Raw genomic sequence first — 57,671 nt, 5'->3', positions numbered from 1 at the left:
TCAATCAGGTCGAAAAGAAGTTCGGTGGGCACGGTGACAAAGCCGTACACCGGGTCGTTAAAGATTTTCTTCTTATTCAAAATAGAGCGTACGCTTTGGTAGTTTGGTGCCGGGGCCGCCGTTTGGCAATCAATAGGTGGTCTATACGCAGATCGAACAAGTGCGGAAGCGAAAGCGTACGCGTCTTATGCCGAATACAGCTCGACGGCCAAAAATTGTAAAACTTAAATTCAGGGATTGGGGGTAAAGCTACTTACGAAACTTCATTTGCAACGGTGCTAAACCCACCCGGCTCTTTGGAGTCTATTGAGTAAGCTGCTGCGCCGACGCAGGGCCTCACCTGCTTGGCGCTGGCCGGGCTTTATCCTTGTAATTCCAACCCTATCCATACATGCAACGCTACAACATCCTCTGGGCCGACGACGAAATCGATCTGCTGAAGCCCCATATTCTCTTCCTAAAAGAAAAAGGCTACGACGTAACCGGCGTCAATTCGGGCGCCGATGCCATCGAGCAGGTACAGGAGCAGAACTACGACATCGTATTTCTGGACGAAAACATGCCCGGCCTTACCGGCCTCGAAACCCTGACCGAAATCAAAGCTTCTCGCCCTACAGTGCCGGTGATCATGATCACCAAGAGCGAGGAAGAACACATCATGGAAGACGCAATTGGCTCTAAAATAGCCGATTACCTCATCAAGCCCGTCAACCCGAATCAGATACTGCTGTCGGTGAAACGGGTGCTCGACAACAAGCGCCTGATTTCCGAAAAGACCAACAGCAGCTACCAGCGCGACTTCCGTCAGCTGGGCATGCAGCTCGGCGACCGCCTTTCGCCCTCGGAGTGGGCGGATGTGTATAAGAAGTTGGTATACTGGGAGTTAGAGATTGACGAGACGGAAGGCAAAAGCATGGCCGACGTCTTCAACATGCAGAAGGACGAGGCTAATACGTACTTCGGCCGCTTCATCACCGACAATTACGAAGACTGGGTAAACGGCGACGACAAAGACGCCCCGCTCATGTCGCATCAGTTGTTCAAGGAGCGCGTGTTTCCGCTGCTGAAAGACACCGGCGACACGCCCGTTTACTTTGTGCTGATCGACAACCTGCGCTACGACCAGTGGAAGATTCTGGAGCCCATCATTGCCGAGCTGTTCACCGTGGATTCGGAGGAAATGTATTACAGCATCCTGCCGACTACTACTGCTTATGCCCGCAACGCGATCTTCTCGGGCATGATGCCCGGCGAAATCCAGAAGAAGTACCCCAACCTGTGGGTCAACGACGACGACGACGAAGGCAAGAACCTGCACGAGCAGGAATTCATGGAAATCATGTTCCAGAAGGCCAGCCAGAAAGCCAAATACAGCTACAACAAGGTAACTAACCTCCAGGCTGGCAAAGACTTACTGGGTAAGATGTCGAACCTGCACAACAACTACAAGTGCAACGTCATCGTCTACAACTTCGTGGATATGCTCTCGCACGCCCGTACCGACATGGCCATGATTCGGGAGCTGGCCGGCGACGAATCGGCGTACCGCTCGCTGACGCGCTCGTGGTTTCTGCACTCGCCGCTGTATGAAATGCTCCAGCAGATTGCCGAGAAAAAAGGCAAGCTCATCATCACCACCGACCACGGCACGATTCGCGTAAAGCGCCCGTACAAAATCGTCGGCGACCGGAACACCAACACCAACCTGCGCTATAAGCACGGCAAAAACCTCGGCTTCGACGACTCCCGCGATGTGTACGTGGTGCGCAAGCCGGAGCGCATTTTCCTGCCCCGCGAAAATGTATCGACCGCGTACGTGTTTACGCTCGGTGACTACTTCTTCGCCTACCCAAACAACTACAACTACTACGTGAACTACTACAAGGACACGTTCCAGCACGGCGGCATTTCGCTGGAGGAAGTTATCATTCCCTACATCACGCTCACTCCGAAGGGGTAAGGTAAGTCTGTGTTCACAACGCAAAAGCGGCGGCCCCAGTTGGGACCGCCGCTTTTGCGTTATAATTTCCTACTTCAGTTCGAACAAGGTAGCGTTGAAGGTATTTAGTTGGTAATGAGTCTTTTGCTTGCCCATCTTGGAGAATTCCTGTTCAAGTGATTTGCCCGGTACAAACTTCTGATCGTGGTACCATGCGGGCTGATCGATGAAGTCGCCGATGGGATCGCGGTTGTTGGTGTCGTAAATAAACCAGAGCCGCTTTTTGCCTTTAAAGCCTTTGAAGTCGGGTTTTAAGTGGTTGATGTAATCGGTCGGATTGCGGGACTTGTTTTTTACGTAACTGGCCTCTATAGCATTGAATTTTAAATAGTTAGCCGCTTTGTAAAACTCGTACGCCTGGCGCATGTTCCAGTAAACATACACCGCGTCGCCGGGCTTGTAGTTCTGGTTGACAAACAGCACTACTTCCCGGTTGTAGTCCTTGATAACCTGATGAGGATCATTGACTTGCTCGGCTGAGTTTACGAGTGCAGGGGTCAATACCAACAACAGCCCCAGCGCCACAAGGGAGTAGCGCCGCGGAAACAGCGCGCAGAAGCGCTCAAAGCCATACGCCAGCATCAGCAGGAAAACAGGTCCCAGGAATAGCAGAAAGCGCTGATGGAACGGATAAACCTTCAGGCCGGACGCCGCCATCGTGAGTAGCACGGGAAGCAATAAAACGCTGAAATTCAGCCGGTTCTTTCGCAACATCAGTACTGCGCCGAGTACGATGGTGGGCGCATACAACCAGCCCATCCGCAGGAAGTAGTACAAAAAGGAATGGTCGGCGTTGGGCTCAAAATAGAGCATCAGCCCCAGCGGGCGGTCGAGGAGGGAGTAGGGTTTGCGGACAAGCCAGGTAAGGTCGGAAACCGAAGCCGGCGGCAAGGGCATGAAGGCATCGTCTACTCGCTTGAAAAAGTCAATCAGCCAAGCCGATTCGTGGAATTTCCGGACGAACAAAAAATACAACACGCCAAAGCTCAACAGCCACAACGTGAACGGGATCAGCAACATAAAGAACCTGCGCCACTCTTTCCGCAGCAACGTGTCGAGGCAAACGGCCCCGGCAATGCCCGCCGCAATGAATATCAGCGAGAAGGAAAACCACAGCAAAATTGCCCCGGCAACGCCCCAGATCAACAGCGATTTTAGGTCGGTACGGTCGTGGTATTTCGTGTAAAGAAACAGCGCAAGGATGGCGGCCGTCAGCTCGGTGCAGTATTGCTTGGCCTCCACCGAATGGTAGATGAACGTGTAGGAAATCGAGAGCACGCCGACCGCAATAACCACGCCCCAGGACCGGAGAAAATGCCGCGCCACGGGCACGAAGAGAAACAGGGAACTGATGCCGCAGAGCAGCGAAAACAGCCGCAGCACCTGTTCCGAATTGCCCAGCACTGTAGTCAGCAGCTTTACCGCCCACAGGTAGCCCAACGGGGCTTTTTGCTGGTATTCAAACGTGCGGGTGGCCAAGCCCCAGAAATCCAGCTTGACGATGTTGACGTTCAGGAAAAGCTCGTCAATAAAGAAGGAGCGATTGTAGAGGAACTGAAACAGCCGCAGTCCAATACCGATGAGGATCAGAATATAAAGCGTAATGTTCTGATAATCAGCTTCCACAAGCCCGCCGCCCGTAGCGGTACGTGTCCGCCTGGGTGGCGCTGGCAGGTTAATGGATTTGAAATTTAGGGGCATAGGTATTGTCCTTCATGCCGAAGTCACGGCCACTGTGCTACCCAACTATAATTTGTAAGTTACTCAGTAAGAATGCCTTAATAGCCAGTGCAAACCCGGTATATCCACGAACATCAGGGTGACGAGCAGCAGGCAGAACAACACGACGTAGAGCATAAACCACTTGCGCGTGTAGAGTTTTTCGGAACCCTGCACAGGCGAATTTTTGAGCAGCCCGATCCGCAGGTACCACGAAAACAGCAACGCGAAGAAGGGAAAGCTGATCAGCAGCTCAATGCGGTTTTTGACCAGGAAAATACCCAGGAAAAACGCCGACGTGAGCGCATAGAAAAACATGGAAATCAGGAGGCTATGCTCGGTGTAGTACTTAAACGAGCGACGGTACAGCCCAGCTAGCTCGGGGTTGTCGATGAGACGGTATTCGGCGAAGCGCTTGGTGGCCATCAGGTAGGCACCGCCCATCCAATAGGCCACAATGATGCTGGTGGGCGGCAGGCTGTTGAAGAGGCCGATGCCGTCGAGATTGGCCACCGACAGGGCCGGGGCGACCGTAAACCAGCCCAGCGCGAACCGGATGGGGTTATTCACCGACTCCGAAAGCACGTCGATGTACACGCGCTCCTTGGTCCGGAACGGGCGCACGTTGTACATCACGCCCATGAACAGCAGAAACGCCGACACGAGCAGAAACTGAATGCTGATCTGATAGGCCAGCAAAAACCCCACAGCGGCCAGCAGAAACCACTCCGTGTACACCAGCACCGGATTGACGACCCGCACCACCGACGTGCGCTTCTTCTTGAGCGGATGAAACTTATCGAACTCGGCGTCGAGGTATTCGTTGATCACGTAGTTGGCCGAGGCTACCAGGCAGGTGCTCACCACACCCATGATCATCTTCGACAGCAGCGCGGCGTCGAAGGAAGTGCGGTACACGATCAGGGCAAACAGCATGCCCGGCACCATAAATACGTTTTTGGCCCAGTTGTCGGGGCGGGCGATGGCGATATAGTCTTTCAGCCCCGCCGGAATCAAGGCAGCCTCCTGCTCGTTAGTTTCTGCATTAGGAAGCATAGATGTCTGATTCATAGGTAGTTGTAGTTGGTTTAAGATCGGTGGTAAGTAGCTTCGTCAGGTTATCGTAAAAGTTGAAGGAAGTGAAGGGCTGTTTCTCGACAATCAGGTAGGGCATGTTGGCGCGCTCGGCGCATGCGCCGTCAAGCTCGGGCCGGTCGCCGATAAACAGGCATTCTTCCGGCGCAACCCGCAGCAGGTCAGCCAGATACAGTAGCCCTTTCGGGTCGGGCTTGAGGCGGTCTATTTCCGGGTCGGTCGAGGCCACTACCGCATCGGCTTGCAGGCCCATGGCCCGCAGCTTGTCGTGGGCTTTGTAATCGGAATAGATACCGATTTTGATGTGGTTGACTCTGAGGGCGTTAAAGAACTCTTTGGTGCCGGGGTAGGTGCAGTCCGACAGATATTGATTTGGGTAATCGAAAATCCACTGCTGAACGACCCGCTTAATTTTGGCAACCGGGTAGCTAGTGCCCTCGGCGCACCAGGCGTATTGGGCATTTTCTAAATCAGGGCCTGCGTAGGCAGGGTGCTTTTCCCGCTCGCGTCGGAAGCGTTGCAACAGCCGCATCTCACCGAGCCGCCACGGCCGTAGCGCGTAGTAGCCCAGCAGCGCAAAGAGCATTTTTTTGCGCAGCTTCGACTGCTCGTACAGGGTACCGTCAACATCAAAAACGACCATCTTCACCTTGTTCCACACTATCTTCCCGCTGTAGCTCATCCTTGTTATATTACTAAAAAATATAATTTAAAGGCAAGGCAAGTTTTTCAAATGTACTCACGAATTACATTATTCCAACTATTTGTTGTGCATTAATGCTTTTTAAATTCCGTATTGTTTTACACCTTGCTTCAACTAAGCTAAGTTAGTTCGCTGTGATTCGGACGCAAACTCCAGAGGAAAGCAGCGCTGTGAGCTAAATTATCAAATACTGTCCCGCCACAGCATCGCATTCGATTGGTAGTATAAGTTCGGTAATCGGCAGCAGCACAAAAGCCCTTTTGTGTGGCTTGTCTACCCTGAGGATGGTCGGGGGTGAGTCACTCAACAGCCCCCGTGTTTTCGTTATTTCAACAGATAGAACGCATGTCGATTGAAGCAGTATTTGCGGAGCCGGATCAGGCCTCTGCTCCCGCGCGTGCGCACAAAGTGCGAGTTAGCTGGACCTACCTTACCTGGGCGTTTGTCGCGCTGGGCGTGGCCGTTCGGCTCTTTCATTACTTCGACAACCGATCGTTGTTTATGGATGAGGCTTACCAGGCCAACAGCCTGATTCGCATGGGGTTTGGGGAACTCGCAACCCAGCCCCTCGAATTTGATCAGAAAGCACCGCTGGGGTTTTTGTGGCTGCTCCGGTTGGCGGTACTAGTCATTGGGAAGGGCGAGATGGCGCTGCGGTTTTTTCCGCTGCTGGCCGGCATCGCCTCGCTGCTGCTGTTTGTGCCCGTGGCGCGGTATTTTTTGCGGCCCGTTGGCGCAGCCGTTGCCCTCGGGATGCTGGCCTTGGCACCGTACCTGATCTATCATGGCGTGGAAGCAAAGCCGTATGGCCTGGATCTGCTCGTAACCATTATTTACCTGTTCCTCTACACCCGCTACCACGACAAAAATGATACTAAGTCATTGATTCAATGGGGGTTGTGGGGGGCAGTGCTAGTGTGGTTTTCTTTTCCCGCCGTTTTTATTGTGGCAGGAATGGCCGCCGGGGTCTCCCTGTATTACCTCCTGACCAAGCAAGGAACGCGCTTCTGGCGGTCACTGATTCCGTTCGGAATGTGGCTGGTGAGCTTTGGCCTGAGCTACCTCCTGTTTACAGGCAAACGAACTGAGTCGGGGTGGCTAATCATCTGGTACCGCTACCGCGATGCCTTCATGCCGCTGCCGCCCACCTCACTGGCCGATTTCAAGTGGATTTTGATCCAGCTTTACCTGCTGCTCGACTATCCCTTGGGCCTACTAGTAACGCACAGTGTGCTGGGGAGCAACTTGCCTCGCCTGTTGCTGCGCGTCGTACCCATAGGAGCTGCCCTGCTGGGGCTGGTCTCGTTTTACCGCAAAGACAAGAAGTTTTTGCTGGTACTGGTGTTTCCGTTCTTGCTGGCGCTGGCAGCTTCCGGCCTCGAGCGCTACCCCTTTCACGAGCGGCTGCTGGTCTTTCTGGCGCCTTTCGTGCTGCTGCTGGTGGCGCGGGGAGCCGAAGAAGCCGCCTACTATTTTACGACGTTGCCCCGCGTTGTGCTGCCGGCTTTGCTGCTGGCGCCGCCCTTGGTTACGTCAGTGAGCCAAGTCGCTGATACAACGCAGTTTATCGGGCTTCGAAAAACTTATTTCCGGGAGGCGTTTCAGTACGTGGAGCAGCATTTTCAGCCTGGCGATGTCGTGTATTTGTATTGGAACCACGATGCGCCCTACCGATACTATAAGGAGGCTTACCTGCTGAATTCGCTGCGCTATCACGCCATCGTGGGCCATGACTTGCGCCCACAGTCGAAGAATATGGAGGAGTATGTCGGCAAAACGACCGACGAGGTGAAGGCCGTAGCAGGCAAGCACCGTGTGTGGCTTCTGTACAACGACATGGTAGGCGGGCAGGGCGATATCGAAGGCGATCCGGCCTGGTTCTATGAAGGGCACGTCCGCGTCGGAGATAAAATCCGGGATAAACTCGCGCTCACTACTCCTCAAAAGGATGAATTCGTGCGGGTAGGGGTCGCAGCCCGCCTCTTTGACTTGCGGGAATACGCGGACAATTCCACGAAATGAAATCTTATGATATAAATAATTGATTGTCAATATTTTGTGTTTCTTATTTAACTATTAGTCACCTCCTGAATCAGTGTCAAAAAGGCGCGCCACTTAGAAATGGCGCGCTTTTTTTATGTTTTATAAATACTTGATTAAGAAGTGTTTATGAACCACTGGCGCGACGCTTCTCATCTTCGGCGCCGCCAGTGCGCTTGCGGGTCGGGGCTACTTTGTCGTTGCCGAAGCGGTAGCTGAACGAAAGCGTGACCACCCGGAAATCGCCGCGCTGGTAGAAGTGCTCCACGTAATTGTCGTAGGCCGAGGTAGCGCGGACTTTGCCGGTGAAGAAAATATCGGTGGCGTTGAGCTTGAGCGTGCCTTTGCGTTCCAACACCGATTTCTGCAACCCAAGGCCTACCTGCCCGTTGGGCCGCACGTCGAGGAAGCCGTACTGCTCGCGCGACTGGTAGCGGCCGTTGAGTTCGGCCGACCAGCCCTGGCCGAAGGTCAAGGTGCTGGTGCTGCTCAGGTTGAAGGCCGGGCGGCCTTTGTCCAGGGCCGTGCCGGCCAGGTGGCCCACGAAGCGGCTGTAGTAGAACACACCGTTGTTGTAAACGCTCCACCACTTGGCAAGCTCGACGGGCGCCGTCAGCGTCAGGGCATAATAATACTGCTTGCCCAGGTTAACGCTGGTAGACACCACGTTACGCCCCGATTCGGGTTGAACTACCTGAATGATGGGGTTGCTGGTGATGCTGTAGCTCAGGCCGGTGCTGAATTTTTGCTTGTAAGTGTGGGTCAGCTCGAAGTTATAGCTCGTCTGCGGGCGTAGGTACGGGTTGCCGGCGCCGGAGGTAGTCGGGTCGATGATGATGCGGAAGGGGTTGAGCTGCCCATAAGAAGGCCGGTCGATGCGCCGGCTCAAGGACAGCGATACTTCGTGCTTATCGCTAAGGGTTTGCTTGAGAGCCGCACTTGGGAAAAGCTGAAAATAGTTACGATTAAAGCTTTGGTTGCCAACAACTTGCTGCCCAGTAGCTTTGGTTTGTTCGCCCCGCAGCCCAAGCTGTACGTTTAGTTTGGCAATGGTCTGGTTGAAGTTGACGTAAGCCGCCCGAATGTCCTCGTTGTATTTGAAGCGGTTGGTTCGGTTAGCATCCACGCTGCGCACGCCGTTTTCCGTTATTTCAAACAGCACGTCGTTGTCGGAGTGGACGCGGCTGGCCTTCAGGCCGGCCTCGAAGCGGGCGTCTTTGCTGAGGGGATGCACGTAGTCCGCCTTGGCCGATTGAATGGTCAGCTGGCCCGACTGATCGCCGTCGTTGCGGACCTGCGATCGGCCCGACAAGCCAAAGCTGGTCGTCAGATCTTGAAGGCGGTCGGTGTTGTAGTGGGCGTAGTCAGCGTCGGCGGTCAGCTCACGGGACCCGCTCGAATCGGCCGGGAAGGTGTGCTTGAAGTTGACATTGCCAGCCAGGCTGGGGGCGTGAAAGCTACGGTTGCCCAGCGCCACATACGTATCGAGTAGTTGGCCGTTTTGGTCAAAAAGGCTCGTGGCATTGGTCGTAGGCATGCGGGGCCCGCGGTTTTCGAGGCCATTGACTACCACGCCCAAGTCGGTGTTTTTGGAGAGCGAATAGTCTGCCCCAACTTTCCAGCTGTGCGATCGGTTGCCGCTGAGCATCTTGTTGGCTTGATCGCTGCTGCCAACCAAAGTGCGCCGGCTATCCGTGTTTTCGTAGAAGTCGCGGTGAATGTTCAGCTTGCCGTATCCATTGCGATTGGTGTAGTTATAAGACGCGAAGAGGTTGAGTTTTTGGTGGCGGTGGTTGAGCGCGAGGCCGCCGGTAAACTTGCCGTATTGGCCGCGGCCGTAGGCGGCGTTGGCGCTGCCGTTGGTGCCCTGGCGCTGGTCCTTCTTCAGGTTGATGGCAATGATGCCGGCCCCGCCCTGCGCGTCGTACTTGGCCGGCGGGTTGGTGATCAGCTCGATGCTTTGCAGCTGCTCGGCCGGCAAGGCCCGCAGGTACTCGGCCAGCTCGCTGCCGCTCATCGGCTGGCGCTTGCCGTCGATGAGCACGAGTAGGCCTTGTTTGCCGCGCAGGGCCAGGTTGTCGTTGCCGTCCACGGTCACGCCCGGGGCCCGGGCCAGCACGTCGAGCGTGGTGTTGCCGGCGGCCAGCGTGGAGCCGGCCACGTTGACGACGGTGCGGTCGGTCTGGTGCTCGAACAGGGGCTTTTGGCCCACCACCGTCACTTCCTTCAACTGCGTAGCCCCACTGGCGGACAGCGTGAGGGCTTCCAGCGTGACCCCGCCGGGGGCCAGCTCAAACGGCGCGCTCCAACGCCGCACAAAGCCCACCTGCGAAGCCGAGATTAAGTACCGCCCACCCGCGGGCTGATCCAGCCGAAAAGCGCCTTTATCGTCGCTAAACTCGGTTTTTACAACCGTCGAGTCGGCGGCCCGGTGCAAAGTGACGGTGGCATATTCAATGGGTGCGCCCGCCGCCGTCTGGACGGCGCCCGTCACGCTGGTTGGGGCTTGCGCCTGGGCCGAGCCCAAGCCCAAGCCTGCTGCACTTAGCAGAAGCAACAAGGAGAGTTGAGGAAGCCGGAACGAGTATACGTAAGTAGCAGATTTCATAGCCGTTGAGGAGGGGTGCGGGTTTCGGAAAGAGTCAGGAAGTAAGTCAGGAAGGAAAGGGCAAAGCGGTGCCAGCCCGGCCCAAAAGCAAGGGGCGGATCGAGTAGAAATGACCTGGTTTTGAGGGCCTGCGGGACTAAGACGACGCAGGCCTTCGGGGTAGCGGCTCGTTCCGGCTTCGGGCCCGGAAGCAGGCGCGGGCGGCTACACTAATGATCTACGAATGTATTCGTAGACAAACATACGAAAGATTTCGTATATACAAGAAAAGCTAGTTAGTTTTCGACAAAATTTCTGACTTCGGGGGCTGGCGAGCAGGGGAGCAGTTGGCGGCAATGCGTTCGAGCACTTGGCGAAGCAGCGTCAATTCATCTTCAGAAATGCCCTGAAGAGCCGTTTGGCGGTTGTCCAATACGATGGGCTGCACTGTGTCGAGCATTTGCTGGCCCGCGAGGGTCACCCGCAGCTGGGTCCGACGGCCGTCGTGGGGCAGGGCTTCCGTGACCAACAACCCGCGCTTGATGAGTAGCGCAATAATGCGGGCCACCGACGCCTGATCTTTGAAAACGCGGTCGGCGATTTCCGTCTGGGTGAGGGTATCGTCCTCCAGCAACACCCGCAGCACCAGCCATTGATCAATGGTGATGTTGAGGCCAGCCCGGTCGATGTTGGCCTGCGCAAACTTGCGGTAGCGCCGGATGGCTTTGTCGAGCGAATAGAAAAGGACGTTGTTGAGCATGGCAAGTAAAAAACGAACTATCTAATAGATGCATGATATATCATGCAAGTTGCCTAATAGCAGAGAAAATGATTCAGTAATTTTATAATATGCTGATTAATAATAAGTTGACGAACGATTTAATTCTTGTTTTTATTCCGCCCTTACGATGGAGCGTGCTACTCGATGCCCTTTGAAAAGGTGAGCAGCTGATGAGCTCATACACGATCTGTGAGTATATGTGGGCCGAACGTAATCTAAATGGTGCCGGGTGCGTATGGCTACAGGATTAACCCGGGCTCGGCTGAGCCCACAACTTCCTCCCTTTATGGACATGCATTTCATCCGGCGCGGCACCGGCAAACCCCTGTTGTTGGTACACGGCATTGGGGGCAGCTGGCGTTCTTGGAACACCCTTATGGATGCCTTAGCAGCTGAGCGAGAGGTAGTTGCTGTCGATTTGCCAGGTCATGGGGAAACCCCCAAACTAGTAGGTGAAAACTCTATTGGCACCTTCGCCGATGCCCTCACAGACTTTCTCGGTCAGCACAATCTGCTGGGCATCGATGCCGTGGGCAGCTCAATGGGCGCGCGGCTGGTGCTGGAACTGGCCCGGCGGGGCGGCGTGCTGGGCGCCGTCGTTTCGCTGGACCCCGGGGGCTTTTGGCAGGGTTGGGAAATCCCGTTCTTCTACCACTCGGTAGCGGTTTCGGTGAAATTGGTGCGGGCATTACAACCTGTTATGCCCGCGTTGGCAGGCTCGGCAGTGGGGCGGACGATATTATTGCCGCAATTTTCGGCGAAGCCCTGGGCTGTTGATTCGAAGCAAGCCATCGACGAGATGCATACCTTCGCCCATACACCTGTTTTCGACGAACTACTCGATCAGCTGGCGCACGGCGAAGTGCAAAAGCCGGCTCCCAAAGGCAGTATTTCCGAGCCGTTGGTGATCGGTTGGGGCCGTCAGGATCGGGTGTGCCTGCCCCGTCAAGCGGAGTTAGCGCTGGCGAAATTTCCCGATGCGCGCCTCTATTGGTTCGATAACTGCGGCCATTTCCCACAGTGGGATCAGCCCGCCGAAGCCGTCCGCCTGATTCTGGCCGTCACCGGAAGGCAAGAATTTAGCGATGCATCCATTGCCCAGAAAGCAGCAAGTACCGATACGGCGGCTTTCCCCAAAGCAGCGGTAATCGGTGCGGCTCTGGCTTTGCTGGCAGGCGGCTGCTGGCTGCTGGCATCCCGAAAAGATAAGTGATTCAGGGATAAGAGGTTATATAGGATGCAGTGCGTGATTGCTGTACTTATAGCTTTCTGTAACTGATAAGTGATGAGCAGGTTGTGAGATAGACTGTTATTCCGGTTTTACGGCTGCTAACACGCGCTTGATCAGCTCATTGGGGCTGCCGTTGTGCCAGCGCCACACAATGACGATGTCGTGCTCCGGATCGACCCAGATGGTGTTGGAACCAGCGCCTAACGCGGCAAAACTGGTGGCCGGAGCGTCGGGCCAAGCTTTTTTAGTGGTATTGAGCCACCACAAATAGCCATAGTCCGGGCCGACCGGGCCGGGCGTGGTGGCTTGCTTTACCCAATTGGCAGAAACGATTTGTTTGCCTTTCCACTGGCCCTGGCGCAGGAACAGGTAGCCAAAGCGGGCCTCGTCCTGGGCGCTGATCCAGAGTCCGCCGCCCCAGCGCGTGCCGCCGCTCACCGAAGGCATGGGCTCGCCGTCGATCATAACGGTAGAGTTGCGGTAGGGCAGATACTGCCACGTGTCGGATGCGCCAATCGGGTCCATGATTTCCTGCTTGAATACCTGCGGCAGCGGATTTTTCCAAAGCTCCAGGAGTGAAAGCGATAAGCGGTTGATACGCACGTCGTTGTACTCGAAATACGTGCCGGGCTCCTGAAGCTCGCGGGGCTTGCGTTCGCCCTTGCCAAAAGCTTCGTGCCCGATAAAATCAGACTTTTTGCCCCACATTTCGCCTTCCCACTCGCTGGTTTGGCGGGCGTGGTATTCCCACGTCACCTTGCGGTTGCGCTCCGAATCGTAGCCGCCGTCGTGGATGTACTGGGCCACGGGATCGTGAATGTCTTTGATTGTGCCGCGCTCAATGGTGATCCCCAAAATCGTTGAAAGCACGCTTTTGGCCACGCTATACGTGGGGTCGACGGCTTTCGTATCGCCCCATTCGGCCACGATGTAGCCGTGGCGCAGCACCAAGCCGTTGGTCGGGGCGTGGCTGGCGGGCATGGGCCCAATCAGCGTGCCGAAGATCTCTTCCTGGGTCGAGAAATTTGGAGTCATTTGGCTGGTTTCCTGCGTTTTAGCCCACTCCACGGCTTGTTGCAGCACGGCGGGGTCGAGGCCTGCTTGCTCGGGCTTTTTGTGTTGCCAGGAGTCGCCCTTCGGCGGGTAATAGACGGAGGCGGCCGCTTTCGTGCTGGCCTCGCGGCTGGCCGAAGGCAGTTTGGAGCACGCCAGAAAAGGAAAAAGCAGCAGAAAGCAGAGGTGCTTTGGGGTCATGGGGCGAGGCTATGAGGGAAAACAAGATGCGGCAACAAAACCAACCACCACCGAAAATGGCGCGGCTTGCGGCGCAGAATAGTAAACTTGCATCGGAGAAACGACATTCAAATGCCAGTTACCGAAATTAAGATTCCCGCGCTTGCCGACGTGCCCGCGGCAGCCGATCAACTCAAAACGGCCTTAGGCGGCCACACCGTGGTGCTGTTTGAAGGCGAAATGGGGGCCGGCAAAACCACCTTCATCAAGGCGTTGTGCCACAGTTTGGGTGTGAAGGACGACGTGAGCAGCCCCACTTTTTCGCTCGTCAACGAATACCGCGACGCCGGCAATCAGCCCGTTTATCACTTCGATTTCTACCGCATCGACCGTGTCGAAGAAGCCGTAGGAATAGGCGCACAAGAGTACTTCGATTCTGGCTATCTTTGCCTAATAGAATGGCCTAGTCGGGTTGAGGCACTCTTGCCACCTTCCCGACTGCTTGTCACGCTGACCGTTACTGGACCAGAGTCGCGGATACTTCAATTAAAAGTTATGGATTGAAAGCCCGAAATCAGCTTGGAAGTGCCTTCTTGTAAGAGATTGGTAATCAAACAGTTGGTGCATAGCTTGTTCATAGGTTTTAGTTCATAATTTCTACTCGCCGAAATGCCTGAAGCAGTACCCCCAGGATTTGAGTCGCTGGCCACGAGCCGCGCGTTTTACACGCAAGAGTCTATGTTGGCCGTGGAAACGCGACGGCGAAAGCTGTTTATCGGGCTGCCGCGCGAGACCTCGCTTCAGGAAAACCGCCTGTGCCTGACTCCCGAAGCCGTGAAGCACCTCGTGGAAGAAGGCCACGAAGTGGTAATGGAAAGCGGTGCCGGCGAGCCCAGCAAATATTCCGACCACGACTACTCCGAGGCCGGCGCCAACATCGCCTACTCGCAAAAGGAGGTGTACGAGGCCGACCTCATCCTGAAAGTAGCCCCGCCCACGCACGACGAAATTGAGCACCTGCGCGCCGGCCAAACCCTGATTTCGGCCCTGCAATTCGGCTCGCTCACGTCGGACTACATCACGGCCATTTTGCGCAAAAAGGTCAATGCCATCTCGTTTGAGCTGATCAAAGACCCATCCGGGGCGCGGCCGGTGGTGCGGGCCATGAGCGAAATCGCGGGCTCGACGGTGATGCTGATCGCGGCCGAATACCTGGCGCGCTCCAACGAAGGCAAAGGCGTCATTTTGGGCGGAATTACGGGCGTGCCGCCGTCGCAGGTGGTCATCTTGGGGGCGGGCACGGTGGCTGAGTATGCCGCACGCGCCGCTACGGGCCTCGGGGCCGAAGTGAAGGTCTTCGACAACCACTTGTATAAGCTGCGTCGTCTGAAGCAAAATCTTGGTACTCAATTGTATACGAGTACGCTGGATACTTATGCCCTCAACCAGCAGATTCGGCGGGCCGACGTAGTAATTGGGGCGCTCAATGCCGAAGAAGGCCGCATCCCGTTTATGGTGCCCGAAAACGTAGTGGCGCAGATGACGCCCGGTTCGGTCATTATCGACGTGAGCATCGACCAGGGTGGCTGCTTCGAAACCAGCGAAATGACCAGCCACAGCAAGCCCGTCTACCGCAAGTACGACGTGATTCATTATTGCGTGCCCAACATCGCCTCGCGCGTGCCCCGCACCGCGACCAATGCGCTGAGCAACATTTTTACGCCCATTCTGCAGGAAATCAGCCAGCACGGCGGCATCAACGAGGTGCTGTTTACCAACGAGCATTTCCGTTCGGGTGTGTACGTGTACAAAGGCTCGCTCACCAACTCTGTGATAGCCAAGAAGTTCAACATGCGCTACAAGGAGCTGGGCCTGATGATCGCTGTACGCAACTGATTGATTGTTAAGTAGTTAACGTTTAATATTTTACGTCTGTCATGCTTAGCATGACAGACGTTTCTCTTAGCGCCAAACCCGGTTAAGCCATTTCGTTTATGTCCGACCCCATTTTCAGTGCTGCTCAGCTTACTTCCAAAACGGTGCTGGAATGCACATCCGCCGAGCTGAGCGAGGCCATGAACCGTTCGTTTGAGAATTATTTTGTGCCGCTGCACTTCGATGCGGCTTCGTTCGAGCGGCGGTTTCGGGGCGAAAACCTCGACGCAAGCGCCAGCCGGTTGTGGTTTTGCGGCGAGGCGTTGGTCGGGGTGGTTTATATCGCGCGGCGGGGCTGGACGAGCCGGGTAGCGGCAATGGGCTTGGTCATGGAAGCCCGCGGCTTGGGGCTAGGCAAAGTGATGTTGCAAACGGCTATAGATGAAGCCATTGCGCGCAACGATCACAGCCTGATGCTGGAAGTATTCACGGTAAACGAGCCCGCCATCCGACTTTACGAACGCTTGGGCTTTCAAAAAGAGCGCATCCTTACCGGTTTTCAAAGAAAACAAACGACCCCAGCATCGGCTGATTCAGTTGATCAGCTCACCGAAATTGACCCGCTCGTTGTGGCACGCCTCGTCACGCAGGAGGGCGACTCCGACCTGCCCTGGATGATAACCGGCGAAACCCTGGCCGCTGCCACGGCTCCGGTTGCGGCTTGGCACTTGGCGCAAAATGCCTACGCCCTGGTGCGGCCCGAAGCATCACGTGTGCTGTTGCTGAGCCTAGTGGTACCTAAAGCGGTACGCCGGCAAGGCTGGGCTACGCGCTTACTCCGGGCCTTGGAAACTCACTACGCCGAGCAGCCCCTGGTAGTGCCGCCGTTGTTACCGCCGGGCACTGGGCAGGCATTTCTCCAGGGCTACGGTTGGGAAGCTACTTCCTTGCAGCTTTTCGAAATGGATCGCCTGCTGCCCTAACAAGTAGCTCTGAGTCAGACTGTGGGCGCCGCCAGCAGCAGCGTTTTCCAGGCGTCTTCCAGTCGTCCTTCTTCCAGAATCTGCTTGGCAAGCAGCACCAGCTGTTTTTGTTGCTCCGCGGCATCGTCCCGGTACTTATTTAAGGTGTATGCCACCAGTGGTTCCTGCCGGAACGCTTCTACCGCTTCCGCTGACGGAATGGCTTGCTGCTCAATGTTGCCTAGTCGGCCTAAGTTGTTGCCAGTCAATAGGTTGCTATGGCGGATGAATTCGGGCAGCTGATCGATACCGATCCCTTTGTTGCGGTTGGGCTTGGGCACGATGAACAGGCTTTCGGGCGTCACGCGCGAATACCAGTCGCCGGCGAGGCGCGCTACGGCATCCAGCTTGTGCGGATCGACGCTCAGGCCGTCGGGGGCGAGGATATCTTCGCGGTAATGGGCCTGCACCACGCGGCAGATCACAAGGTTGCCGCCGCCGTTGCTGTCGCCAATGGCGATGATCTGCTCCACCACGCACTCAAACGACACCGGGCACTCGGCTACGCGCGGCGGCCGGATCAGTTCGGACGCTAATTCCGTGAGGCCCGCTTTTCCAAATTCATTTACGCCGCGCTCATACTCCGTTGAGGCCAGCGACATCTGCTCCACCAAAGCGTAATCACAGATGTTGATGACGCATTCGGCCACCTCGCGCACGTTGTAGAGCGTGTGCTTTTGGGTGTTGTCGCGCACGCGGTTGGCGGGCGAGAAAATGAGGGTGGGCGGGTTGGAGCTGAACACGTTAAAAAAGCTGAACGGACTCAGGTTCACTTCGCCCTCGGCCGAAATGGTGCTGACAAACGCGATGGGCCGCGGCGCAACGGCACCCAGCAGCAGTTGGTGCCACTCGGCGCCTTTGAGCGTGCCGGGCGTAATGGTGCGGAAAGCAGGGTGGGGCATAAGGAAGTTTGGACGTGAATTAGTGACGACGAAGTTCTAAGATTATCCGCAATATGGTTTGCTGCTATGGCCGATCTCTGTGCATTGGCATTCCTTCTGTACTTCCTTACGGCTGATCTTCAGATTAATAGCAAAGCAGAGTACAGAAGTTGAAAAGGTTGATCTTAGCTAAATAGCTATATCTTTACTAAATACGTATAGCTTAGTGATTACTTTCCAATTGCTTCGAAATGTCTAAGCCTGCCTGCCCCAAGTGCGATTCGACGGAAGCCACCAAAAGCGGCGTGGTGGGCGGTAGGCAACGTTATAAGTGCAAAAACTGCGGCTATCATTTCTCGGTGGCGAAGGTCGGAAAGGAGATCAACTCCTATTACGTGATCAAAGCCCTGCAACTCTACGTGGAAGGCGTCAGCTACCGCGAAATCGAGCGGCTGCTAGGTGTGAGCCACGTGAGCGTGATGAACTGGGTGAAAAAATACGGTATGCATGCCCCGCGCCAAACCGAATATCATCCTACCTATAAGATAGTAAACCAGAAGGAGTTAGCTGATTTCTTTCAGCAACCTCAGAATTTAAAAGGCGCCGGGCTGATCGTAACAGAGCTGGGCGACAAGTACATGATGATCCGGTGGGAGCGCTTCAAGGGTAGCTGAAACTATAGCGTTTAGCGTAACTATAGCAAGGGCGTGATTTCGCCTTCAGGATTTCTCTACTTGGTTGGGCCGAGCCACAGCTGCTGCTGTGGCCTCGGGACTGTTCTCCTCCATCTCCTCACCCAACCGACCTACCTGTATGCTAACCCCCCGTTATGCATTGACGCTCAGTGCGCTGCTCGCCGCTGCCACCGCGTCGGCGCAAGTGGTGCCCCCGCCACCCGCCGGTCAGAATCCGCCGCCCGCCGAGCAGGCGCCTCCGCCACCGGCTCCCAAACCGGCCGCGCCAGTGCCCTACGGGGCCGGGATGAAGGTGAACCTATCACCCGATGGCTCGAAGTACCTGCGCTTCATGACTTGGCACCAAGTATACGTGCGGTATAATGAGAACAATACCAACACGTTACGGGCACCTAACAAGCCCCAACACAGCCAGATCGATTTCGGTCTGCGGCGCTCGCGCCTCGTGATTCTGGCCCAACTCAACCCGCGCTTCTTGATTTATACCCACTTTGGGATCAACAACCAAAACGCCGTGAGTGGCGGCGCACCGGGCGAAACAACTGGCCCCGGCAAAAAACCGCAATTCTTTATCCATGAGGCGGTTACCGAATACAAAGTCAACAAATACCTCAACCTGGGTGCCGGCTTGCATTACTACAACGGCATTTCGCGGCTGACCAGCGCCAGCACGACCAGCATCCTGACCATGGATTTGCCGCTGACCAACTTCCCGACCATCGACCAGACGGACCAGTTTGCGCGCTGGTTTGGCATTTATGCCAAGGGACGCATCGGCAAGTTTGATTACCGCATGGCCATCGACGACCCGTTTCTGACCAACCAGGCCAGCACCCCGCTGAACCTGGGCACGACCGCGGCAGGCGTGAACACGGGAACCAATATTGCCCAGTATAACCCTCAGAATACCAAGCATGTATATCAGGGGTACTTCAACTACAATTTCCTGGAGCCCGAAGCCAGCGTGCTGCCGTACTTCCAAGGTACGTACCTGGGTACCAAGCGCGTACTGAGCATTGGGGCGGGCTTCCTGTACAACAAAGACGCGATGTATTCGCGGTCCACGACGAGCGTAGTGCCCAGCACATTTCCGGCTGCTACCGACCTGTTTGCCGCCGTCCCGACGCGCAAGCACGATATGAAGATGTACGGCGTGGATGTGTTCTACGACGCGCCCATCGACACGGCCTCGCGCACGGCCCTGACGGTGTACGGCGTGTATTACAACTTCAGCATGGGCCCAAACTACGTGCGGTTTGTAGGGGCCGAAAATCCCGGGTTTGGTACCGTCGCGACCCGTGGCAATGCCGTGCCGCAGTCGGGTACGGGCAGCTCGGAGTACTTGCAGCTGGGCTTCCTGCTCCCGAAGCAGACGTTTGGCCCGAAAGCACGTTTGCAGCCTTATGTGGCGTATTTGCACAGCAGCTACGAAGGCCTGCGCGATGCCAGTGGCGAGCGGAAAGGCGTGAATATCTACGATGCCGGCGTCAATTTGCTGCTCGACGGGCACAACGCCAAAGTTACCCTCAACTACCGCGCCCGGCCCGACTTTACCAACGTGAACAGCGTGAATTACCGGCCCGAAATCTCGCTGCAAACCCAGGTCTTCCTGTAAGCGACAGCCTTGCTTGTCTTTGAATCTCCCTTCCTAAATTCCCTTCATTCCAACCCGTATTCAGTTATGGAACAAAGCATTCCTCGCCGTCCCTTTGCCGGGGCGGACCAAGCGGTGGACGCCGCGGCGGCACACGATAACAACAACGTGTCGGTCAGCAAGATCTGGCAGGTCATCACGGCCTCGTCGGTGGGTACCGTCATCGAGTGGTACGACTTCTACATTTTCGGCTCGCTCGCCCCGATTATCTCCACGCTGTTTTTCCCCAAAACCGACCCCGTAGCAGCCATGCTGGGCACACTGGCAGCCTTTGCTGTGGGTTTTGTTGTACGGCCATTTGGTGCCGTGTTTTTCGGGCGCATCGGCGATTTGGTTGGTCGCAAATACACTTTCCTGCTGACGCTGCTGCTGATGGGCGGTTCCACATTCTGCATCGGCCTGATTCCGACGTACGAGCGAATTGGGGTGATGGCGCCCGTGATCTTGGTGCTGCTACGCACCATTCAGGGCTTGGCGCTGGGCGGTGAGTATGGCGGGGCAGCTACCTACGTGGCCGAGCACGCCCCCGACAACCGCCGGGGCTACTACACTAGCTTTATCCAGACTACCGCCACGCTGGGCCTGTTTGTAAGCATTGCCGTGATCGTCGGCACGCGCCTATCGGTGGGCGAAGATGCATTTAAAGAGTGGGGCTGGCGCATTCCGTTCCTCATTTCCCTGATCTTGGTTGTTGCTTCCTACTACATCCGCCGCAAGCTGCACGAGTCGCCGTTGTTTGCGAAGGCCAAAGCCGAAGGCACCACCAGCAAGTCGCCGCTGCGCGATTCGTTTGTAGAGCCCGTCAACCGTCGTTTGGTGTTGCTGGCCCTGTTTGGGGCTACCATGGGCCAAGGCGTAGTATGGTACACGGGACAGTTTTACGCCTACTTTTTCCTCCAAACCGTTCTCAAAATTGACCTCGTGACGGCCAGTACCATCCTGTGCCTGGCGCTGCTGTTTGCCACGCCGTTCTTTGTGTATTTCGGCGGCCTTTCCGACCGCATTGGCCGCAAACGCATCATCATGACGGGTTTGGCCTGCGGGGTACTCTTCACCATCCCGATTTTCTACGGCCTGAAGGCATTCGCCGGCCCTCTAACAGAAAAAACCGCCGCTACCGTGGATGCCGCCGGCGTGGCAGTGCCCGCCGTTATGCAGGCTGCTACTCCCAACGTATTGGCCCTCACAGTGTTAGTGTTCTGCCTGGTGCTTTTCGTAACAATGGTGTACGGCCCTATCGCGGCGTATCTCGTGGAGTTGTTCCCTACAAAGGTTCGCTACACATCGCTGTCGGTGCCCTACCACATCGGCAACGGCATCTTCGGGGGCTTGGTACCGCTGATCGCCACGGCTATGGTAGCGTGGGCAGCCGCTCAGCCCAGCGGCTTTTTACAAGAGCACAGTATTTATTTCGGCCTCGTGTACCCAGTAGTTGTGGCCCTGATTTGCTTGATTGTGGGCTCTACGTACATGAAAGATGTGCGGAACGTTAAGATCATGGACTGATTGATTTTTCCCAGCCTGTCTTGGTGAAAAGTCCGTCGGACCATTGGTTCGACGGACTTTCTACTGTCGGGGCCAGCTTTTATATCTCACTATATCTCACTGCTGCTGGGTTTATATCCTTTTGTTCACCAGATACTTATCGCCTCATGTCTTCGATGTCGCCGCAGGAGCAAACCGAGCAACGCCGGGGCCAGCAGCTGCTTTTCGTCGCTCTTCTGTTTGGGATTCTGCTCAATTTCCCGCTCCTGGCCGTGTTCGACCACGACGGCAAAGTAGGCGGGGTGCCGGTGCTGTATCTCTACGTATTGCTCGCCTGGATTGCCGTGGTGGTGCTCACGGGCTGGCTGGTTACCCGCATGAAACATGAGGAATAATGCACTTTGTAAGTAATTGTGTAGCAAGTATTTACAAAATAAGCCTTTTGCCTGATTAGCCACTTTTTCAATGTCCAAGCTGCTTGTCATAGGGTTTTCATTCGGCTACCTGGCGTTGCTGTTCGGGGTGGCCTACGCAGCTGAGCGCCGCTCGTCCACGCGGCGAAGCCTCGTGAGCAACCCCTATGTGTACGCCCTTTCGATGGCTGTGTATTGCACCGCCTGGACGTACTATGGCAGCGTAGGGCGAGCGGCGTATTACGGGCTGGAGTTTGTGGGTATTTTCCTGGGTCCCACGTTGTTAGCGCCGGCCTGGTGGCTGGTGCTGCGCAAAATCATCCGCATCTGCCGGTTGCAGCGCCTGACCTCCATTGCCGATTTTATCTCGGCGCGCTATGGCAAAAGCGCTGCCTTGGGTGCCGTCGTGACGGTCGTGTGCGTGCTGGGAATTATCCCGTATATCGCTCTGCAAATCAAAGCGATAGCCGGGTCGTTCGATATCATCACGCGCGGGCCCGAAGCGATGACAACCGGCGCCAACGGTGGTGTAGCCGCCGTAAGCTCGGCTCTGTTTACCACCGTGGCGCTGGCGTTTTTCACCATCATCTTTGGCGTGCGTTCCGTGGAAGCCACCGAGCGGCACGAAGGCATGGTGCTGGCCGTAGCCCTAGAGTCGTTGGTAAAGCTGGTGGCGTTTCTGGCGGTGGGCGTGTTCGTCACGTTTGGCCTGTTCAACGGCTTCGGCGACGTGTTTGAGAAAGCAGCGGCCGTGCCTGCCCTGAGCCGGCTGTTTACGTTGCACGGTGCCGGCGTAAGCGGCGCGCAGTGGTTTACTCTCCTGCTGCTGAGCATGGCCGCTATTCTGATGCTGCCGCGGCAGTTTCAGGTGTCGGTGGTGGAAAACGTAAACGAGGTGCACCTGCGGAAAGCCATGTGGCTGTTTCCGCTGTATCTCATTGTCATCAACCTCTTTGTGCTGCCCATTGCCTTTGGCGGACAGCTGCTGTACGGCCACGCCGGCCTCGATGCCGATACCTTTGTGCTGGCGTTGCCGCTCGGGGCGGGGCAGCAGTGGCTGGCTTTGTTTACTTATCTCGGCGGGTTGTCGGCGGCCAGCAGCATGATCATCGTCGAGACCATTGCGCTGAGCGTAATGATGAGCAACAACCTGCTCATGCCGTTGCTGGTGCGCATTCCGGTAGTGCAGCCCCAGACCCAGACGCGCTGGTTTGCCTACCTCAGCCAAACCGCGTTGCAAAGCCGTCGGCTGGCCGTGGTACTCGTGTTAATGCTGGCCTACGGCTATTACACGGTGGTAGGGCATTTGCTGCCGCTTGTCAACATTGGGCTCGTGTCGTTTGCGGCGGTAGCGCAATTTGTGCCGGTGGTGCTGGGCGGTTTGTACTGGAAAGGCGGCACAAAACAAGGCGCGATGGCGGGCATTGTGGGCGGGTTCGTGCTGTGGTTTTTCACGTTGGTGCTGCCCACCATGATCGGCCCGCACCTGCTCCCGACAGCCTGGCTCGAACAGGGCGTATTCGGCTTGGCCGGGCTGCGGCCGTTTGCGTTGTTTGGGCTAACCGGGCTCGATTATTTGTCGCACGGCTTATTCTGGAGCTGGTTTTTCAACGTGGGTCTGTACGTGGGCGTGTCGCTGGCCGGCCGGCCCTCGGCGCTGGAGCAGCGGCAAGCCGACGTATTTGTGGACGTATTTCGCTACCGCAACGTGTTCGAAGGCCCCTCGTTGTGGCAAGGCGCGGCACCTCTGCCCGACGTACGGGCTTTGCTCAACGGGTTTCTGGGTAAAAAGCGCACAACCCAGGCGCTACGAGCCTTTGCCGAGCGTTTTCCCGACGCGCATCCCGCCGACACTTCGGCCACCACTGCCGATCCGCGTCTCTTGGCCTACGCCGAAAAACTGTTGGCTGGCAGCATCGGGCCGGCGTCGGCGCGGTTGCTGCTCTCGTCGTCGGTAGGGGCGGAAGAGATTAGTTTCGACAACGTAGTAGGCATCCTGCGCGAGTCGCAGCAACTCTTGGAAGCCAACCGGCAGCTGCAAAAGCAGTCGCGGCAACTTCAGAACCTCACGGCCGATTTGCGCGACGCCTACACGCAATTGCAGGAGTTGGACATGCGCAAAGACGAGTTTTTGTACACCGTTACGCACGAGCTGCGCACGCCCCTGACCAGCATTCGGGCACTGTCCGAAATCCTGTCCGACAACCCCGATCTGGAGGAAGAAGAGCGCCTGCGGTTTCAGCACACCATCACCAAAGAGGCCGAACGCCTAAGCCGCCTCATTACGCTGGTGCTGGATCTGGAGAAATTTGAATCGGGAAAGGCCACCCTGGAGCGGGCGCCCCTGGATGTGGCCGAAGTGGTCAACGACGCCATCGACTCCGTGGGGCAGCTCCTGCGCGACAAGCAAATCCGCCTCGACGTAGCGGTGCCGCCCGGCTTACCCAGCCTTACCGGCGACCGCGACCGCCTGATGCAAGTGCTTGTCAACCTGCTTTCTAACGCGGTAAAGTCGTGCCGGCCCGATGGCGAAGGCCGCATTGGGGTAAGCGCCGAAGCCGCCGGCAACGCCGTGCGCATCAGCGTCACCGACAACGGCAAGGGCATCGATCCGGCGTTTCACACACTCATTTTCGATAAGTTTTTTCAGGCCCAGAACCAAACCACACGCAAGCCCGAAGGCTCGGGGCTGGGGCTGGCCATCACCAAAAAAATTGTGGAGCTGCACGCCGGCCGCATCTGGGTTGAGAGCGAACCCGAGCAAGGCGCCTGCTTCTCCTTTGAGCTTCCTGCTGAGGAACTTAGCAAGTAATCACGCCGACCGCACCCTTTACCATGGCTATGAATACAACCCGGGTTTTAATCGTCGATGACGAGCCCAACATTGTGATGTCGCTCGAATTTTTGATGCGCAAAAACGGCTATCAGGTTAGCATTGCACGCAACGGCACGGAGGCGCTGGAAGCCGTTGAGCAGACCGCTTTCGACGTGATTCTGCTGGATGTGATGATGCCCGACGTTGATGGGTACCAAGTGTGTCGCCACGTCAAAACCCGCCCCGAACGGCAAACCACGAAGGTTATCTTCCTGAGTGCCAAGAGCAAAGAAGCCGACATTCAGAAGGGCTACGACGTCGGCGCCGATCTCTACATTCCGAAACCCTTCAGTACGCGTCAGCTCATGGAAAAAGTCAGGGAGCTAGTCGCTGCGCCAACTGCTTAGTAATCAGATAGATGCCTTTTTTACTTTCAGAGGCCATGAAACCCGTTTCCCCACCCGCATTACCCTACGCCGAGGCTTATGCCGCTAGTCTGGCCGATCCGGCCGCTTTCTGGGAGGAGCAAGCCCAACAGATTCAGTGGTTTGAGCCGCCCACCGAGATGCTGACTACCGATGCGCAGGGCTTGTACCGCTGGTTCCCAGGTAGCCGGCTCAACACCAGCTATTTAGCCCTCGATCACCACGTGCACTTCGGCCGCGGCGAGCAAATAGCCCTGATTTATGATTCACCCGTTACCAATACCATCAGCCGCATTACCTACCGCGAGCTACTCGACCGCACGGCGCACTTTGCGGGTGGCCTGCGCCAATTGGGCGTGGAAAAAGGAGACCGGGTAATTATTTACATGCCCAACGTACCCGAAGCGGTGGTGGCCATGTTGGCTTGCGCGCGCCTCGGGGCGGTGCACTCGGTGGTGTTTGGCGGCTTTGCGCCCCACGAGCTGGCAGTCCGCATCGACGATGCCCAGCCGCGGGTGATTGTGTCGGCGTCGGGCGGCATGGAGTTCGACAAAGTGATACCTTACAAGCCACTGCTGGATGCCGCCATTGAGAAAGCCAGCTTCAAGCCTGCGCATACTGTCATTTTGCAACGGCCTTTTGCTCAAGCAGATATGCAAAGCGGCCGCGACGTGGACTACCAGAAAGTGATGCAAGCTCCGCAGGTGGGCTGCGTTTCCGTCGAAGCCACCGACCCGCTGTATATCCTTTACACGAGCGGCACCACGGGCAAGCCCAAGGGCGTGGTGCGCGACAACGGCGGGCACGCCGTGGCACTTAAATACAGCATGTCCGCGATTTATGGCATGCAGCCGGGCGAGGTGTTTTGGGCCGCCTCCGATATTGGGTGGGCAGTAGGACACAGCTACATCGTGTATGGTCCTCTGTTTCAGGGGTGTACCTCGGTGCTGTTTGAAGGAAAGCCGGTTCGCACGCCGGATGCCGGCACGTTCTGGCGGGTGGTGGCCGAGCACAAAGTGCAGGTGTTGTTCACGGCGCCCACGGCCATTCGAGCCATTAAGAAGGAAGACGCCGAAGGACAGCTTGCCCAGCACTACGACCTTACAAGCTTGCGCTACCTGTTTCTGGCCGGCGAGCGCTGCGATCCGGCTACCTACGAGTGGGCCGCTCGCACGTTGAGCGTGCCGGTAATCGATCATTGGTGGCAAACCGAATCGGGCTGGCCGATGCTGGCTACCATGGTGGGCCTGAGCGAGATGCCGCCGCCTCGTGCCGGCTCGGCAGGCCATCCGGTACCCGGCTACGACGTGCAGATTCTCGACGAAACCGGGGAGCCGCTGCCCCCAACGCACACGGGCCTGGTGGCGGTGCGTCTGCCGTTGCCGCCGGGCTGCCTGCCCACCTTGTGGCACGACGACGAACGCTTCCGCCAAAGCTACCTGACTACTTTTCCGGGCTACTACCTCAGCGGAGATGGCGGTTTCCGCGACGCGGAGGGCTATTTTTTCATCATGGGCCGCGTCGATGATGTCATCAACGTTGCGGGCCACCGCCTGAGTACGGGCGAGATGGAGGAGTTGCTGGCCGCGCACCCGGCCGTTGCCGAATGTGCCGTTTTGGGCATCGCTTGCCTGTTACGAGGCCAGCGGCCTGTCGGGCTGGTGGTACTGAAAGATGGATACACAATTGGCGAGGAGCAGTTGGAGCAGGAATTGGTGCAGTTGATTCGCGACCAAATCGGGGCCTTAGCAAGCTTTCGCAATGCCTTAGTAGTCAAGAGGTTACCCAAAACACGCTCTGGTAAGATTTTACGCAAAAGTATGCGCCAACTTGCTGATGGAGAAGCATTTACTATGCCCTCTACTATCGATGACCCCGCAATTCTGGATGAAATACGCGCTGTACTGGTGCGGCGCCAGGTTGGACTGGCTTTTGAAAAAGACAGTACTTGATTTGGCCTCCTCACGAGGGCTAAAACCTGCCTTTAGGTCTTTAAAAAGCAGAGAGTTTTAGCCCGACTATTGAAATTCTGACCGTAAAGACACTTCTTGAACTTCCTCCTTACTAAAATTCCTACCGTTATGCCCGCACAACACGCTCGCATTCAGTCAATTGAAGAATACGAAGAGGCCTACCGCCGCAGCACCGAAAACCCCGAACAGTTTTGGGCCGACATTGCCGAGCCTTTTTCCTGGCGCCGCAAGTGGGATACAGTCTTGGAGTCGGATATGGTGGAAGGCCACAACAAGTGGTTTAAGGGGGCAAAACTCAACATCACCGAAAATTGCCTCGATCGCCATTTGGCCACGCGCGGCAACAAGCTGGCGCTCATCTGGGAGCCCAACGACCCCAAAACCCGCCAGATTCGTTACACCTACCGCGAGCTGCACCAAGAGGTATGCAAGTTTGCTAACGTGCTGCAAAACAACGGAGTAGAGAAGGGCGACCGCGTGTGCATCTACATGCCCATGATTCCGCAGTTGGCGATTGCGGTGCTGGCGTGCGCCCGCGTGGGTGCGGTGCATTCGGTGATTTTCGCGGGTTTCTCGGCCAATGCCATCTCGGATCGGGTGAACGACGCTCAAGCCAGTGTGGTGCTGACTTCCGACGGCCTAAACCGCGGCGACAAGCAGATTCCGGTGAAACGCGTCGTCGACGACGCCCTGCATCATTGCCCTAGCGTGCGCCGCGTCATTGTAACCGAGCACTTGGGCTGGCCCGTCAACATGGTGGAAGGCCGCGACGTGTGGTTGCACGAGGAGCTGGAAGAAGTGGAGAAAACCTCGCCGGCCGAGGAGATGGACGCCGAAGATATGCTCTTTATCCTCTACACGAGCGGCTCGACGGGCAAGCCCAAGGGCGTGGTGCACACGCAGGCGGGCTACATGGTATGGGCCGATTATACCTTCCGCAACGTGTTTCAGGTCAATGAGAACGATGTATACTGGTGCACCGCCGACATCGGCTGGGTTACGGGCCACACGTACTTGTTGTACGGCCCGTTGCTGAGCGGCGCCACCACGCTCATGTTTGAGGGCATCCCAACGTATCCCAGTGCCGGGCGCTTCTGGGAAGTCATTGATAAACACAGCGTTTCGGTGTTTTATACGGCGCCCACGGCCATCCGGTCGCTGATGGCTACGCCGCTGGATAACGTGTTAAGCTATTCGCTTGATTCACTGCGGGTTCTGGGATCGGTGGGGGAGCCCATCAACGAAGAAGCCTGGCATTGGTACTACACACACGTAGGCAAAGAGCGCAGCCCCGTGGTGGATACGTGGTGGCAAACCGAAACCGGCGGCATCATGATTTCGGCTTTGGCGGGCATTACGCCCAGCAAACCGGCGCGCGCGGGTCTGCCGCTACCGGGTGTGCAGCCGGTGCTGCTCACGCAGGAAGGCAAGGAAATCGAGGGCAACGATGAGGAAGGCTACTTGGCCATCAAATATCCGTGGCCGGGCATCATTCGCACCACCTACGGCGACCACGAGCGGTGCCGCCAAACCTATTTTGCGCCGTATCCGGGGTATTACTTTACCGGCGACGGCGCCCGCCGCGACGAAGAAGGTCTTTATCGCATTATTGGTCGCGTCGACGACGTGATCAACGTCTCGGGTCACCGCTTCGGCACAGCCGAAATCGAGAATGCCATCAACCAGAACTCGCACGTGGTAGAAAGCGCTGTAGTGGGCTATCCGCACGACGTAAAAGGGCAGGGCATCTACGCCTACGTGATTTGCCGGGGAAAAATTTCCAAGGAAGAAGCCATCTACGTGGAAGCCAGCATCATCGAAACGGTGGTGGCCGAAATCGGCAAAATCGCCCGTCCCGACAAGATTCAGCTCGTCACGGGGCTGCCCAAAACGCGTTCCGGCAAAATCATGCGCCGCATCCTGCGCAAAGTGGCCGAAGGCGACACCAACAACCTTGGCGACACCACCACACTCCTCGACCCGAATGTGGTGGACGAGATCATTGAGGGTAAGAAATGATAAAATTATAAACCCAAGGTCTTTAACTTTAAAAGAGGTTGAAGCCCTTGGGTTTTACTAAGGCTATTTAAACGCCCGCTACCCTTTTCTGTAGTATTGATTTAACCCAAGGCTGGAATTTTCTTTCAAGAATAAAACTCACCAGCATTACAACGCCTAAAAATGTAAGAAATCTTGGAAAAAACGCTAGTCCTGATACTGTGAAAAAATCATTTCTGCGCAGTAATTGTAGTATGGGAAAATGGATAATATAAATCCCATATGATATGCTACCTAAAAATTTTCCCAGATCGATAATTTTCTTTGATATTATTTCGATAAAATTTTTTGGGTAGACTAATAAGATTAAGCTGACTAAATAGGTAAAAATAGGAATTATAACTGCAGTGAACTTTGGTGAATAATATCCAGTGTATCTAATAAAATTATAAATACCATAAGCAGGAATTAATTGCAATATAAACTGTATCGGCTTTCTAAATCTGTATTGTTTGTTCGTGAAATTTAAAACTAGTAAGATGCCGTAAGGCAGAAAAGCAAAATCATAGAAGGAAATGACAGTGCCAAACCACTCACGGGGATTAATAAATATAACGTCGCTGTGAAAAAGAGTTCTATATCTGTAAGTCAACAACTGTTGAAGTGTATTAAAATTATAAAGCGTTAAAAAGAGAAATATATTACTTGCCAGCAAGCCGTAAGTATTTTCTCTCTTTCTTCTAAGAAATTTTGCCAAGACTAGTCCTGCTGACCAGAAGGCGAAACCAAATGCATATGATGTGACAACGGCTGGACCTAAAATAGGGTAAGCATAAAAATTGAGTAAGCCTATTACTATCGATGCGCCTAATGATATTATTGGATTAATATTAATAGCTGAAATAAAGATAAATATTATATAAAATAGCATCTCGTAATGTAACGACCAAGATGGGGCGTTTTCCCAAATAACCTCCGAAAACATGACTTGGGTAAGTGAGATATTGTGAGCTATGACCTGCCATGAGTAATTTTTGCTCGCTGTTAATAAGGCGAATAAAATACTTAATAAATACAAGGGATAAACTCTTGTAATACGTTTATTTATATAAGGAAAAATTGTAGATCTAGTAAACTTAGTTTTATTGGTAGTGCCAATAACGTACCCCGAGATAATAAAAAATGCTAGGACGCTTAAATGCCCTGGTGGTTGAAATGTAAATATGCCATTAGCACGTTCAGGAAATAGGCGATTGTGAACTCCGATTGTGTGGCTGCTGACAACAAACAATGCAAGAAAACCTCGTAGCGCTTCAAGATTAACGTCGAAATCTTTGCGTGGTTTGCGTTCTTCGGCTTTATCTATTTTCTGTAAATTTGCGGACATGAAGCCATAGTTAGGCACTCGGTAGAATCGTCCCGCTTACTTCCCCAAAACCAATTCGGATGCCATCCTTTTCGGCAAAACCGCGCATCGTGACGGTATCACCGTCGAGGAGGAATTTGCGTTCCGAGCCATCGGCGAGGGGCAGGGGGCGGGTGCCGCGCCACGTTAGCTCCAGCATCGAGCCCAGCGAATCGGGCGTGGAGCCGCTGATGGTGCCGCTGGCGTAGAGGTCGCCAACTTGCAGGTTGCAGCCGTTGCTGGTTTGGTGCGCTAGCTGTTGGGCCATGCTCCAATACATGTACTTGAAATTGGAGCGAGAAATTACGGTTTCAGGGCCGCCAGCAGGCTCAATGGCTACTTCTAGGTTGATGTCGAAATTGGCAGCGCCCGTTTGCCGTAAATACAGCAGCGGCTCGGGCTCTTGCTCGGGCCCCGGCACGCGGAACGGCTCCAGCGCATCCAGCGTCACGATCCATGGCGACACGCTGCTGCCGAAGCTTTTGCCTAAAAACGGGCCGAGCGGTACGTATTCCCAACTCTGGATATCGCGGGCGCTCCAATCGTTAAACAGCACCAAGCCAAATATGTAGTCCTCAGCCTGCTGGATCGGTACGGCGTGGCCGAGCTGGGTAGCGCGCCCGCCGATGAAAGCAACTTCCAGCTCAAAATCCAGCTGCTGCGATGGCCCAAAGGTAGGGGCCGCTGCATCGGGTGCTTTGCGCTGCCCGTTAGGCCGGCGAATGTCGGTGCCACTCACTACAATGCTACTGGCGCGGCCGTGGTAGCCAATCGGGATGTGGCGCCAGTTGGGGAGCAACGCATTAGCGGGGTCGCGAAACATCATGCCCACGTTGGTGGCGTGCTCGATGCTGGAATAGAAATCGGTGTAGTTGCAGATCCTTACAGGGCGCAGCATTTGCACCTCGCTTTGCCGCACCAGGCAAGTGTGCATGGCTTCCTCGTTGTCACGCAGGGCGGGGTTGTCGTGGCGCAGCAACTCACTGACGCGCTGACGCACGGCCCGCCAAGTCGGGCGACCCAGGCGAATAAAGCTGTTCAGCGAGCGACGACGGAAGACTTTCGGCTGGGTGTTGATGTCCAGATCGTCGAAGAAACCGTATTGGCTAACCGCGTATAGATCAAGTACATAGTCGCCGATGGCCACGCCGGCTCTCGTGCCTCGCTCCGGGGTTTCAAACACGCCAAAGGGCAGGTTTTGAATGGGAAAATCGCTGAGTGGCGAAATATCAATCCAGGAGTGGAGGTCGGGATTATTGGCAGCAAGCATGGTGAGCACAAGGTTTGGCGTCGGAGAAAGGCAGTCGGCAAATATAGAAGGGGAGAAGTTTGGAGGCCTGTGCGGTTAACCCTAGTCCTAAAACTAAAAAAGACCGCTGCTTAGCGGTCTTTTTTATAAAAATTAGATAATCAGGCAATTATCGAACTTGCCCGGCGGGTTGCTCTTCCATGGGGGTGGCATTGGTGGCCTCCACGCGAATGATTTCGGGCACGGCTTTTTTCACCGATTCTTCCACGCCCGCTTTTAGCGTCATCGGCGACATGGGGCAGGTGCCGCAAGCGCCGAGCAGTTCCAGTTGCAAAACCATGTCATCGGTGATGTTGAGCACGCGCACGTTGCCCCCGTCAGCGGCCAAGTACGGACGAATCGAGTCCAAGGCCTGCTCAATGCGGGGCAACAACGGATGTTCTTCTACGGCAGTGGAATACAGCATACAGGATATACAATCGAGGGCAGGACGAAGTTCGGCATTAAATCGCGGATTGGTGTTGGCGGCGTTGATTTCGCTGATTTTTTAGCTCCTGAGCTTGTTAGTACAGGCTTATTAACCAGTTGAAATCGCCGGAAGCACCGCTGCCTAGCGATTCATTTCTACTACTTGGGTACGGGGTGCCACAGCGTTGCGGATGGATACTTGGCGAGCGAGCTCTTCAGCCAGTTGCTCAAACATTGCGGCCGAAGGCGAGCCTTCCTGTAAGATTGCCGGGGTGCCGTAGTCGCCGTTTTCGCGAATGCTTTGCACCAGCGGCAACTGGCCCAACAGCGGCACTTCGTGCTTTTCGGCCAAGGCTTTGCCTCCGCCTTCGCCAAAAATAAAGTACTTATTTTCAGGAAGTTCTGCGGGCGTAAACCAAGCCATGTTCTCCACGATGCCCAGCACCGGCACGTTGATCTGAGGCTGGCGGAACATTTGCAGGCCCTTTTGCGCGTCGGCGAGGGCTACCTTTTGGGGCGTGGTCACGATGAGTGCGCCCGTCACGGGCACCGTCTGCACAAGCGTAAGGTGAATGTCGCTGGTGCCGGGCGGCATGTCGATGAGCAGGTAATCTAGGTCACCCCAATCGACTTCGGTGATGAATTGCTTCAAGGCCGATGAGGCCATCGGGCCGCGCCACACAATTGCGCTTTCAGCCGGAGCCAGGAAGCCAATGCTCATCAGTTTTACGCCGTAGCGCTCGACAGGCTGAATCAGGTTTTTGCCTTCCGGGGTTTGAAATACGTGGGGCCTTGCATCTTCCACGCCAAACATAACGGGCATGCTGGGACCGGAAATGTCGGCATCCACGAGGCCGACTTTGGCGCCCGTACGAGCCAGCGCAATGGCCAAGTTGGCCGTCACGGTGCTCTTGCCCACGCCGCCTTTGCCGGAAGCAATGGCAATGATGTTTTTAACGCCGCTCAATACGGCCGCATTCGCGGCACGCGCGGTGGTCACGCGAGAAGTCAGGTGCACATTCACCGTGGCTTCTTTGTCGACCATCGTATGAATGGCCCGGATGCAGGCGTTTTGAATGAGTTCTTTAAGCGGGCACGCGGGCGTCGTCAGGATGACGGTAAACGACACCGTTTTGCCTTCAATCTGCACGTCCTCAATCATGTTGAGCGTCACGAGGTCTTTGCCCAGATCGGGCTCTTCCACGTAGCTCAGCGCCTTCAGGACGTCTTCTTTAGTAATAGCCATAAGTCAGAAATGCGAAATGCAGTTGCAAAGATAACCCGGAAAACCGGGCAGAAGTTGGTTGAGTTTGTTACTGCTGCGGCCCAAGCTTGCACCTGATGTAAAGCGGTGGGCTTGGCTCCGTACCTTTGCGCTTCCTATGGCCCGTATCCCGAAAGAAACCATTGATCAAATCCTGCACCACGCCGACATCGTGGAAGTGGTGGGCGATTTTGTAAGTCTGAAGCGTAAAGGCCAGAATATGTGGGCCTGTTGCCCGTTTCACCACGAAAAGTCGCCTTCCTTTTCGGTGGCGCCAGCCAAGGGACTCTACAAATGCTTCGGCTGCGGCAAAGCGGGCGGCGTGATTCAGTTCATCATGGACATCGAGGGCACCAGCTACGTGGAAGCCCTGAAGTACCTGGCCAAGAAGTACGGGATCGAGATTCAGGAGGAAGAGAAGACGCCTGAACAGCAACTGGCTCAGAATGAGAAAGATAGCCAATTCATTGTTTCTAACTGGGCCAAAGACCACTATCATAAGCTGCTGCTCAACACCGACGAAGGCCAGAGCATTGGAATGAGCTACCTGCGCCAGCGCGGCCTCAACCAAACGACCATCCAGACCTTTGAGTTGGGCTACTCGCTCGATCAGTGGGATGATCTGCTGAAAGCCGCGCAGAAGGAAGGATTTGAAGCTAAATACCTGGAAAAGACAGGTTTAACCATCATCCGGGAAGACGAGCAAGGCAAAGATTCCGGTCGGCGCTACGACCGCTTCCGGGGCCGGGTGATGTTCCCGATTCACAATGTGTCGGGCCGCGTGATTGGCTTTGGAGCGCGTACGCTGAAAGCTAACGATAAGACAGCCAAATACTTAAACTCGCCGGAGTCGGAGATCTACCACAAGAGCGACGTGCTCTATGGCATGTATCAGGCGCGGCAAGCCATTCGCACCGAAGAGCTGTGCTACTTGGTGGAAGGCTATTTGGATGTGCTTTCCCTGCACCAAGGCGGCATCAAAAACGTGGTGGCCTCGTCGGGTACTTCGCTCACGGAGAGCCAGATACGTCTGATTTCGCGCTACACCGACAACGTAACCGTTCTCTACGACGGCGACGCGGCCGGTATTCGGGCCTCGTTGCGCGGCATCGACTTGATTCTGGAAGGCGGCCTGAACGTGCGCGTGGTGCTGTTTCCCGACGGCGACGACCCCGACAGCTACATCCGCAAAGTCGGCGATCAGCGCTTCAAGGACTACGTCGACGGCAACAGCCAGGACTTTATCTCCTTCAAAACCAACCTCGTAGCCAAAGAAGCGGCCCACGATCCGGTAAAGAAAGCCGAAGCCATTCGGGAGGTGCTGCAAAGCATTGCCAAAGTGCCCGACCCTATTAAGCGGCAGGTATTTTTGCAGCAGACCAGCGGCACATTCGGTATTGACGAGCAGGTACTTATCACGGAGTATAACAAGCTGGTCAAGAATTCCAGCTCCAAGGCAGTCGCTTCGCCTGGCCAGAGCGGTGGGGGCGCCGCAAGCGCTGGGGGGCAGCGTACTGCGGCTGCGCCACGGCCGTTGTCGCCCGACGAGGAGGCCGAAATGGCCATGTACGGTGCCACTCCCGACGATCTTGTAGCGGCTGGTGGCGGTGCCCAGCGGGAGGAGATTGAGCCGCTGCCCGACGTGCTGGCTGATTGCGAACGCGAAATTGTGCGCCTCATGGTGCTCTACGCTTCGCAACCGGTGCAGCCCGAAGTAGGGGTGGCGCACTACCTGTTCAGCCAGCTCGACGATACGACGTTTCGCACGCCCCTCTATGCCGACATGATGCACTTGTGCCGGGAAGAATTGGAGCAAGGCCGCTGGCCCGACGTGCGCACGTTTGTGCAGCACGGACGCGGAGATATCCGGCAGTTGGTCAGTGATTTAGCTACGGACAAATACGAGCTGAGCCCCAACTGGACTACCCACCAGATCTACGTGCCGCGCGAACTCGATTTGTTGCAGCAGGCATGCGACAACGCTATTCTGCGGCTCAAAAAAGAGATTGTGCAGCGCGAATTGAGCAAGTTGCAGGAAGAACTGCGCTTGGCACAGGATGCCGCCGCCGTCGATAAGATATTGGAGGCCCTCATGCTCTACAAGCGCCTCGACAACGAACTCGCCAACCACTTGGGTACCGTGATTCCTCGTGGTACATTGTAAATAGTTGATAATCAATAATATATGCCGAATACTTCTTCCGTAGATAAGCTCGGCGCTGATTTTGCGGCAGAACGAAGCCGGATGGTCAATTTGTGGAAGCGCGCCAACCTCAACCGGTTTTTTCTGGCATTGCTGTTGGCCGTGGTCAGCTTTGCGGCGGGCGTGGTAGGCTTCATGAGCATCGAGGGCTTCAGCTTTGTCGATGCCTTCTACATGACCATGATTACCGTTTCGACGGTGGGTTTCGGCGAGTTACATCCCCTGTCGCCAGACGGGCGGCTGTTCGTCTCCTTTTACATTTTTTTCAACCTGTTGGTCATCGCCTACCTTGTGTCGGTCCTGACCACGTATATCTTTGACGGCGAGCTTCGTACCATCTTCAAAATGTTCAGAACTGATCAGGAAATCCGAAGCTTCGAAGGCCATGTGATTGTGTGCGGATTTGGGCGCAACGGCAGCAAAGCCTGCTCTGAGCTGGTGGCCAGTGGGGCGCGGGTAGTGGTGGTCGAGCAAAATCAGGACCTGCTGCGTGCCGCCAGCGAAAACGGCGAAAGGAGCCTGCCTTCTGTGTTTGGCGACGCCACTTCCGACGAAACCCTGCTGATGGCGGGCGTGGAGCGGGCGCGAGCCCTGATCACGGCTTTGCCCAAAGACGCCGACAATGTATTCGTGGCCCTCACGGCCCGCGAGCTGAACCCCAACATCAAAATCATTGCGCGGGCCAGCCTCAAAACCAGCGAAAGCAAGCTGCTGCGCGCCGGCGCCGACTCGGTAGTGATGCCCGACGAAATCGGGGGCTCACACATGGCCAACCTGGTGATGCGCCCCGAAGTGATTCGCTTTCTGGAGATGATCAACGGCTTAGGCCCGAACAAGCTTCGTTTGGAAGAGCTGAGCTTCAAGGAGTTGCGTCGTGAATTGCAGGGCCGCAGCATCCGCGAGCTGGATGTACGCTCGCGTACGGGCGCTACGGTTATTGGCCTGAAGCATTTCTCCGGCGAATTCGAAATCAGCCCCAGCGCCGACACGCGCCCTGCCCCCGGCGACGTCCTGTTGCTGTTGGGTACAGAAGCCCAGATTGCCACGCTGGTCGCTCAGTTTCGGGCCTAAACGGTAGCGCTTCGGACTGAGGAGTGATGCTGCGTTCTTATTTGTAGTTTTGTTGCTCTTTCGCTCCGAAAAGCCCGTTTTCCCGCCCTCCGTGCACATTCTCCAGCTCTGTCCGCGCGTTCCGTTTCCGCCTCACGACGGTGGGGCCATCGCCATGTACGACGTAACGGCGGGACTAGCACGAGCTGGCCATCGGGTGACGGTGTTGGCCGCCAACACGCCCAAACACTGGCAAGACGGTAACGTACTCGACCACCTGCCCAATGTGCGCCTCGTAACGGTGCCCGTCGATACGAGCCTGTCGCCGGTGAAAGCGCTGAAAAACTTATTGGTAAGCAAGATACCGTACAACGTCGAGCGCTTTATCAGCCCGGCGCTGGCCGATGCGCTGGCTCATATTCTGCAAACTGAGCGCGTAGATGTGGTCCAGATCGAGGGAACCTTGGTGGCTTGGTACCTGAAAGTGGTGCGGAAAGCGGCGCCGCATGTGCCCGTTGTGCTGCGGGCGCACAACGTTGAATACACGATTTGGGAGATGCTTGCCCAGCGCGAAACCAATATTGCTAAGTCATTGTATATGAAATACTTAGCAAAAGGCTTAAAGCGCTTCGAGTTAGACTATCTGCCAGAGTTCGATGCTCTTGCGGCCATCACCGAGCCCGATCAGCGGCGGCTGCGCGCGTTGGGCTGCCCCGAGCCGGTGGTGTTTATCCCCGCAGGCGTCGATCTGGAGCGGTTTCAGCCCCATCCTAAGCGTTGCCCCAAGCCCCGCACCCTATTTATGATTGGCTCCCTGAACTGGCTGCCCAATCTGGAGGGCCTCGATTGGTTTTTGGCGAATGTGTGGCCGGAAGTCCACGAGAAAATGCCCGATCTGGAGCTGCACATTGCCGGCAAAGACACGCCGGAGCGCCTCAAGCACCTAGACCACGCCAACGTAATCGTGCACGGCTTCGTCGAATCGGCCGCCGATTTTATGCAGCAATACGAGGTGATGCTGGTGCCACTGCTGTCGGGCGGCGGCATGCGCGTCAAGATTATCGAGGGCATGGCGATGGGTAAGTGCATCATTAGCACGGGGTTAGGGTCGGAGGGGATTCATGTGCGCAACAACCACGACATCATCCTTTGCGACGAGCCCAGCGAATGGGTCGACCGCATTACCCGCTATTACCGGGGCGAAATCAGTGTGCTGCACATGGGCAAGGCGGCCCGCCAAACCATCTGCCGCCTTTACGATAACCAGCGCGTGGTCGAGCGTTTTCAGACCCTGTATCAGATTGTGCGCGCCCGCCCCGAAAGCGCGTAAGTTTGCCCTATGAAGCTGCTCGTACTGTTGTCTCGGTTTCCGTATCCCCTCGACAAAGGCGACAAGCTACGTGCGTTTCATCAGCTGCGATACCTGGCCCGGCACCACGAAATCTGCCTGTTTGCCCTCACCGACGAAGATGTTCCGCAGAGCGCCTACGAGGCCGTAGAGCCGCTCTGTGCGGGCGGCTTGCATGTGCATCGGCTCCGGCGGCCAGGCATTGCCCGCAACATGGCGCGGGCCTTGGCTACGGGGCGGCCATTTCAGGTGGGGTATTTCTACGACAAAGCGGCGCAAGACAAGCTGGACGAGGTGCGCCGCCAGTTTCAGCCCGAACATATTTACTGCCAGCTCATTAGAATGGCCGAATACCTGCGCCCGATAGCCGGCCAGGTGCCCATGACCCTCGATTACATGGATGTGTTTTCGAAGGGAATGGAGCGGCGGGCTGAAAAAGCACCGGCTTGGCAACGGCCCGTCTTTGCGCTGGAAGCTGCCCGCCTGCGCGCTTACGAAGCCGCGGCTTTCGAGTGGTTTCGACACCATACCATCATTTCCACGCAAGACCGCGAACTCATCGACCACCCGCGCCGGGAGGATATCCATGTGGTACTCAATGGTATAGACACCCGCTTTTTCCGGCCCGTGCAGGTTCGGAAGGAGTACGAGCTGCTGTTCTGTGGCAACATGAGCTACCATCCCAACGTGGATGCAGCCGTTTTTCTGGCGGAGGAAATTCTGCCGCTGGTTCGCCGTGCTCACCCGCGGGCGCGGCTGCTCATTGCCGGCACTACGCCCGCGGCCCGCGTGCAAGCCCTTGCTTCTGAATGCGTTACCATAAGCGGCTGGTTGGCTGATATCCGCGAAGCGTACGCCACAGCGCGGGTATTTGTAGCCCCGATGCGTACCGGAACGGGCCTGCAAAACAAATTGTTGGAAGCGATGGCCATGCGCCTGCCGTGCGTGACTACTCCCTTGGCCAACAACGCGTTGCGGGGTACGCCCGGTGAGCATTTGCTCGTGGCGCAGTCGGCGGCGGAGCTGGCCGCCAGCATCAGCGAGCTGCTGAGCAAATCGGCCCACGCCGACGCGCTTGCGCGCCGCGGGCTGGCCTTCGTGAGCGAGCACTACAATTGGGACGCGGCCACTTCCCGGCTCGACGCGCTGTTTCGAAAATAACGGCGGCAGACATTTCCCGCGAAAGCCAGCCCAGGATGGGCAAATCAGCAAAACTCCCGCGAGAAATCGGAACCGCGTAACTTCGCACCTTCGTACGCGGTTGTACATAATATTTGCTCAAAATTCCATGCTTGATTCCATAGAAGACGCTATTGCCGATATTCGGGCCGGCAAAGTTGTGATCGTCGTCGACGACGAAGACCGCGAAAACGAAGGCGATTTCATCTGCGCAGCCCGTTGCGCAACTCCCGAAATCGTCAATTTCATGGCCACCCACGGCCGCGGTCTGGTGTGCGCTCCGCTCGTCGAAGATCGTTGCGAAGAACTGGGGTTGGAGCTGATGGTAGGCCGCAACACGGCCCTGCACGCGACGCCCTTCACGGTTTCGGTCGACCTGCTGAAAAACGGCGTTACCACCGGCATCTCGGCTTCTGATCGCAGCAAAACCATTCTGGCCCTCATCGACCCAACTACCAAGCCGGAAGAGTTGGGCCGTCCCGGCCATATTTTCCCGCTGAAGGCCCGTAAGGAGGGTGTATTGCGCCGCGCCGGACACACCGAAGCCGCCGTAGATTTGGCCCGGCTGGCAGGTTTTGAGCCGGCTGGCGTGCTGGTCGAAATCCTGAAAGAAGACGGCGAAATGGCCCGTCTTCCCGACCTGGAAATAGTAGCCAAGCGCTGGGATCTCAAGCTGATTTCGGTACAGGATCTGATCAAGTATCGCTTGAAGCAGGAGAGCCTCATCACGCGCGAGATTTCGGTGCAGCTCCCAACTGAATTTGGTGATTTTGAGTTGGTTGCGTTTACCCAACGCTCCAACAATGCCCAGCATTTAGCTTTGGTAAAGGGTGATGTTTCGACCGGAGAGCCCATCTTGGTGCGCGTACACTCCAGCTGCGTCACGGGCGACATCTTCGGCTCTTGCCGCTGCGACTGCGGCCCGCAATTGCACCGCGCCATGTTGCAGGTAGAGCGCGAAGGCAAAGGCGTGATTGTGTACATGAACCAGGAAGGCCGTGGCATCGGTCTGCTTAATAAGCTGAGAGCCTACAAGTTACAGGAGCAAGGCCGCGATACTGTGGAAGCCAACCTGGAATTGGGCTTCGGTATGGACGAGCGCGACTACGGCGTGGGCGCGCAAATTCTGCGTGATTTGGGCATCACCAAAATGCGACTGCTCACCAACAACCCACGCAAGCGGACCGGCCTGCTGGGCTATGGCTTGGAAGTAGTTGATACTGTGCCTATTGAGATTGAGCCCAACGAACACAACGAGACGTACCTCACCACCAAGCGCGACAAGCTCGGCCACACCATTCTGAGCAAGATGCGGCCCGTGATAGCGGCCTCCAATACGGCCGAAAAAGAATCCTAGGAACGGATGCGGGCGGTACGCGTATTTGGATTATCTTTCCTTAGCTATGAAAAATCTGCGTTCCGCCCTATCCATTGGCTTTGCGGTGCTGTTGTTGAGCCTCGTTGGCCCAGCCACGACTGAGGCACAGCGCTCGGCTGGCAGCTATGTGCAGAACTTTGCCGGCGGCACCGTGCTGCTTGCTACGGGTGATACCATCGAAGGCCCCATTTCGCTGCATCGCACGGAAGATGTAGTGCTCGTGACGATGCCCAACAACACGGTCAGTACCTTGTCGGCGGTGGCCATCCAGAGCTTTGCCGTGAAAGGGGAGCGCCTCGACCGGCGCCGCGATTCGTATTACTACGACGACTTTTACGACGCCCGGCGCGGGTATTACTACGGCAACCCGGCTTTCTACAACATGCCGCCGCCCCGCCACCGCGAGCAGCCCGATACCAGCTTGGTACGTGTGTTTCGCACGTATCGCTGGAACCACGACAACGATTACAGCGACTTCAAATCGCCGGCTTTCTTCGAGCAGCTCAGCAACGGGCCTACGATTTTGCTGCGGCGCGAGGCCCTAGTACAGCGTCCGGTTTCCTACGGCAGCCCATACGGCTATGGGTACGGCTACGGTGGTGCTTACCCATACGGAATGCCGCGTTCGACGGGGTATTACACCGAAATAAAGGACAATTTCTACCTCGGGACCCCGCAGGGAAATGTGTTGCCGCTACGCAATCCGAAGAAGGACTTGCTGGCCGCTTTCCCCAAGCAAGCCCGCCAGATTGACCAGTACGCCAAGGAAAACAAGCTTAGCTACACCAACGCCCGCGAGCTGGCTTTCCTGGTCAATTATGCCAATTCGCTGGCTAAGCCTCAATAGCGGTGCAACGCGTTAGTCAAGATAAACTGCTGTCTAGTAAGTTGTTATAAGTCGCGGTTGCGTAGCAAAGCGTAGCTGAGCAGCCAGAAAAGTCCGATGTAGCCGATTGCGAAGGGTAAGGCCTCCGTAGCCGTAAACGAGCCGTTGGGGCCGGTTACGGTGTCGAGCATTTCCTGGCCCGGCGTAGGCGTGAGACTGGCCAGAATCTTCATCGGGAAAAAGCGGTCCAGCTCGTCGGGCAGCGAGAACCGGATGAGCGGTTCGACTACCCAGGAATACAGCAAAAACAGCAGAATGGCCGCTCCGCTCCGGCGGATCAGGAAGGCCAGCAGCGCCGCCAGCGCCAAATACCCCAGCGCCTGCACGGCGTACAAAGCCACGGCGCTCAGGTTGGTAGTAGCGGAGGCGGCCGTTTCCGGCGCCCGCGTCAGACCGAAGTAAAATCCAATGATGAGCACAGCCGTCGTTCCGAACAGCGTTAGCAGCGCCGATACGGCCATTTTTCCCTGAATCAAGTCCAGCTGCGACGCGCCGTTAATGACCTGCTGCCGGAAAGTGCGGAACTGAAATTCGTCGGTAATCAGAATGATGAGCAAGATGCTCAGCAGCATGTTAAAATAGCTGGCCGCGTACGACAGCTTGCTCCATACCGCTGGAAACGCATACAGCGTCTGGCCCACGCGCTGCCCGTTGATCACGACGTTTCCGCCCACCGAAACAAAAATGGCCAGCAACACCGCGTATAGCACCAAAATAACCCAGGCAGTGCGGTAGGGAAGGAGTTTGCGTAATTCAGCGCGAAGCATTTCGGAAAAGTAAAATTTGAGCACAATCAATCATATTCATAAATGATTGATTGTTAATAAGTTGTGTTAAGGGTGTTATTTGCCTGTAAGCTCCAGGAATTGCGCTTCTAGGCTGCGGTGGCGCATCTCTAAACCGGCGACGGCTACGTTATGGGCAAACAAAGCCCGGTTCAGCTCGGCGGGACTAAGGCCGGCCGCCAACACCACGCTCACGCTGCCGTCGGGGGCAGGCTTGATGTCCGACACCCACGGAATGTGGCTGAGCGCCTGCTGCAATTCGGGGAGGGCTGCGGGGGAGGACGGCCGCAGCAACACCCGGTCGGTGGCGTTGAGAATGCTGCTTACGGGGCCGGCAGCGCGTAATTCGCCGCGTTGGAGCACCGCTACGTGCGTGCACACCTTCTCGATTTCGTCGAGCAAATGGCTAGCCAACAGGATGGTTTTGCCTTGCTGCGCGAGTCGCTGCACCAGCCTCCGGACTTCGGCAATGCCTTGTGGGTCGAGGCCGTTGGTGGGCTCATCGAGCACGAGTACTTCCGGGTTGCCCAGCAGCGTGGACGCCAGCGCCAAGCGTTGTTTCATGCCCAGCGAAAAACCCGAAAAGGCATCGCGCTGACGCTGAGCAAGATCCACGGCTTCCAGAGCTTCGTCAACGCTTTTCGCATCGGCCCCTTTTACCTCAGCGGCGAGCAATAGATTTTGCCGGGCCGAGAGGTAAGGAAAGAAATTAGGCGTTTCGAGCAAGGCCCCAATCCGGCCCCGGCTGGCGGGCGTGGGCGCTTGCCCAAACCAACGCACCGTGCCCGCCGAAGCCCGCAACACGCCCAGCGCAATGCCCAACGTAGTGGTCTTGCCGCTGCCGTTGGGCCCCAGCAACCCGTACACGCTGCCGGCTTCGACTTGCAGATTGAGGCCCCGCAACGCCGTTGTAGGCCCGTAGTGCTTCGTCAGATTTTCGAGTTCGAGAACAGCAGCCATTTATTGAGTGAGAGTGGAAAATTGCAACTCAGTGAGTTTTGAAATTATGCTTGATAACTTCTTGGAGAAATTGATGATTTACTAATTGGGCTTATAATAACTTGATTAACAATATATTAAGTATTAATAATTAATTCTCTGGTGAAGCTGGTAGAACGCCATTTTGCCAGCGCACTACTGGGTACCGCAAATGTGACTTTTCATAGTAGGGAGAGTGGCGGTACACAAAATCGAGTTGGGCCTGGGCGCTTTTGGCGAAGGCGGGATCGGCTTGGCGGCGGGCTTCGAGCTGCTGCCGAAGCTGCGGGTCGCGGCGCAGCAAGTCGGCAGCCAAATCTTCAAAAACGTAGTCGGAGAAGTATTCTTTCTGCTGCAAAATGCTGTCGAAAAATCCCCAGACAAAGAACGAGTCGGTGGCTTGGGGCTCCAGCGTTTCGATGAGGTAACGGGCCGCGGGCTGGTTGAGCCACGCCACAAAATCGCCTTTCCGGAAAGTAAGTTGCTGCTGTTCTGTCCGCAGCTTTACTTGGCTGTGCAGGTAATGGCCTTCGTAGGGGCGCGCCCCGGTTTTGTAATCGTCGATGTAGTAGACCTCGGCCGTTAGTACAATGTCGCGGGTAAGGCGTTGGAGCTGCACATTCGACCAGCGCAAGCGATCCAGCACGTCGGCCCACGCCTGTGGGATGAGGTAAGCCACCGGCCGCTGCGCCGTAGCCGTCGGGCGATAGGTGTTAAAAAACTTTACTGGCCGCGTAAACGGCGCCTTGCGATCGTAATACAGGCGCGGCAAGCCACTGACTTCGCTGGTTTTGGTGCGCCCTTCGTACCCCCGAAAATTGACCTTATCGATGGCTGTTGTATCGAGTTGCCAACTCAATGGGAATTCGGTTTGGGTCAGAACTTGTTGATTAGCAGTGATATGCGCCTGCGCAATCTGGGCGGCGTCGCGGTGAACGGTGTGGACGAGCAAATCCAGAAAAGCGTAGGTGGTGTGTACGCGCGGCGCAAATGCTTTCCACATATGCGTTTCGGTCATGAACCCAATCGTATTGAACAACGTGGTATAGCCCGTCGAGTAGCGCGGCGTTTCCAGAAAGCCGTGAAGCCCGCTTTCCGGCGTGCGGCCTTCAAAATCGACGTAGGGCGTCAGCGGCCACTTCTTTTTCTCCATGCCCGCGTACAGCGTCGGGAGCAGGTGCTGCTGCATATACTGGCTTAAGGCCGGATGCAGCTTATCCTTCTGCGTGTCGATAAGCGTCATGGTGTACTGATAATCAGCACCATCGGAAGTGTGCGTATCCACGAATACATCGGGCTGCCAGCGCTGGAAAAGCTGGGCGAAGGAGCGGGCATTGCGCGAATCCTGCTTGATGTAGTCGCGGTTTAGGTCGAGGTTGCGGGCGTTGCCGCGGAAACCGTACTCGCGCGGCCCGTTTTGGTTGGCTCGGCTCGTTGCGGAGCGATTCAGCATGCCGTCGATGTTGTAGGCCGGAATGATGACCAGCGTTACGTCTTCGAGTTGGCGGCGCAACTCCTTCTTCTGCACGTAGTCGCGCGCCAGCATCATCGACGCATCAATGCCTTCCGGCTCGCCGGGGTGTATACCATTCTGAATCAGTAGGATGCGTCGGTTTTTGCGGCGCACCGAAACGGGGTCAGCGTCGCCACCGAGCGAGATCACAACTTCGTGCAGATGTTGCCCAATGTCGGTCGGCCCCACTTCCCGCATCGTGATTTCGGGGTAAGCGGCATCGAGTCGTTGGTAATAGGCAATGCACTCGGCGTAGGTAGCGGTGGTGTTGCCGTCGCCTTTTTCGAAAGGCGTGCGCCAGTCGGTAGCCGGTGCAGCAAAGAGGAGCGAAGAGAGCAGAAACGCGAACATAGTGGGCTAAAGGTAAGCGCCCCACCACACAAAGTTCGACCGGCAAGTTGGCACAAGATGTTAGGCTGTTTGCCTAAGTAAGCGCAACTGCCAGCTAATCAGCGAATTATGCTTCGCCACAACGGACGAATAGTTCAGAGTTACCCTTTTGAGTAAGTTCTTGATTACCAGACTAATACAAGCGGCGCGGACCTGGGAACAGCATTTGGTCGAGGCTGTATTTGCCGGGACCTGCCAACAGGAGACCCAAGAACAAAAAGGCCGCTTCCAGGGCGTGGGAATAGGTGTTGAAATCGTCGCCCTTGCTCAGGTGTGTAATGGTAGCCATAATCATGGTGCCGAGCAGAAAGGCGCAGGCAATGCGAAAAAACAGGCCCAGTGCGAGCAATTGCCCGCCTACGGCTTCTGCCACGGCGGCCAAGAAACCCCACATGGCCGGGGCAAAATCCAACCCAATCAGCTTCATCGACGTGCCAATTTGGGCCCACATCGTGGGCCCTCCGATCAGTTTCGGGTAGCCGTGAATGGTAAACATGATGCCAATTCCTACACGCAACAGCAACAAACCCAGATCGTGAGTGCGGTACCGGTTTTCGAACAGTATCATAGGCAAAAGCGGGGAAAGAAGTAAAGCAGCGGCTATGGGTAAATGGATATTGAAGTATTCTTAGGTTATTGTAATTGCCAAAGTACACAAATGCTGCAAAACCTATCAATCATCGGACGACGATTACGCCCGTAATGCGGGTAGCGGGCGGAATATCTGCGGAGCTCATATCGCGGGAGTGCTTGGCAGGTAATGATTTCTCGTCCAGAATCCAGCCGATACGCATGGTGCCTGAAATAGCTACATAATCCTGCTCGTTGAAACGAACCCGGGTGAGGCCGTACGTTTGCCGGGCTGCTCCGAAGGGCGAGCCTACCCCAATGCCCTCCGCTGTGCGGTACTGGGGGTCACGAATGCGGATGCGCCGTAGCCGGTAGCCTTCTTTTTCGGAGCCATCCATTTCCAGGGTGGTTGGCGGAGCGTTCGGCTCCTGAGCGTCGCGCATTTCGTAGGCCGGGTAGGTAGCGCCTTGGTACTGATAGCTGGTCTTGGTCAGCTGACCGGCCGGCACGAGAGCCAACAGGCCTTTTTCGGTTTGGTTGAGGCGTAAGCGGCCTACCCGCCCCGGACTAATCAGGTGCAGTGAATCGGGCACGTTGGCGTTGGCTGCCAAGCGTTGCGCGGCGGCTGCCGGATCGGTAGCCGTATTGCTCGCCTCGAAAGGCGTTCCGGCACTGCCCGAAGAAGCCGGCGTACGGCCGGTGGGCGAGTCGCAGGCCGCGAGGCCACACGTAAGAAGTGCCGCCCAGGCTGTGGCGCGGTAAGTAGGTGATAGACACTGCATAGGCGCTTTCATACGCAAGCCACGCCTACACCGTTCAGAAAGCCATTTACGCTGCTCAACCGTTGCCGCGGGCTTGCGTACCTTTGCCGTGCCTTTTCACCTCAAAACAAGCTGCCCGTGACTGCTAAAACTCGCAAACCGCTGATTCTGATTTCCAACGACGACGGCATCACGGCCCCCGGTATTGCCACGCTGGTGCGCGTGATGAAGCGCATTGGGGAAGTGGTGGTGGTGGCGCCCAATTCGCCGCAATCGGGTATGGGCCACGCCATTACCATTGGCGAGCCTTTGCGCCTCGACCCCAGCACCATCTTCGAAGGCATTGAGGCCTACGAGTGCAGCGGCACACCCGCCGACTGCGTGAAACTGGCCAAAAACGTGGTGCTCCGCGACCGGCGTCCCGATCTGGTGGTGTCTGGCATCAACCACGGCTCCAACTCGTCGGTGAACGTGCTGTATTCGGGTACCATGTCGGCGGCCATCGAAGCGGCCATTGAGGGGCTGCCGGCCATCGGGTTTTCGCTCTGCGACTACGGCCACCTCATCGATTTTTCGCACACCGAAAAGTGGATTGAGCACCTCACACGTCAGGCCTTGGAGCACGGCGTTCCATTTGGTACGGCTCTGAATATTAACATTCCCAAGATATCTGACCAACCCATTGCAGGCGCTCGCTTGTGCCGGCAGGCGCGCGCCAAGTGGCAGGAAAAGTTTGACTTACGCCACGATCCACACAAGCGCCCGTACTACTGGCTTATCGGAAATTTCGTAAACGAAGACCAAGGCAACGACACCGACGAGTGGGCGCTGGCCAACAACTACATTTCGGTGGTGCCTTGCCAGTTTGATCTCACGGCGTTGCACGGCATGGCCCAGATGAACGAAAACTGGGATCTGAGCTTGGGCGGCGGCTACGAAACCCGCGTGGCGGATGCCCATGCTCCCCGCATCGGGAGCGCGTCGCCGGCAAATCCGGGCCGCGAAAAGACTCCGAAAAAATAACCTCCTGCGTAGTTCGACGAGCACAAAAAAGCCCCGGCAGTATTGCCGGGGCTTTTTGCGTTAGGACTTCTATCGGGCACGAGTGGATTTGGTGGAGGCTTTGCGGGTGGGGGAAGTATGAACAGCCAACACACGTTTGGGCTCTCCTGCGGTCCGGGCCGATTTGCGGACCACGGGCACGAATGCCTTGACCGTGGGCGGGTGGGTTCGCGGGTACAGGAGCGCCGCGAGCACCAGGAAAATTCCGAGTGCCAGCACCCCAAGCAGGAGGGGGAGTTTTCTCATGAAAAGCATAAAGCAGATTGCGCCTCTAAGCTAGCCTTCGGAAGATGAAGGCGATGTGAAATATCGGGGATAAATGAAAAGGATATTATTTTATAATATATTGATAATCAGATAATTGTGTAACTGCAAAAGCCCTGATTATGCATCAGGGCTTTTGTATAGTTGGCAACGCAAAAGCGAGGGTTACATGCCCTGCTTCGTAGTGGTCTTGACGGCGGTTACCTTCTTGTGTGCGTGCGCCGTGCCGGCATGCTTCATCACGGGCTTGGTCGAAGTTTTGGTCATCGACGACGACTTGGTCTGGCCGCTGGGCGTTTTCATTTCCTTGGTCTGGGTGGCCGTTTTCTGGGTGCCATTTGCCGAGGAAGAAGTCGAAGTAGAAGCAGTTTTGGACTGCGTGGTTTGAGCGAAGCCAGCCAGCGACAAAGTGAGGGCGGCGAGCAGAACGATGGACTTTTTCATGGGGTGGGAAAATAGGATGGAAGGAAAGGAAATATAGCCTCAAGATAGCTCCTCCATTATGAAGAATAAGTGAGGTTACGGCTTGTCAGTCAGGTAAATAAAAGCTTAAACGTAGTGCCTTTGCCCAGCACCGATTCCACGCTCAGCACAGCTTTGTGAAACTCCGCAATGGTCTTGGCGATGGGCAGGCCCAGACCATAACCTTCCGGCGAAGCCGCCCCCGAATTGAACCGCCGAAACCGGTCGAAGAGGTGCGGCAGATGCTCGGGCGCAATGCCTGGCCCGCTGTCCGTGACGCTGAGCAAGTAGCCCTTGGCCTGCATGGCGCCCTGAATGGTAATGCTGCCGCCCCAATGGTTGTATTTGATGGCGTTGCTGATTAGGTTGAAGAGCAACGTAAACAGCAGCGTGCGGTTGGCTGCCGTCAGCACGTAATCGGGTTTCAGGTCGACCAGCAGCTTGAGTTCGCGCTGGGCCAGACGGTCTTCCAGCTCGTTGGTGACGTCGGCCAGCACCGCCGCCAACGATACCGACTCGTCGCGCAGATATTGTTCGTTTTCGATGTTGGCGATGAGCAGCAGGGTTTTGACTGTGTTGCGCAGGCGGTAAAGCGTCTTCTGCGAATCCACGATTTTGAGCGAGTGCGCGTGGCCCAGCTCAGGGTCTTGCAGCATGTTCTCAAACCGCGATTGCAGGATGCTCACCGGCGTGAGCAGCTCGTGCGACACGTTGGACATGAATTCGCGCTCCTTTTCAAACGCCGACTGAATCGTGCGCATCATCTCGTTAAGGCTGTCGTCGAGGCGCCGGAAGTCGGTGGTGGTGGTCGGAATGGACTCGAACGGAAAGGCCGACGGATGGTGCACGCCCTGAAGCTTTTGCGAAATCAGGCGCCGCAACGGGCTTAGGAGGTAGTGCGAAAAAGCCGCGTCGGTGATCACCGTCAGCAGCGCCCCCACAATGAGCACCCACAACGCCATGTGCCGGAGCGTGGCCGTGAGCAGCTCCACCGTGGCCAGGCTGCTCCCGATTTCCAGGCGGTAGGGGCGGCCTTTGGCCCGAAACTCGGAACTCAAAATCCGGAAATCTTCGATCTCGTTGCCCACCTGACGCGGCTCGTTGAAGATGTGGACAGCCTTGTCGGGCGCTTTGGCCGTGGGCAGCGGCGAAAGGGTGATGTATTCCTGCTTGAGCAGGTTGTAATCGGCGTATGTTTCGTCTTGCTCTTCGCGCACAAACGCCGTGATGCCGTCGCGCTTGATGAGGTTGAGCACCTCGGCCTGCTTCTCGTACAGACGCTGGTCGGTGTGCCCCACCGCCACCCGGCTCACCACCGGCGGAATCACCAACGCGCCCGTCAGCACCAGCAGCAGCTTCGAAAGCGCATTGAAAAGAGCCTGTTTTGCTTCGAGACGCAATGTGTTGGTTACTAAATGGTTATATAAAAGAAACTCCCCTCCTCAGCCGAGGAGGGGACGCGGCAGCGCAGCTGCCGCTGGGGTGGTTGGCTCGTTGCTGATGTTATTTAGTATGAGTAATAAACCGTAGGAGGTCATGCGCAGCGTAGCACCTCTGCTAATTAGTAACTCAACGAAGCGGGAGAGATGCTTCGCTCTCGCTCTGCATGACCACTTTCGTTGGGAAGCAGCTAAACAACCAAACAACGCCGTTACCACCACGCCCTGCGGGCACCCCTCTTTGAAAAAAGGAGGGGAATTCTAATTTCCGCGCGGTTTGCTTTTCAGCTTTGATTCTCCGGCTGCACTACCCGGTAACCGATGCCGCGCACGGTTTCCAGGAAGTCGGTGGGCGCGTATTGGCTGAGTTTTTTGCGGATATTTTTGATGTGTACGTCAATGTAATTGGAGTCCGAGTCGTCTTCGAGCACGTTTCCCCAGAGGTGTTCGCCAAGCTGAAGGCGCGTGAGCACGCGGTTTTTGTGCAACAGCAAGTAGTGCAGCAGGTCAAACTCCTTTTTCGTGAGCACGACTTCGTTGCCTTCGTGGCGCAGGGTGCGGCCCGTGACATCCAAGTGGAAGCCCTGGCCAAACGTCATTTCCTGCCGCTTCAGTCCGAATTTGCGGCGCGTGATGGCCTGCATCCGGCTCAGTAACTCCAAGAGGGAGAAGGGCTTAGGAAGATAGTCGTCGGCGCCTAGGTCGAGGCCTTTGATGCGGTCGTCGAGGGCACCGCGGGCGGTAAGGATGATGAAAGAGGCGTCCTGGTTTTCGTTTTCGCGGGCTTCCCGCAGCAGACTTAAGCCATCGCCGTCGGGCAGGCCCAAGTCGAGCAACACGAAATCATAGCTGTTCACAAAAATCTTTTCCGAAGCCTCAGCGTGGGTATAGGCCGAGTCGCAGAGGTATTGCGCTTGCGTCAGGAACTGCCGCACCTCTTGGTGCAGGCTTTTTTCGTCTTCAACAATCAGGACGTGCATAGCAAAGCGAGGGGATTGATACGGGTTTTCACCACAACATACGCATAGCAGCTGTGAAGAGGGGATGAAGGCAATCCCTAGCACAGGCTTAGTGTTCATTTCCAGCAGCTTGCATAGCTCGCTGTGGGGCAACTGACTACCAAGCTTGCGCAGTGGCCCTATTGCTTCAAATACGCGCCCAACTCCGAAATTGAGCCGATGCCCAATTGCGTCGCCTGCTGCTGGCGCATCAATAACGCGTAGGTGTTGTTAAAACCCAACGGCGTAAGCCATTCTAAATCAAAACGTTGCCGAAAGCGTTGCTGCACATAGCGATACACAGCCTGCGGATCGCCACCCAGCGAGTCGAGCGTTGCGGGCGAGGGCTGAAGCAGCACCAGCAGCCCCGTGCCCGTGTATTCGGGATAGAGGTCGATGGCGCCGGTGCGCAGCGCTTCGAAGCAAATGTTGGTGCCGCCCAGGCCGGTTTTGGTTTTTACATCGAGCGAGGTGTAGCCGCGAATAAGGGCCGCGTACATCTCGGCCAGAATGTATTGCTCGGCAAAGATCTTGGAGCCCAATACGATAGCAGGTCCGCTTATTGGCTGCGGCGCGCGCCACAAGCCCCGCTGCCGCAAAAACGCCAGCGCCACGGCACGCGGCTCGTGGTGCAGGTAGTCAACCTGGTAATTCAGATCCGTCATCACCGAATCGTTGATTTGGCCGGCCAGCATTTCCAGCACCGCACGCAGTTCGGGATGGTCGGCCAGCACCTGCGGGCGCACTACAGGGGCAGCGAAATACGGCGGAAACGCCCGGCGGTCGTCGCGGAGCACGCGCAGGTGATAGGCCTTGATGCGGCCGTCGGTGGAGTAGCCGTCGATCAGGTCGACGTCGCGGTGGCGAGCGGCTTCGTACACGAGGGCCGGGGCCAGGATTACGTTCGTAGGTTTTAAACCGTACGTCTGACGCAGGCCCGGCAACCCGTCGGCGCGGCCCACAAATTCCGGGCTAAACCCCGCCAACAGCTTGCTAGTTGCGCGCGGCAACAAATACAGGCCCGCCAGCACCGGCAACGCCACCAGCAGCACCGCGCCCACGCGCACCAGCCGTCGCACCGAAAGGTGCTGCAAGCCTGCCAGCGCCGCATCGAAAACCAAGGCCAGCGCCGCAGCCGGAATCGCACCAGCCAGAATCATGGCGGGGTTGTTCAGGGCGATGCCGCCAAAAATGAACTCGCCCAACCCGCCCGCCGCGATGTAGGCCGCCAAGGTTGCCACGCCCACGTTGATAACTGTAGCGGTGCGAATGCCCGCAAACAGCACCGGCAGCGCCAGCGGCAACTCCACGCGCCTCAGAATCTGCCAGTTCGTAAGCCCCAGACCCCGAGCCGCTTCCACTACGGCCGGACTCACGCCCTGCACGCCCGTCAGCGTGTTGCGCACAATCGGGAGCAGCGAATACAGGAACAGCGCGAAAATGGCCGGCTTCGGCCCGATGCCCATCGCCGGAATCAGGAAGCCCAGCAGCGCAATGCTCGGGATAGTCTGCAACACGCCCGTCAGGCCCAGCACCGCCGGGGCCCAGCGCGGCTTCCGGGTCAGAAACAGCCCCAGCGGCACGCCCACCAGCACGCCCAGCAGCAGCGAAGCCGCCGTGAGGCCAATGTGCTGCACGGTTTGTTGCGCTAGCTTGTCGGCCTGCGCGTGCCAGAAGGCAAAGAGTTCAGTGAGGGTTTGCACGCGGCTTTTTGGGGTTGAATCTGGGTACGGCCAAGTTGGTTACCTCGGTGAAAATTAAGCTGCTAAAATGGAAATGCGGTGAGTTATGACTATTGCCACAGCACCTGCTGTCGTGGCAGTGGGCTGGGATATATCAGTACTACTTTGCAAGCGTGCCAGCAAGGGAGTGGTTAAGCTATTCTAATTACAGTCTTGACTCCATCTATTTCTTTAATAAAAGCTGTTATCCATTGACCTTTGTCATAAGTATCTAATTCTTTTCTAGTTATAGGATTAATTAAATTATGTTTTTTATAAAATAAATGCTCCATTATATAAAAGACGTTACCGCTTTCGTCAGCCAGTGTAAAGAGCCAATCAAACGCATTTGTGAAATTTGTTTTTGTTATTTTTAGTCGCATTCTGTTTAAGAGTATAAAAGGTATTGTATTCTTAACTCTCCGCGTGCTAATGAAGGAATGTGTCTAACTTTATCTGAAATAGGCATATATAACGATTGAAAAATAATTTATCATAGTTATTGTGATTGAAAAAAACATATCTAATGTTGCTGAGTTTGCTCTTTTTTCATAATGTTTTACTATTAGTTTGTATCTATTGTTTCTTATAAAATAAATATATAAAAATATATATAAAATGAGTAATAAAATAAAGCTTACTCCTATATTTGGGATCGTTTTGTAAAACAATCCAAATGAAAATAGTAGAGTAATAATCAAGCAACAAGAACTAGATGCCATTACAGCAATTGACTTGATTTCAGGAAAATCGTTTTTCCTTAACTTGTCGAAAAGGATATAATTGCAATAGAATATGTATTCAATAAAGCCCATTCCTAATGTTTTTTAGTGTTGTCAATATTATTCTATATAAGCGATTCAAGCTACAATCAGAAAGCTACAGTTCCCACGAAATTCCAAAGGCCAATCATTCCTCCACGCGGGCAGTCTTCATCGACTGCACTGCTTCGCCAAAAGCCAGCATGAGCCGCGAGAGCGTTACAGACTGAGCGCTTGCGGCATCCTGCGTAATAAGAAGCTGAGGATCAGGTGCCTCTGAGGGCCGCGTCAGGGCCTCCAGTGCCTCGCGTACCGTAGCTGACGCTGGGAGACTCGGTAGAGCCGAGGCCGGAGATTGCTGATGATTTGTTGATTTTATAAAAGTCAGTAAGTCAGATAGTTGCAAAACCTGCATTTGTAGGCTCAGGCGTTCGGCCTCGAAGAAGCGCCGCACAAAGTCATTCGCGGGCCGAAACAGCAGCTCCCGCGGCGTGCCTAGCTGTTGCACCACGCCACCGTCGAGCAGGGCAATGCGGTCGGCTAGCTCGAAGGCTTCGGCCACGTCGTGGGTCACGAGCACGATGGTTTTGCTGCGTAGCTCTTCCAATTCGCGAAAATCGCGGCGGATGGCGGCACGCGTGATAGGGTCAAGGGCGCCGAAGGGCTCGTCCATGAGAATAATCGGCGGGTCGGCGGCCAACGCCCGCGCCAGGCCCACGCGCTGCTGCTGCCCGCCCGAAAGCTGGCTGGGGTATTGGCCGGCGTAGCGTTCGGCGGGCAGGTGCAGGCGCGTGAGCAAGGCCGTGGTGCGCGTCGAGATGTCGGCGGGGTTGTGGCCGAGCAGCGTCGGGACCACGGCCACATTTTCGGCCACGGTGTAGTGCGGCAGCAAGCCAACCTGCTGAATAACATAGCCAATGCCACGCCGCAGCAGCTCCGGTTTCTGCGTCCGGATGTCGCTGCCGTTTACTTCCACGGTGCCCGCATCCGGCTCGATGAGGCGGTTGAGCATCTTGAGCAGCGTCGTTTTGCCGCAGCCGCTGGGGCCGAGCAGCACCAGCGTTTCGCCGGCCGCTAGGGTAAATCCCACGTCGTTGACCACCGTATGGTTGCCGTAGCGCTTGCTGAGGCCACGAACGCGAATGATAGCAGGGGAGGGCGAGGCAGATGAAGTCACGCGAAGGAAGACAAGTGGCAGCCGGAAAGGTAGGGCTGAATCGGGAAATTGGCCCGGCGGTAAGTTGCTCACCATTTTGGATTTATCTTGACGCGCCTTTCCCTTAACAACTATCTGCTTTATGTTTCTAAAACGCTCTCTGGTCGCCTTGGCGATATTGCTGCTCGGGTTGGCCCAAGTTGCTGCGGCTCAAGTGTATTCGACCACCGATCCGCTGGCGCATACCTTCTCCATCGTGGCCCGCGACCCCGCCACCGGCGACATGGCCGTGGCCGTGCAAAGCCATTGGTTTTCGGTCGGAACGTCGGTTTCGTGGGGCGAGGCGGGCGTAGGCGTCGTGGCTACGCAGTCGTTTACCAACAAGTCGTTTGGGTTGCGCGGGTTGGCGTTGTTGAAAAGCGGTAAATCGGCTCAACAAGCACTGGATGAGTTACTTGCCAACGACGAAGGCCGTGATGTGCGCCAGGTCGCCATTCTGGACAACCAGGGCCGTGTGGCCGTGCACACCGGCAAAAAATGCGTCGACATGGCCGGGCACATCGCCGGCAAGGAGTTTTCGGTGCAGGCCAACATGATGCTCAACGACAAAGTATGGCCTGCTATGGCCAAAGCTTACGAGCAAAACGCCAGTTTGCCCCTGGCTGAGCGTGTGCTGGCCGCGCTTGACGCAGCCCAGACGGCCGGCGGCGACATCCGGGGCCGGCAATCGGCGGCAGTCTTGGTAGTTCGCGGCAAGGCCACCGAAGGCCCCTGGGCCGACCGCCTTGTCGATTTGCGCGTGGACGACAATGCGGCCCCGCTCACCGAGCTGCGCCGCCTGCTGAAGCTGCACCGCGCCTACGAGCACATGAACGCCGGCGATTTGGCCGTGGAAAAAAACGACATGCCCAAGGCCATTCAGGAATATCAGGCCGCCGAGAAAATGTTTCCTAACAACCTGGAAATGAAATACTGGCACGCCATCACGCTGGCCAACAAGCAGCAAGTGCCTTCTGCGCTGGCGCTGCTCCGCCCGATTTTTAAGGAAGAGCCTAACTGGCGCACTCTCACTGAGCGGCTGCCCAAAGTCGGCCTGCTCACGGTCAGCGACGCCGAGTTAAAGCAGATTCTTAGCCTGAAATAAAGCAGCTTCCGAGCATCGGGCTTGTCTTTGGCCGCCCCCCTGAATCGTTAGACCTCCTTTTCGCTCGTTGTATGCGTACTGCACTTCGTTGGTTATCAATCATTTGCCTTTTCCTGTTCTTTGCCGGATGTGCCGCTTCGCAATCCGGGAGCGCTGATCTTGCAAAAGGCTCTGTAACAACCGTTTACATCGTGCGCCACGCTGAGAAGAATACCGAGCCCGCCAACGATCCACCCCTCACGCTGGCCGGTGAGCAGCGGGCGCTGGCCTTGCGCGCCAAGCTCAAAAGCAAGCCGGTCGCGGCCATTTTTACCACTGATACCCGCCGCACGCGTGCCACCGTGGCCCCCCTTGCCGCGGCCCTGAAGCTTACGCCGCAAGTGTATAATCCGCGGCAGCTCACGGTGTTGGCCACCCAGATCAAACAAACCTACGCCGGCAAAACCGTAGTGGTGGTGGGGCATTCCAACACCATTCTGGAAACAGCCGAAGCGCTCGGGGCCACGCGCCCAGTCCCGACAATCGGCGATGCCGAATTCAATTATTTGCTCGAAGTCAAAGTGCCTGCGCAGGGCGCAAGCACCGCAAAAGCCACGCGCTATGGCGCAGGCCAGAAATAAGTTTTGTCCGGCGTCCCATAGCTCTATCTTCGGCGGCTGAATCCCTGGGCAAAGCTCCTCAACTTTTACGCTTTACGTTTTTACTATATGATCCCTTTCTTTTCTCGGTGGCAGGCTGCTTTAGGTTTTGCTCTGCTCTCGGCTACTGCACCCGCCGCCGCCCAAACCACCGCCAAAACCGATTCCATCAACATCCGCAAAATTTACGACCAGGCCCTGTTGCACGGCGAAAGCTACGAGAACCTACGCCAGCTTACCGGTAAGATCGGTGGCCGCCTGAGTGGTTCGCCGCAGGCTCAGCAAGCCGTCGATTGGGGCAAAGTGACGATGGAAAAGCTCGGGCTCGACCGCGTGTACTTGCAGGAAGCAATGGTGCCGCACTGGGTGCGCGGGGCCAAGGAAAAAGCCCAGATCAAACCAGCCAAAGGCAAAGGCATCGACCTGAATGTGTGTGCGTTGGGTGGTTCGGTGGGCACCAACGGCAAGCTGCGTGCCGGCGTGGTAGAAATTGATACTTGGGCCGAGTTGGAGGCTATGCCCGCCGAAAAGGTGAAGGGCAAATTCGTGTTCTTCAACCGCCCCATGAACCCGACGTTCATCGAAACGGGTCGGGCCTACGGCGACGCCGGCGACCAGCGCCGCCGGGGCGCCATCGAAGCGGCTAAAAAGGGCGCTGTGGGTGCGTTGGTGCGCTCGCTCTCGCTGGCCCACGACGATTTTCCGCACACGGGCACCATGGCCTACGACGAAAAAGTTACGAAAGTGCCTGCCGCGGCTCTCAGCACCAACGGCGCCGACGAGTTGAGCCACCTGCTCAAGGCCGATCCCGGCCTGACCGTAGAGCTGGAAATGGCTTGTCAGCAACTGCCTGAGGTTAAGTCGTTTAACGTGGTTGGTGAAATCAAAGGGTCGAAGTACCCCGATGAGATCATCACCGTGGGTGGCCACCTCGACTCGTGGGATCTGGCCCAGGGTGCCCACGACGACGGCACGGGCTGCGTGCAAAGCATGGAAGTGCTGCGTCTGCTCAAGGCCACGGGCCTGCGGCCCGAGCGCACGGTGCGGGCGGTGCTATTTATGAACGAAGAAAACGGCACCCGCGGCGGCAACAAGTACGCCGAGCTAGCCAAAGCTGCCGGCGAAAAGCATGTGGCCGCTATGGAGTCGGATGGGGGCGGGTTCACACCGCGCGGTTTCGGCGTGGAAGGCGACCCGGCTGTGGTAGCGAAGGTGCAGCAATGGAGTCCGCTGTTTGTGCCCTACCACAGCGAGGAAATCAGCATCGGTCACGGCGGTACCGACATTGGCCCGCTTAAAGGCCAAGTGAAGGCCCTGATCGGCTACGAATGCGACGACCAGCGCTACTTCGACATCCACCACACTGCCGCCGATACCTTCGACAAAGTCAACCGGCGCGAGTTGGAGCTAGGCGGCGCCAGCATGGCCTCCTTAATCTATTTAATCAGCAAATACGGCCTGTAAGACCTGCTTGGGCAGTATCACGTTATCACGTCGTTGTTTGGCCGTCTGCTCACTTCAACCGGCTGTCATCCTGAGCTTTGCGAAGGACCTTATCTCGCCAGAACAAATTGTTGTTCCGGGAGGAGGTTCTTCGCAAAGCTCAGGATGACAGCCGGCTCTTTTGTGTGACTGGTGGGATTCTTGAAGGTGATGCCGGTAATAATATATCTTATTGATAAATAATACATTATGAATACTATGAATGTTTTGTATCTCGTCGCGGTGATGCCGCCGGAGCCGGTTTTGTCGGAGGTGTGGGGCTTGAAGCAGGAAGTGCACCGCCTCACGGGAAGCCGTAACGCTTTGAAGCTGCCCGCGCACATCACCCTGATACCGCCGTTGCGGCAGCCACCAGAATTCGAAATCAAATTTCGTGCTGCGCTCTCGGCGTTTGCGGCTACGCAGGCGCCATTTGCAGTCGGCCTGCGCAACTTCGCATGGTTCGGTGACCGGACTTTATTTGTTCAGATAA

At 56.2% G+C, this 57,671-nt stretch carries 48 protein-coding genes (2 of these 48 running past the window's edge); 25 read left to right on the top strand and 23 right to left on the bottom strand.

The window, feature by feature from the left end; translation table 11 throughout:
• A protein-coding gene (locus H9I52_RS10880) for an HD domain-containing protein (protein ID WP_187453860.1) crosses the window boundary here: on the bottom strand, positions 1-80 show its beginning. It extends 1,153 nt beyond the left edge of the window; only the first 80 of its 1,233 coding nucleotides appear in the window; the start codon lies at positions 78-80; the stop codon falls past the left edge of the window.
• A gap of 311 nt (positions 81-391) precedes the next feature.
• On the opposite strand from H9I52_RS10880, the gene H9I52_RS10875 reads away from it, so the two are divergent.
• Positions 392-1,960 (top strand): PglZ domain-containing protein, encoded by a 1,569-nt coding sequence (locus H9I52_RS10875; protein WP_139517436.1) that lies wholly within the window; start codon positions 392-394, stop codon positions 1,958-1,960.
• A 69-nt stretch (positions 1,961-2,029) separates the two neighbouring features.
• Here H9I52_RS10875 and H9I52_RS10870 read toward each other — a convergent pair whose 3' ends face one another.
• From H9I52_RS10870 to H9I52_RS10860, 3 genes are all read right to left on the bottom strand, one after another.
• A complete protein-coding gene (locus H9I52_RS10870) occupies positions 2,030-3,700 on the bottom strand; it encodes an ArnT family glycosyltransferase (protein ID WP_187453859.1) in 1,671 nt (556 codons plus the stop codon).
• 63 nt (positions 3,701-3,763) lie between these two features.
• Positions 3,764-4,789: a UbiA family prenyltransferase gene (locus tag H9I52_RS10865; RefSeq protein WP_262386011.1), complete on the bottom strand. Its 1,026-nt coding sequence runs from the start codon at positions 4,787-4,789 to the stop codon at positions 3,764-3,766.
• Positions 4,764-5,495, bottom strand: coding sequence for an HAD family hydrolase (locus tag H9I52_RS10860; protein WP_187453858.1), 732 nt, complete (start codon positions 5,493-5,495; stop codon positions 4,764-4,766). The genes H9I52_RS10865 and H9I52_RS10860 overlap by 26 nt, the downstream gene beginning before the upstream one ends.
• A 366-nt stretch (positions 5,496-5,861) precedes the next feature.
• Between H9I52_RS10860 and H9I52_RS10855 the strand changes: the two genes are divergently transcribed.
• Positions 5,862-7,538, top strand: coding sequence for an ArnT family glycosyltransferase (locus H9I52_RS10855; RefSeq protein ID WP_187453857.1), 1,677 nt, complete (start codon positions 5,862-5,864; stop codon positions 7,536-7,538).
• Positions 7,539-7,683: 145 nt separating this feature from the next.
• On the opposite strand, the gene H9I52_RS10850 is transcribed toward H9I52_RS10855, so the two are convergent.
• Positions 7,684-10,164, bottom strand: a complete 2,481-nt coding sequence (locus tag H9I52_RS10850; RefSeq protein ID WP_187453856.1) for an outer membrane beta-barrel protein — start codon at positions 10,162-10,164, stop codon at positions 7,684-7,686.
• A gap of 271 nt (positions 10,165-10,435) precedes the next feature.
• A complete protein-coding gene (locus H9I52_RS10845; protein WP_187453855.1) occupies positions 10,436-10,903 on the bottom strand; it encodes a MarR family winged helix-turn-helix transcriptional regulator in 468 nt (155 codons plus the stop codon).
• A gap of 307 nt (positions 10,904-11,210) precedes the next feature.
• Between H9I52_RS10845 and H9I52_RS10840 the strand changes: the two genes are divergently transcribed.
• Positions 11,211-12,137, top strand: coding sequence for an alpha/beta fold hydrolase (locus tag H9I52_RS10840; protein ID WP_187453854.1), 927 nt, complete (start codon positions 11,211-11,213; stop codon positions 12,135-12,137).
• A gap of 96 nt (positions 12,138-12,233) precedes the next feature.
• Here the strand turns inward: H9I52_RS10840 and H9I52_RS10835 are convergent, their stop codons facing one another.
• On the bottom strand, positions 12,234-13,409 hold the full coding sequence (locus H9I52_RS10835) for a serine hydrolase domain-containing protein (protein ID WP_187453853.1): 1,176 nt from the start codon (positions 13,407-13,409) through the stop codon (positions 12,234-12,236).
• Positions 13,410-13,520: 111 nt separating this feature from the next.
• On the opposite strand from H9I52_RS10835, the gene tsaE reads away from it, so the two are divergent.
• From tsaE to H9I52_RS10820, 3 genes are all read left to right on the top strand, one after another.
• Positions 13,521-13,952: a tRNA (adenosine(37)-N6)-threonylcarbamoyltransferase complex ATPase subunit type 1 TsaE gene (tsaE, locus tag H9I52_RS10830; RefSeq protein WP_187453852.1), complete on the top strand. Its 432-nt coding sequence runs from the start codon at positions 13,521-13,523 to the stop codon at positions 13,950-13,952.
• A gap of 105 nt (positions 13,953-14,057) precedes the next feature.
• A complete protein-coding gene (locus tag H9I52_RS10825) occupies positions 14,058-15,284 on the top strand; it encodes an alanine dehydrogenase (RefSeq protein ID WP_139517426.1) in 1,227 nt (408 codons plus the stop codon).
• A 98-nt stretch (positions 15,285-15,382) separates the two neighbouring features.
• On the top strand, positions 15,383-16,246 hold the full coding sequence (locus H9I52_RS10820) for a GNAT family N-acetyltransferase (RefSeq protein WP_187453851.1): 864 nt from the start codon (positions 15,383-15,385) through the stop codon (positions 16,244-16,246).
• Between the two features lie 14 nt (positions 16,247-16,260).
• Here the strand turns inward: H9I52_RS10820 and H9I52_RS10815 are convergent, their stop codons facing one another.
• A complete protein-coding gene (locus tag H9I52_RS10815) occupies positions 16,261-17,187 on the bottom strand; it encodes a flavin reductase family protein (RefSeq protein ID WP_187453850.1) in 927 nt (308 codons plus the stop codon).
• Positions 17,188-17,417: 230 nt separating this feature from the next.
• On the opposite strand from H9I52_RS10815, the gene H9I52_RS10810 reads away from it, so the two are divergent.
• From H9I52_RS10810 to acs, 8 genes are all read left to right on the top strand, one after another.
• On the top strand, positions 17,418-17,840 hold the full coding sequence (locus H9I52_RS10810) for a terminase gpP N-terminus-related DNA-binding protein (RefSeq protein ID WP_139517423.1): 423 nt from the start codon (positions 17,418-17,420) through the stop codon (positions 17,838-17,840).
• A gap of 139 nt (positions 17,841-17,979) precedes the next feature.
• Positions 17,980-19,476 carry a hypothetical protein gene (locus H9I52_RS10805; RefSeq protein ID WP_262386010.1) on the top strand — a complete coding sequence of 499 codons (1,497 nt, stop codon included), beginning with the start codon at positions 17,980-17,982 and terminating at the stop codon, positions 19,474-19,476.
• A 66-nt stretch (positions 19,477-19,542) separates the two neighbouring features.
• Positions 19,543-21,021: an MFS transporter gene (locus H9I52_RS10800; RefSeq protein WP_187453849.1), complete on the top strand. Its 1,479-nt coding sequence runs from the start codon at positions 19,543-19,545 to the stop codon at positions 21,019-21,021.
• 146 nt (positions 21,022-21,167) lie between these two features.
• Positions 21,168-21,395 carry a hypothetical protein gene (locus H9I52_RS10795; protein ID WP_262386009.1) on the top strand — a complete coding sequence of 76 codons (228 nt, stop codon included), beginning with the start codon at positions 21,168-21,170 and terminating at the stop codon, positions 21,393-21,395.
• Between the two features lie 70 nt (positions 21,396-21,465).
• Positions 21,466-24,225: a sensor histidine kinase gene (locus H9I52_RS10790; RefSeq protein ID WP_187453848.1), complete on the top strand. Its 2,760-nt coding sequence runs from the start codon at positions 21,466-21,468 to the stop codon at positions 24,223-24,225.
• Between the two features lie 29 nt (positions 24,226-24,254).
• Positions 24,255-24,635: a response regulator transcription factor gene (locus H9I52_RS10785; RefSeq protein ID WP_187453847.1), complete on the top strand. Its 381-nt coding sequence runs from the start codon at positions 24,255-24,257 to the stop codon at positions 24,633-24,635.
• A 35-nt stretch (positions 24,636-24,670) separates the two neighbouring features.
• Positions 24,671-26,605: a propionyl-CoA synthetase gene (locus H9I52_RS10780; protein ID WP_187453846.1), complete on the top strand. Its 1,935-nt coding sequence runs from the start codon at positions 24,671-24,673 to the stop codon at positions 26,603-26,605.
• Between the two features lie 129 nt (positions 26,606-26,734).
• Positions 26,735-28,645 carry an acetate--CoA ligase gene (acs, locus tag H9I52_RS10775; protein WP_187453845.1) on the top strand — a complete coding sequence of 637 codons (1,911 nt, stop codon included), beginning with the start codon at positions 26,735-26,737 and terminating at the stop codon, positions 28,643-28,645.
• A gap of 67 nt (positions 28,646-28,712) precedes the next feature.
• Here acs and H9I52_RS10770 read toward each other — a convergent pair whose 3' ends face one another.
• From H9I52_RS10770 to H9I52_RS10755, 4 genes are all read right to left on the bottom strand, one after another.
• The gene (locus H9I52_RS10770; protein WP_187453844.1) at positions 28,713-30,011 is read right to left on the bottom strand and encodes an acyltransferase family protein; all 1,299 of its coding nucleotides are present in this window, start codon (positions 30,009-30,011) and stop codon (positions 28,713-28,715) included.
• Positions 30,012-30,021: 10 nt separating this feature from the next.
• Positions 30,022-31,299 (bottom strand): fumarylacetoacetase, encoded by a 1,278-nt coding sequence (gene fahA, locus H9I52_RS10765; protein WP_187453843.1) that lies wholly within the window; start codon positions 31,297-31,299, stop codon positions 30,022-30,024.
• Positions 31,300-31,447: 148 nt separating this feature from the next.
• Positions 31,448-31,744 (bottom strand): NifU family protein, encoded by a 297-nt coding sequence (locus H9I52_RS10760; RefSeq protein ID WP_139517416.1) that lies wholly within the window; start codon positions 31,742-31,744, stop codon positions 31,448-31,450.
• Between the two features lie 144 nt (positions 31,745-31,888).
• Positions 31,889-32,992 (bottom strand): Mrp/NBP35 family ATP-binding protein, encoded by a 1,104-nt coding sequence (locus H9I52_RS10755; RefSeq protein ID WP_139517415.1) that lies wholly within the window; start codon positions 32,990-32,992, stop codon positions 31,889-31,891.
• Between the two features lie 136 nt (positions 32,993-33,128).
• Here H9I52_RS10755 and dnaG point away from each other — a divergent pair, with 136 nt between their 5' ends.
• The 6 genes from dnaG (at position 33,129) to H9I52_RS10725 (ending at position 41,015) form a co-directional block, all read left to right on the top strand.
• Positions 33,129-35,174, top strand: a complete 2,046-nt coding sequence (dnaG, locus tag H9I52_RS10750; RefSeq protein ID WP_187453842.1) for a DNA primase — start codon at positions 33,129-33,131, stop codon at positions 35,172-35,174.
• Positions 35,175-35,195: 21 nt separating this feature from the next.
• Positions 35,196-36,284, top strand: coding sequence for a potassium channel family protein (locus tag H9I52_RS10745; RefSeq protein WP_262386008.1), 1,089 nt, complete (start codon positions 35,196-35,198; stop codon positions 36,282-36,284).
• Positions 36,285-36,375: 91 nt separating this feature from the next.
• The gene (locus tag H9I52_RS10740; RefSeq protein WP_187453841.1) at positions 36,376-37,593 is read left to right on the top strand and encodes a glycosyltransferase family 4 protein; all 1,218 of its coding nucleotides are present in this window, start codon (positions 36,376-36,378) and stop codon (positions 37,591-37,593) included.
• A 9-nt stretch (positions 37,594-37,602) separates the two neighbouring features.
• A complete protein-coding gene (locus tag H9I52_RS10735; RefSeq protein ID WP_139517412.1) occupies positions 37,603-38,772 on the top strand; it encodes a glycosyltransferase in 1,170 nt (389 codons plus the stop codon).
• Positions 38,773-38,899: 127 nt separating this feature from the next.
• Complete coding sequence (locus H9I52_RS10730) at positions 38,900-40,147, top strand: bifunctional 3,4-dihydroxy-2-butanone-4-phosphate synthase/GTP cyclohydrolase II (RefSeq protein ID WP_187453840.1); 1,248 nt, start codon at positions 38,900-38,902, stop codon at positions 40,145-40,147.
• Between the two features lie 46 nt (positions 40,148-40,193).
• A complete protein-coding gene (locus H9I52_RS10725; RefSeq protein WP_187453839.1) occupies positions 40,194-41,015 on the top strand; it encodes a hypothetical protein in 822 nt (273 codons plus the stop codon).
• A gap of 44 nt (positions 41,016-41,059) precedes the next feature.
• Here the strand turns inward: H9I52_RS10725 and H9I52_RS10720 are convergent, their stop codons facing one another.
• From H9I52_RS10720 to H9I52_RS10700, 5 genes are all read right to left on the bottom strand, one after another.
• Positions 41,060-41,821, bottom strand: coding sequence for an ABC transporter permease (locus tag H9I52_RS10720; protein ID WP_187453838.1), 762 nt, complete (start codon positions 41,819-41,821; stop codon positions 41,060-41,062).
• Positions 41,822-41,896: 75 nt separating this feature from the next.
• Positions 41,897-42,799 (bottom strand): ABC transporter ATP-binding protein, encoded by a 903-nt coding sequence (locus tag H9I52_RS10715; protein WP_187453837.1) that lies wholly within the window; start codon positions 42,797-42,799, stop codon positions 41,897-41,899.
• 130 nt (positions 42,800-42,929) lie between these two features.
• Positions 42,930-44,681 carry a M14 family metallopeptidase gene (locus tag H9I52_RS10710; RefSeq protein ID WP_187453836.1) on the bottom strand — a complete coding sequence of 584 codons (1,752 nt, stop codon included), beginning with the start codon at positions 44,679-44,681 and terminating at the stop codon, positions 42,930-42,932.
• A gap of 172 nt (positions 44,682-44,853) precedes the next feature.
• Entirely contained in the window at positions 44,854-45,288 is a 435-nt protein-coding gene (locus H9I52_RS10705) for a DoxX family protein (RefSeq protein ID WP_139517406.1), read from the bottom strand.
• A 109-nt stretch (positions 45,289-45,397) separates the two neighbouring features.
• Positions 45,398-46,072: a hypothetical protein gene (locus tag H9I52_RS10700; RefSeq protein WP_187453835.1), complete on the bottom strand. Its 675-nt coding sequence runs from the start codon at positions 46,070-46,072 to the stop codon at positions 45,398-45,400.
• 117 nt (positions 46,073-46,189) lie between these two features.
• On the opposite strand from H9I52_RS10700, the gene surE reads away from it, so the two are divergent.
• The gene (surE, locus tag H9I52_RS10695; RefSeq protein WP_187453834.1) at positions 46,190-47,074 is read left to right on the top strand and encodes a 5'/3'-nucleotidase SurE; all 885 of its coding nucleotides are present in this window, start codon (positions 46,190-46,192) and stop codon (positions 47,072-47,074) included.
• Between the two features lie 468 nt (positions 47,075-47,542).
• Here the strand turns inward: surE and H9I52_RS10690 are convergent, their stop codons facing one another.
• From H9I52_RS10690 to H9I52_RS10665, 6 genes are all read right to left on the bottom strand, one after another.
• Positions 47,543-47,821, bottom strand: a complete 279-nt coding sequence (locus H9I52_RS10690; RefSeq protein WP_139517403.1) for a hypothetical protein — start codon at positions 47,819-47,821, stop codon at positions 47,543-47,545.
• A gap of 89 nt (positions 47,822-47,910) precedes the next feature.
• A complete protein-coding gene (locus H9I52_RS10685) occupies positions 47,911-49,239 on the bottom strand; it encodes a sensor histidine kinase (RefSeq protein ID WP_187453833.1) in 1,329 nt (442 codons plus the stop codon).
• A gap of 323 nt (positions 49,240-49,562) precedes the next feature.
• A complete protein-coding gene (locus H9I52_RS10680) occupies positions 49,563-50,258 on the bottom strand; it encodes a response regulator transcription factor (protein ID WP_139517401.1) in 696 nt (231 codons plus the stop codon).
• A 158-nt stretch (positions 50,259-50,416) separates the two neighbouring features.
• Positions 50,417-51,979: an ABC transporter permease/substrate-binding protein gene (locus H9I52_RS10675; RefSeq protein ID WP_187453832.1), complete on the bottom strand. Its 1,563-nt coding sequence runs from the start codon at positions 51,977-51,979 to the stop codon at positions 50,417-50,419.
• A gap of 170 nt (positions 51,980-52,149) precedes the next feature.
• The gene (locus H9I52_RS10670; protein ID WP_187453831.1) at positions 52,150-52,380 is read right to left on the bottom strand and encodes a hypothetical protein; all 231 of its coding nucleotides are present in this window, start codon (positions 52,378-52,380) and stop codon (positions 52,150-52,152) included.
• Positions 52,381-52,906: 526 nt separating this feature from the next.
• Positions 52,907-53,935 carry an ABC transporter ATP-binding protein gene (locus H9I52_RS10665; RefSeq protein ID WP_316248024.1) on the bottom strand — a complete coding sequence of 343 codons (1,029 nt, stop codon included), beginning with the start codon at positions 53,933-53,935 and terminating at the stop codon, positions 52,907-52,909.
• Positions 53,936-54,056: 121 nt separating this feature from the next.
• Between H9I52_RS10665 and H9I52_RS10660 the strand changes: the two genes are divergently transcribed.
• The 4 genes from H9I52_RS10660 to H9I52_RS10645 all read left to right on the top strand — a co-directional run.
• The gene (locus H9I52_RS10660) at positions 54,057-55,058 is read left to right on the top strand and encodes a DUF1028 domain-containing protein (RefSeq protein WP_187453829.1); all 1,002 of its coding nucleotides are present in this window, start codon (positions 54,057-54,059) and stop codon (positions 55,056-55,058) included.
• Positions 55,059-55,249: 191 nt separating this feature from the next.
• Entirely contained in the window at positions 55,250-55,678 is a 429-nt protein-coding gene (locus tag H9I52_RS10655) for a histidine phosphatase family protein (RefSeq protein ID WP_187453828.1), read from the top strand.
• 87 nt (positions 55,679-55,765) lie between these two features.
• Positions 55,766-57,160 carry a M20/M25/M40 family metallo-hydrolase gene (locus tag H9I52_RS10650; RefSeq protein WP_187453827.1) on the top strand — a complete coding sequence of 465 codons (1,395 nt, stop codon included), beginning with the start codon at positions 55,766-55,768 and terminating at the stop codon, positions 57,158-57,160.
• A 237-nt stretch (positions 57,161-57,397) separates the two neighbouring features.
• On the top strand, positions 57,398-57,671 hold the 5' portion of the coding sequence (locus H9I52_RS10645; RefSeq protein ID WP_187453826.1) for a 2'-5' RNA ligase family protein. Its footprint extends 293 nt past the window's final position; only the first 274 of its 567 coding nucleotides appear in the window; its start codon is at positions 57,398-57,400; its stop codon lies beyond the right edge, outside the window.

Source organism: Hymenobacter sp. BT491 (genome assembly GCF_014349165.1).
In the GTDB taxonomy this organism is placed as follows: Bacteria; Bacteroidota; Bacteroidia; order Cytophagales; family Hymenobacteraceae; genus Hymenobacter; species Hymenobacter jejuensis.
The sequence above is the reverse complement of the archived record's forward strand: the minus strand, read 5'-3'. Positions and strand labels throughout refer to the sequence as shown.

What these genes read in the sequence shown, in the direction of transcription:
- H9I52_RS10800 (WP_187453849.1), top strand. Translation starts at nt 19,543, where the DNA reads ATGGAACAAAGCATTCCTCGCCGTCCCTTTGCCGGGGCGGACCAAGCG.
- H9I52_RS10725 (WP_187453839.1), top strand. Translation starts at nt 40,194, where the DNA reads ATGAAAAATCTGCGTTCCGCCCTATCCATTGGCTTTGCGGTGCTGTTG.
- H9I52_RS10720 (WP_187453838.1), bottom strand. Translation starts at nt 41,821, where the DNA reads ATGCTTCGCGCTGAATTACGCAAACTCCTTCCCTACCGCACTGCCTGG.
- H9I52_RS10780 (WP_187453846.1), top strand. Translation starts at nt 24,671, where the DNA reads ATGAAACCCGTTTCCCCACCCGCATTACCCTACGCCGAGGCTTATGCC.
- H9I52_RS10650 (WP_187453827.1), top strand. Translation starts at nt 55,766, where the DNA reads ATGATCCCTTTCTTTTCTCGGTGGCAGGCTGCTTTAGGTTTTGCTCTG.
- H9I52_RS10825 (WP_139517426.1), top strand. Translation starts at nt 14,058, where the DNA reads ATGCCTGAAGCAGTACCCCCAGGATTTGAGTCGCTGGCCACGAGCCGC.
- fahA (WP_187453843.1), bottom strand. Translation starts at nt 31,299, where the DNA reads ATGCTTGCTGCCAATAATCCCGACCTCCACTCCTGGATTGATATTTCG.
- H9I52_RS10715 (WP_187453837.1), bottom strand. Translation starts at nt 42,799, where the DNA reads ATGGCTGCTGTTCTCGAACTCGAAAATCTGACGAAGCACTACGGGCCT.
- H9I52_RS10745 (WP_262386008.1), top strand. Translation starts at nt 35,196, where the DNA reads ATGCCGAATACTTCTTCCGTAGATAAGCTCGGCGCTGATTTTGCGGCA.
- acs (WP_187453845.1), top strand. Translation starts at nt 26,735, where the DNA reads ATGCCCGCACAACACGCTCGCATTCAGTCAATTGAAGAATACGAAGAG.
- H9I52_RS10875 (WP_139517436.1), top strand. Translation starts at nt 392, where the DNA reads ATGCAACGCTACAACATCCTCTGGGCCGACGACGAAATCGATCTGCTG.
- H9I52_RS10790 (WP_187453848.1), top strand. Translation starts at nt 21,466, where the DNA reads ATGTCCAAGCTGCTTGTCATAGGGTTTTCATTCGGCTACCTGGCGTTG.
- H9I52_RS10730 (WP_187453840.1), top strand. Translation starts at nt 38,900, where the DNA reads ATGCTTGATTCCATAGAAGACGCTATTGCCGATATTCGGGCCGGCAAA.
- H9I52_RS10860 (WP_187453858.1), bottom strand. Translation starts at nt 5,495, where the DNA reads ATGAGCTACAGCGGGAAGATAGTGTGGAACAAGGTGAAGATGGTCGTT.
- H9I52_RS10870 (WP_187453859.1), bottom strand. Translation starts at nt 3,700, where the DNA reads ATGCCCCTAAATTTCAAATCCATTAACCTGCCAGCGCCACCCAGGCGG.
- H9I52_RS10815 (WP_187453850.1), bottom strand. Translation starts at nt 17,187, where the DNA reads ATGCCCCACCCTGCTTTCCGCACCATTACGCCCGGCACGCTCAAAGGC.
- H9I52_RS10735 (WP_139517412.1), top strand. Translation starts at nt 37,603, where the DNA reads ATGAAGCTGCTCGTACTGTTGTCTCGGTTTCCGTATCCCCTCGACAAA.
- H9I52_RS10845 (WP_187453855.1), bottom strand. Translation starts at nt 10,903, where the DNA reads ATGCTCAACAACGTCCTTTTCTATTCGCTCGACAAAGCCATCCGGCGC.
- H9I52_RS10660 (WP_187453829.1), top strand. Translation starts at nt 54,057, where the DNA reads ATGTTTCTAAAACGCTCTCTGGTCGCCTTGGCGATATTGCTGCTCGGG.
- H9I52_RS10835 (WP_187453853.1), bottom strand. Translation starts at nt 13,409, where the DNA reads ATGACCCCAAAGCACCTCTGCTTTCTGCTGCTTTTTCCTTTTCTGGCG.
- H9I52_RS10865 (WP_262386011.1), bottom strand. Translation starts at nt 4,789, where the DNA reads ATGAATCAGACATCTATGCTTCCTAATGCAGAAACTAACGAGCAGGAG.
- H9I52_RS10670 (WP_187453831.1), bottom strand. Translation starts at nt 52,380, where the DNA reads ATGCGACTAAAAATAACAAAAACAAATTTCACAAATGCGTTTGATTGG.
- H9I52_RS10840 (WP_187453854.1), top strand. Translation starts at nt 11,211, where the DNA reads ATGGACATGCATTTCATCCGGCGCGGCACCGGCAAACCCCTGTTGTTG.
- H9I52_RS10795 (WP_262386009.1), top strand. Translation starts at nt 21,168, where the DNA reads ATGTCTTCGATGTCGCCGCAGGAGCAAACCGAGCAACGCCGGGGCCAG.
- H9I52_RS10690 (WP_139517403.1), bottom strand. Translation starts at nt 47,821, where the DNA reads ATGAAAAAGTCCATCGTTCTGCTCGCCGCCCTCACTTTGTCGCTGGCT.
- H9I52_RS10755 (WP_139517415.1), bottom strand. Translation starts at nt 32,992, where the DNA reads ATGGCTATTACTAAAGAAGACGTCCTGAAGGCGCTGAGCTACGTGGAA.
- H9I52_RS10810 (WP_139517423.1), top strand. Translation starts at nt 17,418, where the DNA reads ATGTCTAAGCCTGCCTGCCCCAAGTGCGATTCGACGGAAGCCACCAAA.
- H9I52_RS10820 (WP_187453851.1), top strand. Translation starts at nt 15,383, where the DNA reads ATGTCCGACCCCATTTTCAGTGCTGCTCAGCTTACTTCCAAAACGGTG.
- H9I52_RS10700 (WP_187453835.1), bottom strand. Translation starts at nt 46,072, where the DNA reads ATGCAGTGTCTATCACCTACTTACCGCGCCACAGCCTGGGCGGCACTT.
- dnaG (WP_187453842.1), top strand. Translation starts at nt 33,129, where the DNA reads ATGGCCCGTATCCCGAAAGAAACCATTGATCAAATCCTGCACCACGCC.
- tsaE (WP_187453852.1), top strand. Translation starts at nt 13,521, where the DNA reads ATGCCAGTTACCGAAATTAAGATTCCCGCGCTTGCCGACGTGCCCGCG.
- H9I52_RS10705 (WP_139517406.1), bottom strand. Translation starts at nt 45,288, where the DNA reads ATGATACTGTTCGAAAACCGGTACCGCACTCACGATCTGGGTTTGTTG.
- H9I52_RS10770 (WP_187453844.1), bottom strand. Translation starts at nt 30,011, where the DNA reads ATGTCCGCAAATTTACAGAAAATAGATAAAGCCGAAGAACGCAAACCA.
- H9I52_RS10805 (WP_262386010.1), top strand. Translation starts at nt 17,980, where the DNA reads ATGCTAACCCCCCGTTATGCATTGACGCTCAGTGCGCTGCTCGCCGCT.
- H9I52_RS10785 (WP_187453847.1), top strand. Translation starts at nt 24,255, where the DNA reads ATGAATACAACCCGGGTTTTAATCGTCGATGACGAGCCCAACATTGTG.
- H9I52_RS10680 (WP_139517401.1), bottom strand. Translation starts at nt 50,258, where the DNA reads ATGCACGTCCTGATTGTTGAAGACGAAAAAAGCCTGCACCAAGAGGTG.
- H9I52_RS10855 (WP_187453857.1), top strand. Translation starts at nt 5,862, where the DNA reads ATGTCGATTGAAGCAGTATTTGCGGAGCCGGATCAGGCCTCTGCTCCC.
- H9I52_RS10710 (WP_187453836.1), bottom strand. Translation starts at nt 44,681, where the DNA reads ATGTTCGCGTTTCTGCTCTCTTCGCTCCTCTTTGCTGCACCGGCTACC.
- H9I52_RS10760 (WP_139517416.1), bottom strand. Translation starts at nt 31,744, where the DNA reads ATGCTGTATTCCACTGCCGTAGAAGAACATCCGTTGTTGCCCCGCATT.
- H9I52_RS10850 (WP_187453856.1), bottom strand. Translation starts at nt 10,164, where the DNA reads ATGAAATCTGCTACTTACGTATACTCGTTCCGGCTTCCTCAACTCTCC.